Source organism: Pseudarthrobacter sp. AL07, from assembly GCF_029960665.1.
Lineage (GTDB): Bacteria > Actinomycetota > Actinomycetes > Actinomycetales > Micrococcaceae > Arthrobacter.
On record NZ_JASBRB010000022.1, the window covers coordinates 1 to 51,670 of the forward strand.

A 51,670-nucleotide genomic window follows, 5' to 3' on the forward strand; every position below is an offset into this window, starting at 1 on the left:
AGTGTTCAATTCGGGGTTCACATACTGGGTTTAACACTCTCCGCCTGACTTTAAAAGCCTCCACACCGACCAAGCCAATCGGAATTACTCATCTAGGACGCCGGCCGCACGGCCCGGAGAACCCGGTGGAGGCTCAGAAGGATGGACTCGGAGGCTGTTACCGTCGAATCTTCCTGGACCCGCTCCGCAACCGTTGCCATACCGGCCTCCACCGCCGACTTTGCGGCAGCGAACAGCCGCCGCTGGTCTGCTTCATCCTCACCGTCGAACGAGGCCAGGAGTTCGCCGGTGGCGGTCATGGCCGCGGCCAGGGGCGCACTGTCGTTGAAAGGCACCGTGTATGGTGCCTCGTCCGTCCAGATGACATCGGACAGGACTTCTGTCATGTCCTGGATGTGGAATGTCACCCGCTCCAGATCGCGAAGGTTGCGGTAGTCGAGATCCACATCGCGAGGATGGAGCCGGCGGCGCGGATTGGCGCGGCGGCTCGCGTCAGCCTCCCGCACGAGATGGCGGACCGTGCTGGCTGCTTCGGCCAGCTCGGTCGACCGGCGGGACCAGTCCTCATGCTCGGGAGGCCACTTTTCAGTCAGGGCCGTTCCCATGTCAGTCAGTTGCCGCCCGAGGGCCAGCCGGAGTTTGCCCAGGCTGGTGGCCGCCGCGTTGAAGTGTAGGGGAGGAAAGACCAGGAAGTTGACGGCGATGCCCACCGAAACGCCGACACCCATCTGGATGAGGTAGCCATAGGAAAAGTCTTCCCGGTTGCTTCCGCCCACGAGAAGAACCAGCAGCGCCGCCGTCGGAATCCAATCGCTGCCGGAGCCAATCCCGGGGAGGCCGCCGAGGAGCACGCCGATTCCCATCAGCACCGCTACAGTCAGCGGTGACGGATCACCAACAATGACGAGGGCAAATGCGAGCCCAATACCGAGAGCAAGGCCCACCAGCGCCTGGAGTCCTTGTCGGAATGATCCGGCCACGTTGTGGTACATCGACACCAGCGCCCCAAGCGGCGCGTAGTACGGATACTCGGCAGCGGATCCTGGCATCAAGGGAGCAATGGCAAAAGCCAGGCCGGCGGCGAGAGCCGCCTTCGCGGCCAACTGCAGCCGCTGTAGCGTGAATGCGGACGAGAGCCCCGCCAGCGAACTCTTTAGGTGGCGGGATCCAGCGGCGGGCCGGTGTTGCGCTTGAGTGTCACCCATCGGACTTACATTAGGTGCAGACGTTTGCTACCACAATCCCGACGCCGGCCGCCGGAACTCCGCAGCCAGCCGATGCGCTTTGCCCTCCGTGCGTCCGTCCTCCGACTGCAGTGGGAGATGGCCAAAGCCAAGACCATACGCGGGATCGGCGAACCCCAGCGCAGCGCGCCTGCTCCTGCAGGGGATCGACGTCGTAGAGGACAACGCGCCGGCGGAGGTCCTCCATCATGATGCCGATGGTGAGGGCGTGGTGGCCGAAGCAGTTGCCGGGACTCCAGGCCGGACTCTCCCGGGCCAGCCGAACGGGCTAATATGCGCCTTCCTGATGCTGCCCTGCTCCGTGCCCGGGAGTGACCTCTTCGCCGGGACGCACTGGCCCCGGTGGGGTGCCGTCGCCGAATGGGCGGCCTCCCAGCGCTTGCCTGGCGTGTGGCTCCAGCCAGCAGGACAGATCGGGGCCTTGCGGTACGATCCCGGTGGGGTTGATGTCCTCGTGGACGACGTAATAGTGCTGCTTGATCTGGACGAAGTCGATTGTGTCGCCGAAGCCGGGAGTCTGGAAGAGGTCCCGCGCGTAGCCCCAGAGGGCCGGTAGTTCAGTTAACTTTTGCCGGTTGCACTTAAAATGCCCGTGGTACACGGCATCGAACCTGGCCAAGGTGGTGAAGAGCCGCACGTCGGCGTCGGTGATGGTATCGCCCACGAGGTACCGCTGTCCGGTGAGGTGTTCTTCGAGCCAGTCCAGCGCAGTCCACAGGCGGGAATGGGCCGAGTCGTAGGCCTCCTGCGAGCCTGCAAACCCGCAGCGGTAGACGCCGTTGTTAATCTCGGTGAAGACGCGCTTGTTGACGGCGTCAATTTCAGCGCGGAGGTGTTCGGGGTAAAGGTCAGGCGCGCCGACCCTATGGAAGCGGGTCCATTCGGTGGCGAAGTCCAGAGTGATCTGGGGGAAGTTGTTGGTGACCACCGCGCCACTGGCAACATCCACGATGGCTGGCACCGTAATGCCACGAGGGTAGTCCGGAAAGCGCCGAAAATAAGCGCTCTGGATGCGCTCGATGCCTAGGACCGGGTCCACCCCACCCGGATCGAGGTCAAAGGTCCAAGACCGTGCATCGTGGGTAGGGCCGGGCTGGCCAAGGGAGAGGGCATCCTCCAACCCAAGGAGCCTCCGCACAATCACGGTCCGGTTCGCCCAGGGGCATGCCCTCGCCGCAATCAGCCGGTACCGCCCGGCTTCGACAGGCCACCCCGGCTCGCCGTTGAGGCCGGGGCGGCCGTCGCGGGTGATCCGGTCCTCGATGTAGTTCGTGTCCCGGTTGAACTCCGCACCGCCGGTCACATATGCGCCCCGCGTGCTGTGGCTGGCGCCGGAGTCCGTGCCGTCGGCCACAGCTGCGATCACGGCTGGTTGCGCTCTCGACGATTCCTGGTTCATACGGACCAGCTTAGCTAGCAGTGCTCAGGATTACCGAAATAGGCTGCCAGGCGACTATCCACGACCCTGCAATTACGGCTACAAACAGCGCGATCCAGACACCGGATGGGATCGACGTTGCCCGGTACAGCAGATACGCATCGGAACTGGCCAGCCTGTCACGGCGCCGCAGGTGCACATTGGTCAGCTTTGCCAAGTCCCGAACGGCGGCCACCAGCAACGCCATGCCAAGAACGATTGCAATGTGGCCGGTGAAGTGGCTCGGCACAACAGTAACCAGCAGCCCGCCTCCTACGACGGCGAGGCCCGTAATCAGCAGCCCCGCGACGTTTCGGATGAACACGAGCGAGACCAGAAGGATCAGGGTTCCTGTGGCCAGTGCCGCCGGACCCCAGCCGGCGAAACCGGAGATGACCAGAGCAGCGCCGGTCAGGGCAGGAACTGGATACCCCCAGAATCCCGACCAGACGGCCGCGGCCCGGCCGCGGCTGTAACTGGTAGTTGTGCCTGAGTGGTCCAAGCGGAGCCGGATACCGCCCAGTCGTTGGCCGCTCATGACGGCGGCGAAGGCATGGCCCAGTTCGTGCGTAGCGGTGGCCAGGAGTCCAAAGTACTTCCAAGTGGCCCGGGGGATGGACAGTGCCGTTGCCAAAGCCAACACCACAGCCAGTTCGGCCACCGTGACCTGGGGGATGGCGGCACGGCTGAAGGCTTCAATGATCCGCTGCCACACTTGATCAGGAATCAAGGTCGTTCCCCACCGGGCGGGGAGTAGTGATTGTCAGCCATAGCACTCTACGGTACTAGAGGGATGGTTCACCGCCGTCTCCTGCCCTGTCGCTTGGGGCGCTCAACGAATCGAGGAATGCCGTGACCACTTTGAAGGAACGCCTGCACGCAGATGTTGTGGTGCATATGAAGGAGCGCAACAAAACCGCACTGACAACGGTGCGCAACATCCTGGGCGAGATCGAAACACGGGAGAAGTCGGGAAAGGCGCCTATTATCCTGGACGACGCCCAAGTGACCTCGTTGTTACAGAAAGAGGCTGCAAAACGACGTGACACAGCGAGGATCTACATAGACGCCAGCGAATCCGAGCGCGCGGCGGCTGAGATCGCCGAGGCGGAAGTTATTGAGGCCTACCTTCCCCAGCCCCTGACGGCGGCTGAAGTCGAGGCCATTATTGATGCGACCATCGATGCGCTGCGGAATGAAGGCATGGAGCCCGGGATGCGTCAGCTGGGCGCCGTGATGAAGCCCGTCACAGCCAAAGTCGCCGGGCGCTTCGACGGCAAGGCCGTCAGCGAGATCGTACGCAGCCGCCTCAGCTGAGCCATCAGACCGTCCTGGCAACGGGAAAGGCACGCCTACTGAACGTGGGCGTGCCTCAACTTCCTGCTGGCGGAACTCTGCCGCCACGGAATAGTATCCGGTGTTTTTGACTCAGCCTTCGCAATCAGTGCAGTAGCTGTGTCCGTCTTTCTGCCGCGCAATCTGGGATCGGTGCCGTACCAGGAAGCAGGAGTAGCACGTGAACTCGTCCTCAGCCTGCGGAATAACCTGCACGACCAATTCCTCGGCAACGAACTCGCCCCCGGGAACGCCGGCGCCATCCAGCCCGTCGGCCTCATCGAGCTCGAGGACGACACTGCGGGCGTCCGGTGCATTGGCGGACTGCAGTGCCTCGAGTGAGTTGTCCTGCGACTCCTTGACGTCGGAGCGAAGTTCGTCGTAATCGGTTGCCACTTAGGTGTATCTCTTTTCTTTGGTTCGTCTGTCGCGTATGCAACGTACAGCATCCGGCGGGTATTCCCCAATAGCCTGGCAAGAAAATTTCTCTGCAGAGCGTATATTTCCCAGCCGACACCAGCTGGGATCGGTGTCGGGTGACGTTGGGCACCCTGGTGCTCCGGATAGAAAAAACCAGTAGCCACGTCCAAGCCAGGCAAGTATGACCCTCCAGCCAACCGGCCCGTGGTGAAGGGCGACTTCAAGGGGGCCAGCCGGCGGGGTTGGCTTCACGGCCCCAGCCCAGGCCCTGGACCGAAAACAGAAAAAAACCCTTGGAATCCTTAGATTCCAAGGGTTTTTCCCTTGTGCGCGGAGGGGGACTTGAACCCCCACCCCCTTTCGAGGACTAGCACCTCAAGCTAGCGCGTCTGCCATTCCGCCACCCGCGCAGGTGGTAATTCGGACAACGTTCACGCCTTTCAGCGTTTCGCTTTTCTCCGAAGCAGCGAGAAAAACTCTAACACGAACTTTCCGGAATCATGGAATCGGGACTGATGGGTAGGCTGAAGGAACACGAGAACGCAGGTTGTTTGCAGCCTTTCCACTGTCCTAGGAGTTTCTATGTCTGACATCCGTGCCGAGGATGAAGTTGTCCGGATCTGCCAGGAGCTCATCCGCATCGATACATCGAACTACGGTGACGGTTCGGGGCCGGGGGAGCGGGTGGCCGCCGAGTACACAGCCGGGCTGATCGAGGAAGTGGGCCTCGCCGCCGAGATTTTCGAGTCGGCGCCGGGACGGGCAAGCGTTGTCACCCGGATGGCCGGTGAAGATCCGTCCGCCAGTGCGCTGGTAGTTCACGGGCACCTAGATGTGGTTCCCGCCTTGCGTGAGCAGTGGTCAGTTGATCCCTTTGGTGCAGAACTCAAGGATGGACTCATCTGGGGCCGCGGCGCCGTGGACATGAAGGACATGGACGCCATGATCCTTGCTGTGATGCGGGATTTGGCCAGATCCGGGCGCAAGCCCAAGCGCGACATAATTTTTGCCTTCTTCGCCGACGAGGAAGCCGGCGGTGAGTACGGTGCCCGCTACGCGGTCGAGAAGCGGCCCGAGCTCTTCGAAGGCGCCACCGAGGCCATCTCGGAGGTAGGCGGATTCTCGGCAACCATCGGCGGGCAGCGCACGTACCTCCTGCAGACGGCCGAGAAGGGCATCTCATGGCTACGCCTGGTGGCGCACGGCCGGGCAGGCCACGGCTCCCAGATCAACACGGACAACGCTGTCACCAGGCTGGCTGCTGCGGTAACCCGGATCGGTGAGTACAAGTGGCCGATTGAGCTGACGCCCACCACACGGCAGTTCCTGGACGGCGTGACCGAACTCACAGGGGTGGAGTTCGATCCCGACAATCCGGATCGCCTGCTGGACCAACTCGGAACGGTGGCCCGCTTTGTGGGTGCAACCCTGCAGAACACCACCAACCCCACGCTGCTCAAGGGCGGCTACAAGCACAACGTCATCCCGGAATCGGCTGAGGCCCTGGTGGACTGCCGGACGCTCCCGGGCCAACAGGACCACGTCCTGGAGATCGTGCGCGAGCTTGCCGGTTCCGGTGTCGCCGTCAGCTACGTGCACAGCGACGTCTCGCTTGAGGTCCCGTTCGCCGGAAACCTGGTGGATTCCATGATCGACGCCCTGCACACCGAGGATCCGGGGGCGAAAGTGCTTCCCTACACGCTCTCCGGCGGCACGGACAACAAATCATTGAGCCGGCTCGGCATCACCGGCTACGGCTTCGCTCCCCTCCAGCTGCCCGATGATCTCGATTTCACCGGGATGTTCCACGGTGTGGACGAGCGGGTTCCGGTGGATTCGCTGAAGTTCGGCGCCCGGGTGCTCAACACGCTCCTCACCAATTACTGAGCCGGCCCGGACGTGACGCCCGAGGAAATCCTTCCGGAGCCGCTGCTCGGGGCCATCCGTGGCCGGGCTGCGGGCTACGACCTAAACAACACCTTCTTCTTTGAAGACCTTGAGGAGCTGACCGCCGCCGGCTACCTCAAGCTCTTTGTGCCAGCGTCCGACGGCGGCCTGGGGCTTGGGCTGGAGGCGGCAGCACAGTGCCAGCGGCGGCTGGCTACGGCTGCCCCAGCCACCGCTTTGGCCATCAACATGCATCTGGTCTGGACCGGCGTCGCCCATGTCCTTGCCGCCAGGGGCGACCATTCCCTTGACTTCGTCCTTCAGGAGACGGCGCGCGGCGAGATCTATGCCTTCGGCAATTCCGAAGCCGGCAACGACTCAGTCCTCTTTGATTCAAAAACTGCAGCCTCGCCCTTGCCGGGCGGCGGGTACAGCTTCACGGGTACCAAGATCTTCACCAGCCTCTCGCCTGCCTGGACGCGGCTGGGTATCTTCGGCAAGGACACACTCGCCAGGGGAGGCGAAGGCGAACTGGTGCACGGATTCATCACCCGGGCGGCCGAGGGCTACTCCATCCTGGACGACTGGAACACCCTGGGTATGCGGGCCAGCCAGTCAAACACCACCGTCCTGGACGGCGTCGAGGTCCCGCCCGAGCGGATCTTCCGCAAACTCCCCGTGGGACCCAACAACGATCCGCTGATTTTCGCCATTTTCGCCTGCTTCGAGTCATTGCTGGCCGCCGTCTACACCGGAATCGGCGAACGTGCGCTGAACGTGGGTGTTGAGGCTGTCAAGCGCCGGACGTCGTTCAAGACTGCCGGCCGAAGCTATGCGCAGGATCCGGACATCCGCTGGAAGGTCGCGGAGGGCGCCATGGCCATGGATATCCTCTACCCCCAACTGCTGACCGTCACCCGCGATGTGGATGCCGTGGTTGAGCACGGGCAGCAGTGGTTTCCGAAACTTGTGGGGCTGAAGGTCAACGCAACTGAAACGGCCCGCCGCGTTGTGGACCTGGCCATCAGGGTAAGTGGCGGCTCCAGTTACTTTCGTGGGTCGGAGCTTGAGCGCCTGTACCGGGACGTGCTGGCCGGGATGTTCCATCCATCAGACGATGAGTCGGCGCACAACACCGTGGCGAACGCGTGGCTGGGTCCGTTGGAGGACTGAAAAGGCCGCTGGCCTGTTAGTCCCTACACGGTCCGCTGAACCTGCATCACCCGGCGGCGCAGCCAGAAGCGCCTGCCGCCGCCCAGATACAGCTTGCTGCGTTCCAGCTCCCACTTGCCGTACTCGGAATGCTCCACGAGCCGGCGCCTGGCGTCAGGCAGGGAATCGTCAGGGCTGACCGTCAGCACGAGGTACTCGTACTGCCTCAGAATGTCCCGTTCCCGCTGGACCGAGCTGGTGAGAAAATGTTCCTTCATTGCTCTCCATTTTCGTCCTTTTCCGGCTAACGTGAAGTCATGAGCATCGATCCGCGTGTCGCGCTTCAGTCCTTGACAACCGCCTTGGAAGAACACCTTATAGCAGCATCCAACCGGCGTGGCGATGGCGATCCCTCGGTTGAAGCGGCTTTTTTTGCGGTCGCGGATGCGTTCGAAGTCTACGAAGACGCACTCTACGAGGCTTACAGCGAAGTTACACCCCTTCAGGTCTTCGATGATGAAGAAGATGAGGACGATGAAGCCGGCATCGACGACGACGAAGACCTGGAAATCGTCCAGGACTAAGAACACCACGCCGCCGGAGCGGGCACCACCCCAACACTGCGGCCCTGAACGGCGTGTCAGCCGGGCAGGGAAACGTCTTCAAGGGCGCGGGCGATTTCGGGCGGCAGCCGGGTCAGTTGCGCGGCCATGATTTCTTTCGCCTGCACGGGAGTCCGGGGCCCGATGATGGCTGTTGCCACACCATGTTGGGACAACAGCCAGCTCAGCGAAACATCCAGCGGCGTCCGGGCCAGGCCCTTGGCCGCCATGGCTACGGCTTCCACCACGCTGGACGGCTGCGCCTCCAGATATGGCTCCACGTAGGGCGCTGAGTCTGTCCTGGCCGCCCGGGAATCGCCGGGGATGGCGCCGCGGTACTTGCCAGTCAGGACGCCGCGTCCCAGCGGCGCCCAGGCCATCAGCCCCAGGCCGGCATCTTCGACGGCGGGAATCAGTTCCGCTTCCGCCTTTCGCTGCAGGAGTGAATATTCAGCCTGCGCGGCTACGAGCGGAAACCCGGCCACCGCCACTGCCTTGGCGCTTTGCCACCCGTTGAAGTTTGAGATTCCCGCGTAGCGGGCACGTCCGCTACGGAGCGCGAATTCAAGCGCGGACAGGGTCTCCTCCAGCGGGACGTTGCCGTCCCATGCCTGGGCAAACCAAATATCCACGTAGTCAGTCCCGAGCCTCGCCAAGCTGGCATCCAGGCCGGAGAGCATCGCGTTGCGCGACGTGTCCACCGTGCGACGGCCGTCCGACGTCGTCATCCCCGCTTTAGTGGAAATGCAGACTTCGGTGCGGGAGACAAGGTCGCCGAGGAGGGATCCGATCATCGCCTCTGCACGGCCATCGGCATATGACGCCGCTGTATCTATGAGTTTTCCGCCACCATCGATAAATGTCCGCAATATCTCCGAGGCGTCCTGTTCGTCGGTATCGCCGGACCAGGACATGGTGCCGAGGGAAAGGGCGGAGACTCGCAATCCACTGTTGCCGACGTAACGCTGCTGCATAGCTGCAAGCTTACGGGGAATCAAGGGAGTCAATGACGTAGGGTCTTAGCGTGAACTGGTTTGAGGCGGCCCTGCTGGGCCTAGTGCAGGGACTGACCGAATTTCTACCGATTTCATCGAGCGCGCACCTGCGGATTGTGGGACAGTTCCTGCCCAACGCATCCGATCCCGGGGCCGCGTTTACCGCTATCACCCAACTGGGTACTGAAACGGCGGTGGTGATCTATTTCTGGCGTGACATCGTGCGGATCGTCAGGTCGTGGACGGCATCTCTGACCGGAAAAGTCTCACGGCAGGACCCGGACGCCCGCATGGGCTGGCTGGTGATTTTGGGCAGCCTCCCCATCATCGTGCTTGGTCTGCTGTTCCAGGACCAGATTGAGTCGGTACTGAGGAGCCTGTGGCTGGTAGCCACCATGCTGATCGTCTTTGGGCTCTTCCTGGCCGTGGCCGACGCCATCGGAAAGCAGGACCGCGACCTCACCCAGCTCACCTACAAGCACGGCATTATGTACGGCTTCGCCCAGGCACTGGCGCTTATTCCCGGGGTGTCGCGATCCGGCGGCACCATCACCGCGGGTCTCCTGATGGGTTACACCCGTGAAGCCGCCGCACGGTATTCGTTCCTCCTGGCGATCCCGGCGGTGTTCGGCAGCGGCCTTTACCAGCTGTACAAAGTGGTCTCCAAGGATGGCATCACCGGCCCGTATGGCCTGCCGGAGACGGCGCTGGCCACCGTCATCGCCCTGGTGGTGGGTTACGTGATCATCGGCTGGTTCCTCAAGTTTATTTCCACCCGCAGCTACCGGCTCTTCGTCTGGTACCGGATTTTCCTGGGCCTGGCCCTGTATCTTTTGCTCGGTTTCAATGTCATCAGTGCCTAGCCGTAGGCTTAGGCTGTGAAATCCTGGACCTCCCGCCCTGTCCCTGCGCTGCCCGGCGCCATGCCTGCCATCCGGCTGTTCGACACGGCAAAGGGGAGTGAAGTCACACTCCGGGCCACGGGAGAGCAATCCATGTACGTCTGCGGGATCACTCCCTATGACGCAACCCACATGGGCCATGCGGCCAGCTACGTGGCCTTTGACCTGCTGAACAGGGCCTGGCGTGACGCCGGCCAGCAGGTTTCCTACGTCCAGAACGTCACCGACGTCGACGACCCCCTGCTGGACCGCGCGACTGCCACCGGTGTGGACTGGCAGGACCTGGCCGCGAGCCAGATTGAACTCTTCCAGACCGATATGGAAGCCCTGAATGTCCTCTCGCCGGACCACTACGTGGGTGCCGTTGAGTCCGTTGACATGATTGTTCCGGCCATCGAACGGCTGGTTCGCCTTGGGCTGGCCTACCGTGTGCCCGGAACCGCCGGGGAGCCCGACGGCGACGTCTACTACGACGTTGAAGCTGCCGGCAAGCAGACGGTCGCCCTCGACGCCTGGACCCTGGGCTCGATCTCCCACCTTGGCGAAGCCGAAATGCTTGAACTGTTCGCCGAACGCGGCGGCGACCCAGGCAGGGCCGGCAAGCGGCAGGCGCTGGACCCCCTGCTCTGGCGCGTTGCCCGCGACGGCGAGCCCAGCTGGCCCGGCGGCGAGCTGGGCCAGGGCAGGCCTGGCTGGCACATCGAGTGCACGGTCATCGCCCAGCGCTACCTGCCGGCTCCATTCACTGTCCAGGGCGGCGGTTCGGACCTCATCTTCCCCCATCACGAGATGGGTGCCGGTCACGCATATTCCCTCGCCGAAGTGCCGCTGGCCCAGCACTATGCCCACGCGGGCATGGTGGGCCTGGACGGCGAGAAGATGAGCAAATCCAAGGGCAACCTGGTCCTGGTCTCCAAACTTCGGGCCGCAGGAGAAGATCCGGCCGCCATCCGGTTGGCCATCCTGGCCCACCATTACCGTTCAGACTGGTCCTGGACCGCGGACGGCTTTAAGGCTGCGAAGGACCGGCTGGCCGCTTGGCGCCGCGCACTTGCCACCGCGCCGGAAGGATCGGCGTCCGGTCTGATCACCGGGATGCGGTCCGCCCTTGCCGCCGACCTGAACGCACCGGCCGCCCTGGAAGCTATCGACCGCTGGGCCGTCGCGGCGGACTCCGCCTCGGCAGCGGGCAGCCAGCATGATCAGGCGCTGGTCAGTGACGCGCTGGACGCCCTGCTCGGGGTCGTGCTTTAGGGCTTGTCCCGTCCACGCCGTTTGAGGTAGCGCTCAAACTCGCGCGCGATGGATTCCCCGCTCGCCTCGGGAAGATCGGCAGTATCTTTTGCCTCTTCAAGCTGCCGCACGTAGGCGGCGATCTCCGGGTCCTCAGTAGCCAGCTCATCGACGCCACGTTCCCACGCAGCGGCCTCCTCGGCCAGTTCGTGGGTGTCCAGCGGGACCTGGATCAGCTCCTCGACGCGGTGCAGGAGAGCCAGCTGCGCCTTGGGTGACGGGGCCTGTGCCACGTAATGTGGGACGGCTGCCCACAGGGAAACGGTGGGAAGGCCGGCCAGCAGCGACACTTCGGACAGCACTCCGACGATGCCGACGGGACCCTCATACTGGGACGCTTCAAGGTTGAGGCGCTCCCGCAACACGGCATCGTCCGAGGATGTGCTGACAGGAATCGGCCGGCTGTGCGGAACGTCTGCCAGAAGGGCGCCCACCAAGACCACGTAGTCCACCTTCAGTGCCTCTGCGTGGACCAGCAGCTCGGCCGTGTACGCGCGCCACTTGTAGGACGGCTCGATGCCCTGCACGAAAATGACGTCCACATTCGAATCCGGCGCACTGGCTTTGTAGATTCGCGTCGACGGCCACTTGATCTTGCGTTCCCCCGAGGCGTTCCGGCGGACCGTGGGACGGGTGAACTGAAAATCGTAGTATTCGTCCGCGTCAATGGACGCGATCTTCTTGCCGCCCCAGACCCGGTTCAGGTAGCGCAACGAGTCACTCGCGGCTTCCCCTGCATCGTTCCAGCCTTCAAATGCGGCCAGCATCACAGTAATGCGCTCCCCGTCCGCCACTGGCAGCAGGAACTGCTCCGGTTCAGGTGCGGCACCCGGTTCCGTGGTGTCTCCGATGAAGCTATTCATCCCATCACCCTACGTCCAAGAACCGGCCGGATGCATCGAATGAAGGGCCAGAAAGTGCGCCAGCGCGCGCGTGCGCCTGACAGAAATGCCAATATTCGCCGAGGGCGTATCCACCGGCTGGCGTTCAGGTGCGCCCCTTAGACTGGGATCATGCGACCCGTACCCCCCGTTTCCCCGCTCCGAGCCGTTCTTTGGGATATGGACGGCACCATTGTGGACACGGAGCGCTACTGGATTGCTGCCGAGCATGCCCTTGTGGAAGCCCACGGCGGCTCCTGGTCGCATGAGCAGGCCATGCAGCTGGTGGGACAGTCACTGACGTTTTCAGCCGGAATCCTGCAGGCGGCCGGCGTCCGGCTGGAGCGCCGGGAGATTATCGACACGCTGACCGCAGCGGTCATCAGGAGCGTTCAGCGCGTGGTTCCCTGGCGTCCCGGGGCCAGGGAACTGCTGGATGACCTGCACCGCGCCGGCGTGCGGTGTGCGCTGGTGACCATGTCGGAGGAGCCGTTGGCCCGCGAAATCGTGGAAAGCCTGCCCAAGCCCTACTTCGAATTCCTGGTCACTGGGGACACCGTAACCCAGGGCAAACCGCACCCGGAAGCGTACCTGAAGGCAGTGGAGCTGCTTCAGGAAGCGGACCCGGATCTGACCGTGGATCACTGCGTCGCACTGGAGGATTCGGCGCCGGGAGTGGCTGCGGCGGTGGCCTCCGGCGTAGCCACTGTGGCCATTCCGCACATCGCCCCGATTCCCGAAGATTCCAGGCACACCATTTGGGAATCCTTGGCCGGCCGCACCGTTTCCGAGCTGGAGACCATCGCTGCGGACAGCCTGGCCGCCGCAGCGGCCGGGTCCGCCGTTCCTGTTATAGGGAGCCCATCATGAGTTCCACGCCCGCTCCCGCCCGCCGCGAGGGAATAACGCTCGGCAGGATCGCCGGAATCCCGGTCATTCTTGCCTACTCGTGGTTTGTGATCGCCGCCTTTACCGTCATTGTGTACGGGCCTCTGCTGCTGGAGCAGAATCCGGCACTGGGCATCTCCGCCTACTACATGGCGTTCGCTTACGCCCTGTTACTCCTGATCTCCGTCCTGGTACACGAACTGGCGCACGCCCTTACGGCCAAGATCTACGGCTGGCCCACGCAGAAAATCGTGTTGAATCTCTGGGGCGGCCACACCCAGTTTGAGAATTTCACCGCGACGCCTGCGCGCTCGGTGATTGTGGCCCTGGCAGGGCCGGCAGCCAACCTGGTCCTCGCCGGCGGTGCCTGGGTGGTAATCTCCACCACCAGCATGGGCACCGTGGCCGGGATCCTCACGAACATCTTTATGTGGGCCAACTTCGTCATCGGCATCTTCAATGTCCTGCCCGGACTCCCGCTGGACGGCGGCAGGATCGTGGAATCCGCCGTGTGGAAAGCAACCGGAAGCCAGGCCAAAGGCACCGTCGCTGCCGGCTGGGCCGGCCGCGTCATCGTGGTGGCGCTGGGCTTCTGGTTCGTGGCCCGGCCGCTGCTGGCCGGTGAGACACCTGATTTCAGCCTCCTGATGATCACCATCCTCGTCGGCGGTTTCCTCTGGATGGGTGCAAGCGCGTCAATCCAGCAGGGCACACTGCGCGGAAGAATGCACCTGGTCAGCGCCGCTGCCCTGGCGGCTCCCGCCGTCGGAATTCCAGCCACCGCCATGGTGGCGGACATCCGCAGGCTGTCACCGGATGGCTCACGGGCCGTGGTGGTCTGCGGCCCGGACGGACGCCCGCAGGGTGTTGTGGACGCCGGTGCCCTCGCCGCGGTTCCTGACTACGCGGCCGGCTCCACGCCTGCCACGGCAGTGTCCTATGCCCTCGCGGCGGGAGCCTACGTGCCTGAATCTTCCCAGGGGCAGGAGCTGATCCAGTACCTTTCCCAGCTTGAGGGTCACGAATATGCAGTGGTGGACCGTCATGGAACGGTCACCGGCCTTCTGGCGCAGAACGTGCTGGTGGCCGCCATCACCGGCAAGGCTGACCGGTCGAATAGGCATCCGCAGGGTCAAAGCCGGTAGAGTTACGTGCCGGCCGTGCATTGCCGCCGCATGGCCGCCCGGAGGCCTGCGCCTCACCCGGGCGGGCCTGTTTCAATGCGTGGCCCCACAGTTTTACAGGAGCGAGGAAAATCCATGAGCAGCGAATCTGTCGCCGAAGCCGCAGCACCAACCACCACCGGTGTTGCCGCCAATGGCGTCCAGCCGGTGGGAGCTGCCCGCCGCCGCGGACCTTTCCGTGAAGGGGAACGGGTCCAGCTGACTGACGAGCGCGGCCGCATGAACACCATCACCCTTGAAAGCGGCGGCGCCTTCCACACGCACCGGGGCTTCCTGAACCACGACGAGATCATCGGAAATGCTGATGGCTCAGTCGTCGTAAACAACGTCGGCCAGCAGTACCAGACCCTGCGCCCGCTCCTCTCGGATTTTGTCCTGTCGATGCCGCGTGGCGCCGCAGTGGTCTACCCGAAGGACGCCGGCCAGATCGTCACCATGGCCGATATTTTCCCGGGCGCCAGGGTTGTTGAAGCCGGCGTTGGCTCGGGCGCGCTGTCCATTTCGCTGCTCCGTGCCGTTGGCGACAACGGCTACCTGCACTCCTTCGAACGCCGTGAGGAATTTGCGGACATTGCCCGCGGGAACGTTGAAACCATCTTTGGCGGCCCGCACCCGGCCTGGAAAATTTCCCTCGGTGACTTCCAGGAGGAAGTAGTCCGCACTGAGGCGCCCGGCTCCGTGGACCGGGTAGTTCTGGACATGCTGGCACCTTGGGAATGCCTCGACGCCGTTGCCACTGTTCTCGCACCCGGCGGCGTCTGGATCAACTACGTGGCCACGGTCACCCAGCTGTCCCGGACCGCCGAGGCCATCAGGGCTGACGGCCGCTTCACCGAACCCGACGCCTGGGAGTCCATGGTCCGCGGCTGGCACCTTGAGGGTCTGGCCGTCCGTCCGGACCACCGCATGGTGGCTCACACCGGCTTCCTGCTGGTCACCCGCAGGCTTGCCGACGGCGTCACCGGGATCTCCGTCAAGCGCCGCCCCTCGAAGACCGGGTTCAACGAAGAAGACGTCAACGCCTGGACACCCGGTGCCGTCGGCGAACGCCTGGTCTCTGACAAAAAGCTCCGCCGCGCCGCGAGGGATGCCATCGCCGGCACCAACGTCAAGGACGAACCGGAGATCACGAACTAGTCCACATTTCGGGAGTCTCCAGCAGTACCCGCCAACTTGGGGCTAAGGTCTTAAGAAGACGAGCAGGAAGGGGCTGATGCACCATGGAGACGCCGAATCAGGACTCCGGACGTACACCGGCGGAGCAGTCGGCCGCCAACGAACTGTCGGCTGCGGAACGGCAGGCCAATGTCCTCCGCGACAAACTCAGGCACATTGACCGGCAGCTGGCGGCCGCCACGCAGAACAACGCCAAGCTGGTCAGCATGCTCGAAGCGGCCAAAACCGAGATTCTGCGGCTGAAAAATGCCCTGGACCAGGAGGGCCAGCCCCCGTACAGCTTCGGTACAGTCCTCCAGCTCAATCCCAGACGGCTGCCGTCACCGGGCAGCAGCGGCCAGGCTGCCACCGAGGAATCGGTGGATATTTTCAACGCCGGCCGGAAAATGCGGGTGGGCATCAGCCCCCTGGTCAACATCAACCAGCTGGCGGTGGGCCAGGAAGTCCTGCTCAACGAGGCACTGCTTATTGTTGCCGGCCTCGGCTACGAACGCGCCGGTGAACTCACCACACTGAAGGAAATGCTCGGAACGGACCGCGCGCTGGTGGTGGGGCGGGCGGACGAGGAACGCGTCATCAGGCTCTCCGGAGCCCTGCTCACCGAAAAGCTCAGGGTGGGGGACGCGCTGTCCATCGATTCCCGTACTGGCTACGCACTCGAAAAAGTCCCCCGCTCCGAAGTGGAAAACCTGGTCCTCGAAGAAGTCCCCGACATCACCTACGAGGACATCGGCGGCCTTGGTCCGCAGATCGAGCAGATCCGGGATGCCGTGGAACTGCCGTTCCTGCACCCTGACCTTTACCGGGAGCATGGGCTGAAAGCCCCGAAGGGCATTCTATTATACGGCCCGCCAGGGTGCGGCAAGACCCTGATCGCGAAGGCTGTAGCCAACTCGCTTGCCGCCCGTGCGGCGGAGCGGTCCGGCAATGTGGACCTGAAAAGCTATTTCCTCAACATCAAGGGTCCGGAGCTTTTGGACAAGTATGTGGGCGAGACGGAGCGCCATATCCGGCTGATCTTCGCGCGGGCCCGTGAGAAAGCCTCTGACGGCAGTCCAGTGGTGGTTTTCTTTGATGAAATGGATTCGCTGTTCCGTACGCGCGGAACCGGGATCTCCTCTGACGTCGAGACCACCATCGTCCCGCAGCTGTTGAGTGAGATCGACGGCGTGGAGCGTCTGGACAACGTCATAGTGATCGGTGCATCCAACCGCGAGGACATGATCGATCCCGCCATCCTCCGTCCCGGCCGGTTGGACGTGAAAGTAAAGATCCAGCGCCCCGATGCAGAGGCCGCGGCGGACATCTTCAACAAGTACATCACCACGGACCTGCCGTTCCACGAGTCCGACCTCGCCGAACACAGTGGCGACGTCCAGGCGACGGTGGACGCTATGGTCCAGCGCACGGTCGAAGCCATGTACTCCACGGAGAAATCCAACGAGTACCTGGAAGTCACCTACGCCAACGGCGATACCGAAATGCTCTACTTCAAGGACTTCAATTCAGGTGCCGTTGTTCAGAACGTCGTGGACCGGGCCAAGAAGTACGCCATCAAGGATCTCCTGACCTTGCACCAGAAGGGTCTTCGGATCGAGCACCTGCTGCGTGCCGTGGTGGACGAGTTCCGCGAGCACGAGGACATGCCGAACACCACGAACCCGGACGACTGGGCAAGGATCTCAGGCAAGAAGGGCGAGCGGATCACCTACATCCGCACCATCGTGCAGGGTAAGGCCGGCCAGGAACCCGGCAAGTCCATTGAAACAATGCCGAACACGGGACAGTACCTGTGACGGCTTCCGCGGAACGCGCCGGCGGGGGAGGGCTCCCGGCCGGTGGGGCCATGCGCGTCATGGGGGCGGAAACGGAATACGGCATCCACGCACCGTCGGCGCCAGGAGCAAACGCCACCATGATGTCCGCCCGTGTTGTCCAGGCTTATGCGCAGGTGACGCGGCAAAGGGCGGCCGGAGGGGCAGAGACCCGATGGGATTACACGGATGAGGAGCCCCTCCACGACGCCCGCGGTTGGACCCTGGAACGGGCCTCGGCCCACCCCAGCCAGCTGACCGACCAGCCGCCGGTCCTCAACGCGGAAGCGGTGGCGCTTGCCTACGGCCGTGAGGAATTGGAACTGGACGGCGACGACGAGTCCGGCAGTCTCCTAATGAACATGGTCCTTGGCAACGGAGCCCGGCTTTACGTGGATCATGCGCATCCGGAGTATTCCAGTGCCGAGGTGACCAACCCTCGCGATGCTGTGATCTGGGATGCGGCCGGGGACCTCGTAGCGCTGGCAGCCGTCCGTCGCCTGGCCGCGGATCCGGAACTGCCGCCGATCAACCTGTACAAAAACAACACGGACAACAAGTCCGTCTCCTACGGCTCCCACGAGAACTACCTCATGCCGCGCTCGGTGCCCTTCGGGGACATTGTGCGGGGGCTGACACCGTTCTTCGTCACACGCCAGATCATGTGCGGCGCGGGGCGGGTGGGTCTGGGGCAGGACAGCTCCACGCCCGGATACCAGATCAGCCAGCGGGCGGATTTCTTCGAGGCCGAAGTCGGCCTGGAAACAACTATCCGGCGTCCCATCATCAATACCCGGGATGAGCCGCACGCCACCGCCGACAAATACCGGCGCCTTCATGTGATCATCGGCGACGCCAACCTCAGCCAATCCTCGAACTACCTCAAGTTCGGCACCACGGCCATGGTCCTAAGCCTGATAGAGGCCGGATTGGCGCCCAAGGTGGAGGTCCACGAACCCGTCGCGGCCCTGCAGGCTATCAGCCACGATACGTCGCTGACAGCAAAACTCAGGCTGCTGGACGGGCGCCGCGTAACGGCCCTGGACATGCAGTGGATGTACCACGAGGCGGCGGCGAAACTGGCTCAGGACACCGGTGTTTCCGATGCCGTGGACGGGGACGGCCATACGCATGAGGTGCTGGAACGCTGGGCTGCCACACTGACCCAGCTCGATTCCGACAGGAACGCGGCGGCCACATCCGTGGAATGGCTGGCCAAACTGTCCCTCCTGGACGGCTACCGGAACCGCGACAACCTTGCCTGGGGCGACGCGAGGCTCGGCCTTGTGGACCTCCAGTGGGCAGACATCAGGCCGGAGAAGGGACTGTACTACCGGTTCCTGGCCAGGGACCGCATGCAGCGGATCGTCGACGACGGGGCCATCGCCGCGGCGATGACCGAACCGCCGTCGGACACGCGTGCTTTCTTCCGCGGACGGTGCATCAGTAGCTTCGGCAAAGACGTGGTGGGGGCCAGCTGGGACTCGGTCATCTTCGATGTGCCGGGCTACGGCCGGCTCCAACGCGTGCCAACCCGGGAACCCCTTCGCGGTACGAAGGACCTCACGGGTGGGCTGTTTGCGCGCCACCGGACGGCAGGTCCCTTCCTCGCCGAACTTTTAGGGCAAAACACCGCTCCGCCTGCGGCGTAAACAGCGCCGTCGGGCGGACAGCGTGGCAATATGGGCGTATCAGCAGATCCACCCGGATCCGAGGATTTTTGGAGGAGAGATCATCATGGCAGGCCAGGAGCAGCAGAAGCCACAATCACACGACAGCCAGGTCGAGGACGAGATCCCCGAGGCGCCTCCGGCGGCCCCGGAAGCCCAGGCATCGGCTGCCACGCAGGGCGTAGACGACCTCCTTGATGAGATCGACGGCGTGCTGGAGTCCAACGCCGAGGAATTCGTACGCGCCTTCGTCCAAAAGGGCGGCCAGTAACCCGGAACCGGTTGTGTGGCGGAAGCCGCGTCCGGCCGGAATCTGTACCGACGTTGAGGGACCACGTACAAGGAGTGCATCAGTGCAGGAAACAACCGCCAACCAGGTAGCCGGCAACGCGACATCCTCATTCACCGAGCATCTGCAACGCGACCGGCCGGACTTGCTTCCCTACAACCGGGTCATGCCTGCTGCAGCGGGGGCAGCTCCATTGCAGGTGCCCCATGCCACCACGATCGTGGCGATGAGTTACGGCGGCGGCGTCCTGATGGCCGGTGACCGGCGGGCCACCATGGGCAACGTCATAGCCAGCCGGCACATCGAAAAGGTTTTCCCGGCCGACAGGTATTCGATACTGGGGATCGCCGGCACAGCCGGCATCGCCATTGACCTCACGAGGCTCTTCCAGGTGGAGCTGGAGCACTACGAAAAGATCGAGGGGACACTGCTAAGCCTCGATGGCAAAGCCAACCGGCTCGGTGCCATGATCCGAGGGAACCTGCCGATGGCCCTGCAGGGACTCGCCGTGGTGCCGCTGTTCGCCGGCTTCGACACGACTGCCGGCGTGGGTCGGCTCTTCTCCTACGACGTAACCGGCGGTCGGTACGAGGAACACGAGCATCACACTGTCGGCTCCGGTTCCGTGTTTGCCCGCGGTGCGCTGAAGAAGCTCTGGCGGCCCAACCTGGGCGAAGCCGAGGCAGTCTTCGTGGCGGTCGAATCCCTTTACGACGCGGCCGACGACGACTCCGCCACAGGCGGTCCGGATCCGGTTCGCCAATTATGGCCGGTGGTGTACACCGTCAACAGGGATGGCGCACGGCGTATCCCCGAATCCGAGCTCGCCGCAGTGGCGGGCAGGATTATCGAAGCCCGGTCCGCCGATCGGCGGGAGGCCTGAGATGACGCAGCAGTTTTATGTCTCGCCTGAACAACTGATGAAGGACCGTGCGGACTTCGCACGGAAAGGCATCGCCCGCGGCAGGTCCGTGGTGGTCATCAGCTGCCAGGACGGCATCGCCCTGGTCGCCGAAAACCCTTCACCCTCACTTCACAAAATCGGCGAGATTTACGACAAAATCGCATTTGCCGCCGTTGGCAAGTACAACGAATTCGAAAGCCTGCGCCAAGCCGGGGTGCGCTACGCGGATGTCCGTGGTTACTCCTACGACCGCGAGGATGTCACAGCGCGGGGCCTCGCCAGCGTCTATGCGCAAAGCCTCGGCGCCGTTTTCACCGCCGAACAGAAACCCTTTGAAGTTGAACTCGCGGTCGCCGAAGTTGGCGCCACACCGGAACTGGACCACCTCTACCGGCTCACATTCGACGGGTCCATCGCTGACGAGCACGGCTTCATCGTCATGGGCGGCCAGGCGGAGCGTGTCTCTGCGGTCATCGCCGAGGGCTGGCGACCATCTCTGAGGTTCGCCGGTGCTGTCCGCCTGGCTACCGGCGGCCTGTCCAGCAGCGCCGACCAGGCTGCTGAGCAGGGCGATGCGGCAGGAATCCTTCCTGCCAAGGCCGTGGAAGTTGCAGTCCTGGACAGGCAGTCGGAGACCTCCCGGGGTTTCCGCAGGGCCTTCCGGCGGCTCAACTATGCTGATATCACGGCGCTGCTTGCTGAGGAGGACTGAGATGGACAAGAGGATCTTCGGTATCGAGACCGAGTTCGGAATCTCGTATTCGAGCCCCGATTCGAGGCCGTTGGCCCCGGAAGAGGTGGCCCGGTACCTGTTCCGCAAGGTGGTCAGCTGGGGACGGTCATCCAACGTGTTCCTGACCAACGGTTCCCGGCTGTACCTCGACGTCGGCTCGCACCCTGAGTACGCCACGGCCGAATGTGACGACCTCGCACAGCTCATCGCGCACGACCGCGCTGGCGAGCTGATCCTGGACGACCTCGTTGACGAGGCACAGGCAAGGCTGGCCGCGGAAGGTTTCAACGGCACGGTCTACCTGTTCAAGAACAACACCGATTCGGCCGGCAACTCCTACGGCAGCCATGAAAATTACCTGATCCCGCGTCGCGGCGAATTCTCCCGGCTCGCGGAAATCTTGATCCCCTTCCTGGTGACCCGCCAGCTGATCGCCGGGGCAGGAAAGATCCTGAAGACTCCGCACGGGGCCACGTATGCGTTTTCCCAACGGGCAGACCACATCTGGGAAGGCGTATCCTCGGCCACCACCCGTTCACGGCCCATCATCAACACCCGAGACGAACCGCACGCCGACGCCGAGTTCTTCCGCCGGCTCCATGTCATTGTGGGCGACTCCAACATGTCCGAAACCACAGCCTTGCTCAAGGTCGGAACCGTGGACCTCATCCTGCGTATGATCGAGGCGGGGGTGATCATGCGCGACATGAGGATGGAAAACCCCATCCGCAGCATCCGCGAGATTTCCCACGACCTCAGTGGAAGGGCACTGGTCCGCCTGGCCAACGGCCGCCAGCTCACAGCGCTCGAGATCCAGCAGGAATACCTCACCAAGGTCACGGCCTTTGTCCAGGAACACGGCGCCCACAATCCGCACGTTCCGTTCATCCTCGATCTTTGGCAACGGACCTTGAACGCGATCGAAAGTGGTGACACCAGCACCATTGACACGGAAATCGACTGGGCCATCAAGAAAAAACTGATGGACAACTACCGGCAGCGGCACGGCCTGGGGCTCGATGCACCCAGGATCGCCCAGCTGGATCTTACGTACCATGACATTTCCCGGAGCCGCGGACTGTACTACATCCTGCAGTCCAGGGGCGCAGTTAGCCGGGTCGTGGACGATACTTTAATCAAAGACGCGGTGGACGTTCCACCTCAATCCACCCGGGCCAAGCTGCGGGGCGACTTCGTCCGGCGCGCCCAGGAATTGGGCAGGGACTACACGGTTGACTGGGTGCACCTGAAACTGAACGACCGCGCACACCAGACCATCCTGTGCAAGGATCCCTTCCGGAGCGTCGATGAGCGGGTGGATGCCCTTCTGTCCTCTATGGGCTGACGTTCAGGTTAACGGGCTATCCTTGATAGGGCCGTTCCTTGGCCTTGAAGCGGTGCCGAGCGCCTGATCCCGGCACCGCGTCCACCCTGCCCCGACGAAAGTTCTCTTACGTGCGCCGACTCCTAGCAATCCTGATCCCCGGCATGCTGCTGCTAACTGCTTGTGGCGGTTCACCCGCAGCACCGGAACCCACCAGCCAGTCTGCCGGTGACACTGCCAAGTTCGACTCCCTGAAACTGACGGACAACGGGGACAAGAAAGCTCCCGGTGTCGAGTTCTCCAAGCCCCTCGAGGTCACCGAACCCACCATCAAAGTGGTCACCGAAGGCGACGGCGACCGGGTCAAAGAGAACCAGATCGCAAACATCTCCATCCTCGCGCTCAGCGGTGCTGACGGATCCACGCTGGAGGACACTTTCCCCGGCGAGCCCGAACCGCTGGAGCTGAACGAGGAACTGAAGACCGGAAGCCCGGTCATCTACAGCGCGTTCGTTGGCTCCAAGGTCGGCTCGAGCCTTGCCTTGGCCATTCCCGGACAGGCCGCAACCGCAGAAGCCGCCGCCGCCCAGCCAACGCAGCTACTCCTGATCAAGGTGCTCTCCACCAAGGATGTCGCGCCGTCAGTTCCGCCGCTCGCAAAGCCCGAAGGCGAGACTGTCACCCCGCCAGCCGGCCTGCCCACCGTAAAGGACAACGACCAGGGCGTCCCGGAGATCACCGTTGACGGAATCGCTGCGCCTGCTGCACTCGTGTCCCAGGACCTGATCAAGGGCGCCGGCGCTGTGGTTAAGGAAACGGACACACTGACCGTCAACTACGTTGGCGTCAACCTCGTTGGCGGCACTAAATTTGATTCAAGCTTTGACCGCGGCGAACCGGCCAGCTTCCCGTTGACCGGCGTGATTCCGGGCTGGACCCAGGGACTGGCCGGAAAGACGGTGGGCTCCCGGGTCCTCCTGGTGGTCCCCAAGGACCTCGCCTACGGTGATGCCGGCCAGGGCGAAGCCAAGGGCGACCTTGTCTTCGTTGTGGACATCCTGGGCGTCAAGTAAACAGCAACACATCACCCACCCTATTAATCAAAGGAGCAACCATGTCATTTGGTCAGCGCGATTTCGACCGCCAGAAGCCGGAAATTGACTTCCCGCAAGGCGATGTCCCCACCGAACTGGTCATTACCGACCTCATCGACGGTGACGGTGCCGAGGCCAAAAAGGGCGACACCGTATCCACTCACTACGTCGGCGTGGCCTGGTCCACCGGCGAAGAATTCGACGCTTCCTGGGGCCGTGGCGCCCCGCTGGACTTCCGCGTGGGCGTGGGCCAGGTCATCCAGGGCTGGGACCAGGGCCTGCTGGGCATGAAGGTGGGCGGCCGCCGTCGCTTGGAGATTCCGTCCGAACTGGCATACGGCTCCCGCGGCGCTGGCGGAGCCATTGGCCCCAACGAAGCGCTGATCTTCGTGGTGGACCTCGTGGGCGTCCGCTGACCGAAGCATTGCAGGGCCGGAAAGCGCGGTAACAATCAGGGTTCTGTTTTCCTGTTGTTGCCGCGCTCTCTGCTTTCCACGAAGGAGTTTAGTATCGTAGCCAGCGTGTCCGTCTCCCGTACTGAACGCCTGCTGAATCTCCTGATCGCCCTCCTGAACACAAAATACGGCCTGCGCCGTGCAGAGTTGCGGGCTAAGGTCTACCACGACACGTCTGGCAACGACGTGGCCTTCGGCAGGATGTTTGAGCGGGACAAGAATGACCTCCGTCAGTTTGGCTTCGATGTGGAAACCGTGACGGATCACGGCTGGAGCGAAGATGACCCGGCCACCACCCGCTACCGCATCGGCAAGGAATCGAACCGGCTGCCGGATGTGCAGCTCAGCCCTGGGGAATGGACCGTCCTCCTGCTGGCGTCCCAGCTGTGGGAGCGTGCCGCCCTGGGAACCGCCGCCGCCAGCGCCCTCCGCAAGCTCCAGGCCTCCGGCACCTTGTCCGACGTTGAACTTCCCGTCGGCGTGCAGCCGCGGATCCGGCCGGCGGGCCAGGCTTTTGATGACGTGGTGGCGGCCATGCACGCCCAGCACCCCGTCAGCTTCCCTTACCTGGCAGGTTCCACCGGTAAGGAAGAGCAACGGGTGGTGGAGCCGTGGGGCCTCGGCAGCCGCTTTGGCCAGTGGTATCTGACCGGCTACGATCGATCACGCCAGGCACCGCGCCACTTCAGGCTTTCCCGGTTCACGGGCCCCGTCACGGTGTTGGAGAAGGAATCCTACTCGGCGCCGCCGAACTTCAATGTCCGCGCAGAACTGGACCGGCTTCCGGAACTGCCGCTCCGGACCGCCGTCGTGGATGTCCGGGAGGGCCGCCACCTTGGCCTGCGACGGCGCACCACACCGGTTCCCGCCGGAAGTTCGGGAACGCTCGACGCCGGCTACGAACGTCTGGAGGTCAATTTCAGGGACGTTGAGGTACTGGCCGAGGAGCTTGCCTCCTACGGCCCCGACGCTGTGGCACATGCTCCCGACGAGCTCGTGGCTGCTGTGCGGCACCGGCTGCGCAACGCGGCCGCCTTCTGTGCCGCTCCCGGCCCCGTCTATCTGTTTGCCGATGCACCGTGGGGCCGCGCCGTCCGCAAACGAACCTCTGAGGACCAGCTCAAACGCCTGCTGCAGCTGGTTCCGTTCCTGGTCCACAACCAAGGCCTCCACATCAAGGATGTCGCGGCCCGCTTTGATGTCACGCCCGGGGAGCTGGAAAGCGACCTGCGGATCCTCATCTGCTCCGGACTTCCAGAGGGATACCCGGACGACCTCTTGGACATCCATTGGGAAGAGGGCCACGTTTACATCACCCAGGACCTGGATCTCAAGAGACCGGTCCGGTTTACTGTGGACGAGGCCTGTGCTCTGCTGACCGGGCTTGAGACGCTCAACGGGCTTCCCGAACTTGCCGAGGGCGGCGCGCTGGAGTCCGTGACCCTTAAGCTGATGGCAGCGGCCGGCGAAGAAGGGCTCAGGGCAGGTTCGCTTGCCGGTCCGGAAGTTGGGCCCGCTGATTCGGCCCTCCTTGACGTTGTCCGTGGGGCCATCCAGGAGCGGTCGCAGCTGCGGCTCGTGTACTTTTCCGCCCAGCGCGACCAGGTTTCAGAACGTGACGTGGATCCGCTCCGCCTGTATTCCCTGGATAACACCTGGTACTTCGAGGCTTACTGCCATGCGGCCCAGGGGCTGCGGAACTTCAGGCTGGACAGGGTCCAGGCGGTCCACCCGAACGGACGTTCCGCATCCACTCAGGTCCGGGCCGGGGAAAGCTTCCCGGCCAAGCTGTTCACCCCCAATGACGACGACACCACGGTCCTCGTTCAGCTCACCAGGCAGGGCGCCGGCCTGGCGGACGACTATTACGCCGAACGTGTGGCACCTCTTCCCGGCGGCGGCCTTGTTGCCGAGATACGGTTCGGCAGCACGGCCTGGCTGCCCATGTTCGTGGCTCAGCACGGCGGGGCCGTCAGGATTCTTGAACCTTCCGAGCTTGGGGCGGCGGCGCTGGAGTGGATCGAGGCGGCCCTGGACCGGTACGGCGGCTAGACTCGTCAGCATGCCTTGGTGGTCCTGGATCCTGATCTGGATTGCGCTGATTGCGCTCTCCCTGCTCTTTTATGTCCTTCTGGGCATCCGGCTCTACCGCCAGTTCATGTTGGTCATGAAGGATCTGGGTGCCGCCGGAACCAAAGTGTCACATCTTGCACCGGCAGCCACCACGGCAGATGACGGCTTACGGCCGGCAGAATCGTTTCAGCCGGGTGCCGCTGTTTTTGCCTCACCGGCGCAGATGCGTCATGATTACGACGCGTCCAAGTCATCCCGCCGGGAGGACCGCCGCCAGAGGCGGATCCAGCGGAGGCGAGACCGGGGCCAGCCCCAGTCACTTCGCGATCTCAATCTCAGTTAGACGTAGGATGTTGTAAGAGGAAAGGATTTCCCGTGGGAAGACTCTTTGATGGCCCGTGGCCAATTGTCATTATCATCGTCGTTGCGCTGCTGCTTTTCGCCGCGCCCAAACTCCCTGCCATGGCGCGCAGCCTTGGCCAGTCAATGCGGATCATCAAGTCCGAAGTCAAGGAAATGAAGAACGACGGCAAAACCGATACCACCGACACGGCTTCCGGACCGGTGGAAGGCAAGATCATCAACCACCCGCCGGCGAAGCCCGGTGAGCCGACCGACGGCACTGACGTTCCGCCGTCGACCCGCGCTTAACCCGAAGTGGCAGTGACGCGGGGCCGTAAGTCCAACCCTGAGGGGCGGATGGCTCTTTGGGACCACCTCAAGGAGCTCAAGAACCGGCTGATCAAATCGGCAATTGCCGTGCTGCTCGCCGGCGTGGGTGGCTGGTTCCTTTACGACCCTGTTGTCGCCAGCCTGTCGGACCCGCTGGTTTCCATTGCCCGGGATACGGGGCGGACCGCGGTCCTGAACTTTGCGACCATCGCAGATCCTTTCGCGTTCAAGATCCAGATTGCCATCCAGATAGGGCTGGTTATTTCCAGCCCTGTCTGGATCTATCAGGTGTGGGCTTTTATCACGCCGGGTCTGACCACGAAGGAACGCGGCTACACGCTTGGCTTTATGGCGGCCGCTGTGCCCCTGTTCCTGGCTGGTGTGTTTGTCGCCTGGCTCGTGTTCCCCACCGTGGTCAGGGCGCTGCTGCAGTTCACACCCGCGACCGGTGCCAACAACATCTCGGCCACCGACTACCTGACGTTTGCCACGCAGATGTTGCTCATCCTCGGGATCTCTTTCCTGGTCCCCGTGATCCTGGTCGGCATCAACATGGCTGGTGTGGTCAGGGGCAGGACTATCCTCAAAGCCTGGCGGATTATCGTCTTCCTGGTTTTTGTCCTTGCTGCACTGGCCGCACCCGGCACGGACGCGCTGTCCATGTTCCTGCTTGCTGCGCCGCTGTTGATTCTGTTTTTCGCCGCGATCGGGCTGTGCATCTTCAACGACAAGCGCCGTGACAAGCGCGTGGCGAAACAGGCAGCTGAGACGGACGCGACAGCCGACCTCGCTACGCCCGGCAACGAACTGAAGAACCTGTAGCGCCCGGCGCACTAGGCTTGAGGCATGTCCTCTATCTCCGGGCCACTCTCGCCCTCTGAAAGCTACCGGGCCAGCGCGGAACGCACGGCCGAAGCGGGCACCTACCTCGGCGGGTTTGTCCGCACCCTCGATTTTGAACTTGACGAATTCCAGCGCCTCGCCTGCTGCTCCCTGCAGGAGGGCAAGGGAGTGCTGGTGGCTGCCCCCACCGGTGCCGGCAAGACCATCGTGGGCGAATTTGCCATCTACCTGGCTTTGGAACGAAACCTTAAGGCTTTCTACACAACGCCGATCAAGGCCCTAAGCAATCAGAAGTTCACGGAGCTTTCCGAAAAGTACGGTGCGGAAAACGTCGGCCTCCTGACCGGGGACACGAGCATCAATGGCGACGCCCCCGTTGTGGTCATGACCACGGAAGTCTTACGGAACATGCTCTACGCAGACTCCGAAACCCTGGATGACCTCGGCTTTGTGGTGATGGACGAAGTCCACTACCTCGCGGACCGCTTCCGTGGTGCCGTATGGGAGGAAGTCATCATCCACCTCCCCAGTGAAGTCCAGGTAGCTTCCCTCAGCGCCACAGTGTCCAACGCAGAAGAATTCGGCGCGTGGCTCGATACTGTGCGCGGCGACACCGACATCATCGTTTCCGAGCACCGGCCGGTTCCCCTCTGGCAGCACGTCATGGTGGGCCGCGACATCGTGGACCTGTTCGCCGGCGAAACCACCTTCGACGAGATCGCTCCGCCCGCGGACGCTGAGACCGGAGCTCCGATACCGGTCCAGGAACGGCTCACCGCAGCCACCAAAGACGCCGACGGCCAGGGGTTCGAGGTCAATCCTGACCTGCTCAGGATGGCCCGCAGCGAGGGCCAGCAAAGTTTCACCTCACGCTTCGGTCATGGCGGCCGGAGCCAGCGCCGGCAGCACCGGCACCGGACAGAGGAGCGCCCCCGGCAAGGCGCCCAGCCCGGCACTGTCCGGAAGGCCAGCCGGCCCCAGGTCATCGCGAGCCTGGACCGGCAGGACCTCCTGCCAGCTATCACGTTCATCTTCTCGCGGGCAGGCTGCGATGCCGCTGTTGCCCAGTGTGTCTCTTCCGGACTCTGGCTAACCACGGAGAAAGAGCAGCAGAACATTGCCCGGCTCGTTGACGAGGCCGGGCAGGACATCCCGTCCGATGACCTGGACGTCCTCGGCTTCTGGACGTGGCGGGACGGCCTCCTCCGGGGTTTCGCAGCCCATCATGCCGGTATGCTTCCCACTTTTAAGGAAGTGGTCGAGAAGCTTTTCGTTGAGGGCCTGGTCAAGGCTGTGTTTGCCACCGAAACGCTGGCACTGGGCGTCAACATGCCTGCCCGCTCCGTGGTCCTGGAAAAACTCGACAAGTTCAATGGCGAAGCCCATGTGGACATCACCGCGGGGGAGTACACGCAGCTGACCGGCCGCGCTGGCCGCCGCGGCATCGACGTCGAAGGCCATGCGGTTGTCCTCTGGCAGCCGGGCACGGACCCTGCCGCCGTTGCCGGTCTTGCGTCGCGGCGTACTTATCCGCTGAATTCAAGCTTCCGGCCGACGTACAACATGAGCATCAACCTGTTGGCGCAGTTTGGCCGCGCCCGTGCGCGGGAGATCCTTGAATCCTCGTTCGCGCAGTTCCAGGCGGACCGGTCGGTTGTTGGTCTTGCCAAGCAGGTGCGCAGCCGCGAAGAGTCCCTCGCGGGATACGCGAAGTCCATGACCTGCCACCTGGGAGACTTCACCGAGTATGCCCGGTTGCGCCGTGAACTCTCTGACGCCGAAAATGTCACCTCCCGCAGCAAGTCCCGGGCCCACAAGTCCCTGAATGAAGATTCGCTGGCGCGGCTGATGCCGGGCGACGTGGTGGACGTCCCGGGAGGACGGGCTCCCGGGCCGGCGATTGTGCTGAGCTCGGACCACAGAGGCAGGGAGCCACGGCCCGCCATTCTGACCCTCGACAACCAGCTCAGGCGGATCGGTACGGAGGACCTTGAAGGCCCCATCGCGCCCCTGACGCGGATCCGGATTCCGAAGTCGTTCAACGCAAAGGTCCCCAAGTCACGGCGCGACCTCGCATCGTCGGCCCGGAATGCGCTGCGGGAGAACCGCCCGCCGGCACCCGGCCGCAGCACCGACTTCGGCCTGGGATCCGTATTGCCACATCAGGAGAAACGCATCACGGAGCTTCGCAGGGCACTCCGCGCCCACCCCTGCCACGGCTGCAGCGAGCGTGAAGACCACGCGCGTTGGTCTGAACGGTGGTGGAAGCTGCGCCGGGAGACAGATGCCCTGGTCCGCCAGATCCAGGGCCGGACCAACACCATAGCCAAGACCTTCGATCGAGTCTGCGATGTCCTTTCCGCCTACGGCTACCTGGAAGCGGGAGCTGACGGGCGCCTGTCCATCAGCCCGGACGGCCAGCGGCTCCGCCGGATCTACGGCGAGAAGGACCTCCTGATTTCGCAAGCCCTGCGGCTGGGCGCACTCAACGACCTGGACGCCGTCGAAGTAGCAGCCCTGGCCAGCGTCCTGGTCTACCAGGCCAAACGCGAGGACAGGGGCCTCCGCCCGCGGATGCCCAGTGTCTCGCTTGAATCGTCCGTGGATGTGGTGATCCGTGAATGGTCGGCCCTGGAGGACGTGGAAGAGGCAAACAAACTTCCGCTGACTGCCGAACCCGAACTGGGTCTCGTCTGGCCCATGTACAAATGGGCCAAGGGACGTCACCTCCAGGAGGTGCTCAACGGCACGGACCTGGCGGCGGGCGACTTTGTCCGCTGGGTCAAACAGGTCATCGACCTCCTGGACCAGCTCGCCAAGATTCCCGGCCTGGATCCGCGTGTGTCCAGGCTTTGCGCAGAAGCAATATCGCTTATCCGCCGCGGCGTTGTGGCGTACTCTTCCGTACTTTGATGTACCGGCCCTGATGTACCGGCAACCTGACAACTTCCCCCCAGCCCCAGGAGCTTCGCCCGCATGACCATTGAACGTTCCACCACGCCCGCGCCGAACGAGCGAAAGGTGGTCCTGTACCGCAACGGCTCGGTCTACACAGCAGCGGACCCCTTTGCCACCGCCATGCTGGTTGACGGCGACACCGTTGCCTGGGTCGGCTCCGAGCAAGCGGCCTCCTCCATTGCCGACAGCTCCATGGAGATCATCGACCTCCATGGGGCGCTCGTGGCGCCGGGGTTTGTTGACTCCCACGTCCACCTCACGGAAACCGGCATCGCACTCGGTTCGATCCAGCTGGGCGGGATCCGTTCTGCCTGGCAGCTGCTCGATGCCGTCGCCGCGTCCAAAGGCGACGGCCCGTTGCTGGGTCACGGCTGGGATGAATCCACGTGGGAGGACCCTGCCCTGCCGGCGGCCGAGGAACTTGAGCAGGCGGCCGGGGGCAGGCCCGTGTTCCTGGCCAGGGTGGATGCGCATTCGGCGTTGGTCTCTTCCTCCTTGGCTGCCGCCGCCGGGCTTGGCGGGCTCGACGGCTACACCGAAGGGTCGCAGGTGAAGCGGGCGGCCCACACAGCGGCGCGTCAGGAAGCCCGGCGGCTCCCGGAGGCCAGCCTCCTGGCCTACCAGCGGCGCGCCCTGACCGAAGCGGCCGAGAACGGTTACGTGGCACTGGCGGAGATGGCCGCGCCACATATCGGCGGAGTTTCTGATCTGCGCCTGGCCGCCACCTGGAACACAGCCTCCGGCGAGGCCATGCCGGAGATCCTGCCGTATTGGGGCGAACTGGCCACCTCGGAGGAGCAGGCCAGGGCGCTGCTGGATGACCTGGGGGTATCCGTGCGCGGCCTGGCAGGCGACCTGAACATTGACGGTTCCCTCGGCTCCAGGACAGCGGCCCTGAGGTCCGGCTACAGCGACGCGGCGGGGGAGCGGGGCAACCTGTACGTATCGGCAGGGCAGGCTGGCGCCCACCTGGCGGCCTGCTCGCTGCTGGGCATTCAGGGCGGCTTCCACGTCATCGGCGACGCGGGACTTGATGCGGCGCTGGAGGCTCTGGAAATCGCTGCTGCCGAAGTAGGGGAGCAGCGGATCCGTGCAGCCGGCCACCGTTTCGAGCATGTGGAACTGGCAGACACCGACGCCGTGCAGCAACTTGCCCGCTACGCCGTCACCGTCAGCGCCCAGCCACGCTTTGACGCTGCCTGGGGTAGCGAAGGCGGAATGTATGAGCAGCGTCTGGGGAGCCGGAGCCGGTCCATGAACCCGTTTGCCTCGCTCTACGCTGCCGGTGTCCCTATCTGCTTCGGCAGCGACAGCCCCGTGACACCGCTTCGGCCGTGGTCCAGCGTCCGCGCCTGTCTGGAACACCACAACCACGCTGAACGGATCTCGGCCCGGGCAGCATTCCTGGGCCACACACGCGCGGGGTGGCGGGCGGCCAAGTACCACAACCCGATGGCCGGGCAACTGGTTCCCGGCGCACCAGCAAGTTTTGCTGTCTGGGAGGTTGAGGAGCTGATGGTCCAGGTGGCTGACGGACGTGTCCAGTCCTGGAGCACGGATCCGCGCGCCCGGACGCCTCTTCTCCCGGCACTGGACACCGGTGCGGACCCGGTATGCCTGCAGACCGTGAAGGACGGCGTGGAGCTGTTTTCCAGTCCCGCACTTCGGTCGTGACCGCACACAGGCCACCACCCCTGTAAAGCGCCCTATAATGGGTAGTTGCGCCTGACCGCCAGCTACTCCGCTGCAGTTCAGCCGCTCCGACCGCTCCCGTCCAGGAAGGCCCTTTGTGCGCGTCCTCACCATCATTCCTACTTACAACGAGCTGGAATCGCTGCCCAAGACTCTTCAACGCCTCCGTGCAGCCGTACCGGCCTCGGACGTACTGGTGGTGGACGACAACAGCCCGGACGGCACCGGCCGGCTTGCGGACGGCTTTGCCGCCGAGGATACGCAGGTCCACGTCCTGCACCGCAAAGGCAAGGCAGGCCTGGGGGCCGCATACATTGCCGGGTTCAAATGGGGGCTCGAGGCAGGCTATGACGTTCTGGTGGAAATGGATGCGGACGGCTCACACCAGCCCGAACAGCTTCACCAGCTGCTGGAAGCCGTTGAACAGGGCGCGGACCTCGCCATGGGATCCCGCTGGGTTCCCGGTGGCAGCGTGGTCAACTGGCCGTTGTACCGGCAGGCGATTTCACGCGTTGGCAGCACCTACGCCCGGCTGATGCTGGGCCTGAAGATCAAGGATGTCACCGGCGGCTACCGTGCGTTCCGGCGGACCACGCTGGAAAAATTGAATCTTGACCTTGTCGATTCAGTGGGCTATGGCTTCCAGGTTGACTTGGCGTGGCGTGTCGCCAAGCTGGGCCTCCGGATCGAGGAACGCCCTATTACGTTCGTGGAGCGCGAGCTCGGAGCGTCAAAGATGAGCGGCAACATTGTTGTTGAGGCCATGGTCAACGTCACCCGGTGGGGCCTGCAGGCGCGCTGGAACAAGCTCACAGGCAAGAAAGATCCGGCACAGGGCTGACCTTCAGCAGCGGCTAGGACAAAAGATAAGGGCCGGCCCGGCAACGTGATCACGTTGCCGGGCCGGCCCTTTCTCAATCATTCAGCTCGCGTCAGTCCATGACGCTTTGACCTCTGCCGAGGGCCTTGACCGCCGCTTGGGGTCAGGCCGTGCGCCGTTCGCCACGGCGTTCGCGCAGGATGGTCAGCCGGTCCTCGAGGATCTGCTCCAGTTCCGGAAGGGAACGGCGCTCCAGGAGCATGTCCCAGTGGGTTCGGACAGCCTTTTCGTTGCTGGTGTCCGGACGTTCGCCGTCAACGAGGAGCGCTTCCTTGCCGGTCTTGGAAACCCACACAGGAGGAATTTCAGCCTCTGAAGAGAACGTCACGAAGACCTGCTCGCCGTCCTCGCACCGGTATTCGACACGCTGGCGCGGAGCCGGCTCAACGCCGGACTCGGTCTCCATGCTCTGCGCGCCAAGACGCATACCCCGCAGGCTGCGATCGCTCATGTTTTCTCCCTCTGGTCGGTTCGCGGAGCAGGACTCCACGCAAGCCGGACCGGCATAACCGCCCCGGACTACTCTGTGCACTGTGCTGCATCATATGATTCAACGCATTGCGAAGCATTCTTGTTCCAGCGGATCTGGTCCGACCGGACAAATACACAATTATACCGGCGTGGGGCCAAGCCGCAAAACGCGAGGGGACCCGCGACAAATCGCGGATCCGCTCCTGACCTGCCTGAGTCAGATCCGAGACAGACCCGGGTCAGGACCCAGGCTGTTTGGCGGGTTCCTCGTCGAACAGCCCGCTGCCGCCGGCGCCGGGGTCAGGATTGGTGCCGCCCAGTGCCTGGCCGATGCCCTTGAGTGCCTCACCAATTTCACTGGGAATGATCCAGAGCTTGTTCGATGAGCCTTCTGCGATCTTCGGAAGCGTCTGGAGGTACTGGTAAGCCAACAGCTTCTGGTCGGGGTTGCCCTTGTGGATGGCATCGAAGACCTTCTGGATGGCCTGCGCCTCACCGTCTGCACGGAGGATGGCTGCCTTGGCGTCGCCCTCGGCCGCCAGGATCGATGCTTGCCGCTGGCCCTCGGCCGTCAGGATGGCAGACTGCTTGGTGCCTTCGGCCGTGAGGATCGCAGCACGGCGGTCTCGCTCGGCCCGCATCTGCTTCTCCATCGAGTCCTGGATCGAGTGGGGCGGGTCAATGGCCTTGAGCTCCACGCGCGAGACCCGGATGCCCCAGCGGCCGGTTGCCTCGTCCAAGACACCGCGCAGCTGGCCGTTGATCTGGTCGCGGGATGTGAGCGCCTCTTCCAGGTTCAGGCCGCCCACAACGTTACGCAGGGTGGTAGTGGTGAGCTGCTCCACGGCCTGGATGTAATTGGCAATCTCATAGGTGGCGGCGCGCGGATCAGTAACCTGGAAGTACACCACAGTGTCGATGGACACCACCAGGTTGTCTTCGGTGATGACCGGCTGCGGCGGAAAGGACACCACCTGCTCCCTCAGGTCCAGGAGCGGCAAGAGCCGGTCCACAAACGGGATCAGGATGGTGAGTCCCGGGTTAAGGGTCCGCTGGTATTTGCCGAGCCGTTCAACGACACCGGCCCTCGCCTGCGGGATGATCCGCACTGAGCGGACCAAAACAATGATCACGAACACGATCAGGACCACCAGCACAATGGCCAAGGCGGCTCCTCCTGCGTTATCCATACGTCTCCCATTCCCCAATAGTTAGGCTGTACTTAGGACTGTGCGGACTGCTCCGGCGGTGCGGAGACAACTGCCGTGGCGCCGTCGATGGCCGAGACCACTGCTTTCTGGCCGGCAGGCAGGACGCCGCCGGAGGACCTGGCACTCCAGACATCGCCCCCGATCTTGACGAGGCCGCCGGTGGAGCTGACTGCTTCCATCACCAGGGCCTGCTCGCCAATGAGCCGGTCTATGTTGGTGCGCTGGTCCGCGGGTCCTTTTTTCAGGTGGCTGAGTGCGACCGGGCGGACGAAGGCGATCATCAGCAGCGAGACGATGCAGAACACCACGATCTGCAGCCACAGGTCAGCGCCGGCGAAATCCGCGACGAGCGCGGCAAGTGTTCCGCCGCCGAGCATGATGAAGAACAGGTCAAGGGTGATCATTTCGATCACTGCGAACGCGAGGAAGGCTGTGAGCCACAGTGCCCACCAGTTTTCGCCGAGCCATTCAAACATTCCGTCCCCCTTGACCTTCCGGTACCTGTCTATTTATCCTAGTCCGCCGGAAAGCAGGACGGCAGGTTGCATCCGGGGCGGCGGTTGAACGTGCTCAAGTCGTTACTGTGCGGACGGTGCCAGACCGAAGATTGTGAGCCGGAATCGTGCCTCCACCTGTGGGGACACGTGGCCGCTGCCGATTTTGGCGGCAATGGCCATGCGGTCCAGGTGGTGCCCGGCCGGACCCATAAAGGCCAGGTCAGCCAGCTCGCTGGGCGTAAGCATCATCTGGATATCCAGGTCCCGGGTGGACTCGGCGACGAAGTGCGGCGAGAGGGATTCTGACAGCCGCGTGTCCTTGTCGTCCTCGATGGACAGCATCCCTGCCTGGACGGCGATGGCAGCCAGGTGTCCGGCGCGCGGCGTCACCACCACCAGTCTCCCGCCGGGGCGGAGGACTCTGGCGAATTCGGCGGCATTGCGGGGAGCGAAGATCACCGTAATGGCGTCGACGGCGGCGTCGGCCAGCGGAAGAGGTTGCCACACATCGCAGGCGAGGCTGATGGCCTCGGGGTTGAGGCGCGCGGCGCGCCGGAGCGCGAACTTGGAGATGTCAAGCGCGACGGCGGTGCAACTGTTCGTAGTCCGCTGCACCGCATCCAGCACCACCCTGAGGTAGTGGCCGGTCCCCGTGCCCGAATCGAGGACTGTGTAGGCTTCGCCAGGGGTTAGCCCGGACACGACGGCGGCCGCGACGGCGGCCGCCAGAGGACGGTAGTGCCCACCGTCGAGGAAGGCGTAGCGGGCAGCCACCATCTCGGCGGTATCGGATTCGAAGACTGTCCCCTTGCCCACCAGCAGGTTGTAGTAGCCCTGCTTCGCCGCATCGAAACTGTGCCCGGACCCGCAGATCAGGGCCTTGCGGGCAGCGTCAGCTGCGCCGCCCTGGGCATTCAGTGCGGCGCCGCACAACGGGCAGCGCAGCGGAGGGCGAGGGCTTGATGGCATACGGACCATCTTAGGGTGGGGAGCGGGCCCCGGCGGCGGCCGCGCCAGGGTTCCGGCCGGGTGTTCGCCTGGAGGAAAGCCGCACGTTAGGCTCACGTGGGTGAAGCCAGAACACCTCCCGCTGCTCAATTCGGTCTCCGAGCCGGCCGTTCACCCGGACGGCAGCCGTGCCGTTGTGTCGGTGACCAGGCCCGATTTCAATGCTGATTCCTACGTGGGGCAGCTGTGGAACATCCCGTTGAACCAGGAACAGCTGCCGCGGCGAATTACCAGGGGCTTCCGGGATACCGCCCCTGCCTTCTCTCCTGACGGGCTGGTCCTCGCTTTCTTCCGGACGGGCGGACCGTCGTCGAAAGCGCAGCTCGTTGTGGTGGAGGCGGGCGGCGGCGAACCCCAAGTCATAACCGACAGGCTGCTCGGCGTGGAGTCCTTCGCGTGGTCTCCAGATTCGCACCGGATAGTTTTCAGCTCCCGCGAACCCGACGCCGGGCGTTACGGCAGCAGCGAGGCCATCACCGCGGAGGCGGAGGAACCACGATTGATCTCCTCCTACCAATACAGGCTGAACGGGGTTGGCTACACATGCGACAAGCCGCAGCAGCTGTTCATCGTGGACGTCCCGGAACTTGGCGGTGAGCCGCACACAACCCCGGCCGCTCCGCACCTACCAGCAACCCGTCAGCTGACATCGCTCGCCACGGACACCGGCTCCGGGGTTTTCAGTGCAGACGGATCAGCCGTCTACTTTGTGGCAGCACCGCCGGAGAACGATGGCGACTTGGCCACCCTGATCTACAGGGTGCCGGTCACCGGCGGCGACCCCGTACCGGTGGATCAGGGAGCAGCTGCACCTCAAAGCGTCACGGAGGTCCGGCAGTCGCGGGACGGCAAATGGCTGTTCTATATTGCCCGGGACCTGGGGAGCACGGGCCGGGATTTTGTGGCACGTAACGCCGTTTTGTACTGTGTCGCAGCCGACGGCGGCGTGCCGGTTGCGTTGACCGACCCTGATCTGATGGACGTGGCAGCCCCGGGTGCCCGGATTGAGCTCCGCGGCCCGGATCGGGCGCTGGTACTGAACGTTGCGCAGGGCACTGTTGAGCTCCTCGAGCTGGGGGCGACGGGCGGCCATGCTCTGCTGGTGCACGGTGACAAGGTGGTGACGGGGGCTGCCTGGGCGGGTGGTTCGATGCTCGTGGTGTTCAGCGATCCGTCCACCCATGGGGACGTTGCAGTGCTCGATGACGGGCAGTTGCGGCTGCTGACAGACTTTTCGGCCGTTCTGCGGACGCAGTCGGACATTGTGGTCTCGCAGGAACTGACGTTTGAGGCGTCCGAGGGGTATCCCGTCCATGGCTGGCTGGTCAGGCCTGCAGGCAAGGGTCCGCACCCGGTTCTGTTAACCATCCATGGCGGGCCCTTTGCCCAGTTCACTGTCGCCCTGTTCGACGAAGCCCAGGTCTACGCGGCTGCCGGGTACGCCGTGCTGATGTGCAACCCACGCGGCTCTGCTGGCTACGGCCGGGAACACGGACTGGCCATCAAGGGCCGCTTCGGCACCGATGACATGGAGGATGTCCTCGCGTTCCTGGACGGCACCCTGGCCAGATTTCCGGCGCTGGACACCCGCCGGCTGGGCATCATGGGCGGCTCCTACGGCGGATACCTGACCGCCTGGACCATAGCGCACCACCACAGGTTCAAGGGTGCCATCGTGGAGCGCGGATTCCTGGACCCGGTCAGCTTCGAGGGTTCGGCCGACATTGGCTGGTACTTCGGCAGCGAGTATCTCGGACGTTCGGCTGTGGAGGTCGCCGCCCAAAGCCCGATCGAACACGTAGGCAACGTGCAAACTCCGACGCTGGTTATCCACAGCGAAAACGATCTGAGGTGTCCGCTGGAGCAGGGCCAGAGGTATTTCACGGCACTGAAGCGGCACGGCGTTGAGGCCCAGCTGCTGGTATTCCCGGGTGAGGATCATGAACTTTCCCGGTCAGGCAGGCCACAGCACCGGCGGCAGCGGTTTGAGCACATCCTGCGATGGTGGGCCAGGATCCTCCCGACCGGCGCGAATCCGGCAGCTGCACCTCCCGCGTGAACTCGTGGGCGCTTCAGGGATTCCCTGGCAGGAATCCCAAGGCCGCACGAGCCTTTCCGATCCCCGGTTCGGCCCAGTTGGCGGCGTACTCGGCGTTGGAACTCAAGGACCTCAACTCGGCCCGGTCAACGTACAAGGTGCCATGAAGGTGATCGGTTTCGTGCTGCACAATCCGCGCCTGCCACCCCTCAAATTCCCGTTCCGACGCCAAGCCGGCAGGGCTGTCGAATCGAAGTAACACCCGTTCAGGCCTGACCACCACCGCCTGCAGGCCGCTCAGTGAGAGGCACCCCTCGAAGAACGCGGATCTCTCCGTTCCTACAGCCGTAAAGCGCGGGTTGATGATGGTGAGGAACTCCAACGGGCTACGGTGCCGCAGTACAGCGGCGTCCGGGTCGACGTCGTACTGGTCCTCAAGAACTGCCAGCTGCAGCGGGATTCCGAGTTGCGGGGCGGCCAGGCCCACGCCAGGGGCATCGTGCATCACTTCACGCATGAGGGCTATCAACTGGTCTAACTCCTTCCCGCTGATCTGGCCGTCGAAGGCCGCAGCCCGCTGGCGGAGTACGGGATTCCCGGCCTGGACGATGGGTGGCAGCGATCCCGCGGACAGGATTTCCTGCACCCGTTCCCTCAGGTGCGCAGGAGTGAATGAAGTGGACGGTGGTACGGCTGTCATGCGGAAAGCCTAGCGGCGGACGCCGCACGGCGTCGGCGGAGTCGGCTAATGTCGATGCCATGGCTGAACCGATTGCGCCCCAAACCAACGCACTGGATGTTGTCCTGGAATTTATCCGGGTCCTGGAAGCCGGCGGTGATGGCGGGGCCATAGGGCTCTTCCTCGCTTCGGACTTCGTGCTGGTCGAGGCGCCGCATTTGCTCGCGGCTGAAGGCTCCACCCGGACGCGGGACCAGGCGATGGCCGGCCTCGACCAAAGCGTCGAAGTAGTGGCGGACCAGAAGTTTGAAATCCGCCGCACCACCTGCGAAGGCGGTCGCGTGGTGGTGGAGGCAGACTGGTCGGCGAGGACGCTGATGGACCTGCGGTACTGGGATGCCGGGGAGACCATTCGGGCCCGAACGTCGTCGGTCTTTGAAGTCCGGGACGGCCTGATCATCAGCCAGGACAGTTACGACTGCTACTTCGTGAACTCCTGAACCGGCAGGCACTGCCCGGCGGCCTCTTCCGGTGCGGGCTCACTGCATGGTGAAACGGCGGGCCACCAGCCTGTTGACTGGCGGCATCCCCGACACGGCGCTGAGTGCGGCGTTCCTCAACGCCAGGAACGGCGGCGCCAGCGGTCGCCCCAGCGTCATATTCACCTCGGCCTGCCACCGAGCCACTAAGGCAGCCTTCCGACGCCGGGTGGAATAGGCGCGCAGGCGCTGGCCCACCGGCTTCCCCGCCAGGGAAGCACAGATGATCGGCGCCAGTTCCGCCGCGTCCAGCCAGCCAAGGTTCATGCCTTGGCCGCCGATGGGGCTTAGTTCATGGGCCGCATCACCGATCAGAACAGCCCGGCCCGCGACTGACCTGCACGCCACCGTGGACCGGGGGCTGAAGCTGCTGAGCATGCTGTTGGTGGCCGGGTCCGGCCGAATTCCCGTACGCTGGTGGACCATCCGCGCCAGTTTAACCGCGTCCGGGAACGGTGCGGGCCAGGGAATCCTGACGACCCAGCGACGCAGACCGCCCGGCAGGGGAAAAGATTCCACTATCCCTTCGCCTTCGAGGTACAGGACGGCTTCGTTCAGATTTGCGCCGGAATCTGCATAGTCACCCATCACGTAGTGGTCGGGATAACTTCGGGACGTGGCCCGGATGCCCAGCAGGCCGCGCATCCGGGACCGTGAGCCGTCGGCGGCGACCACAAGGCGTGAGGTGATCCGGACGTCGGCACCGCCCGCCTTGGTGGCCTCAGCGTGCACGGTTACCAGGCCGCCGTCGTCCGCTATTTCCGTCACCCTGGCACCCCTGACCAAGGCGGTGCTGTCCAGTTCGTCTACCCGCCGCTCCAGCAGGTATTCCGTTGTGACCTGGGGGAGGGACAGGACAAACGGGAAGCGCTCCGAGACGGATGCGAAGGACATTGACCCCACGGTCTTTCCTCCGCTGACCGCAATACCGCCGCGGATCTGCACGCCGGCATCAACCATGGCGCTGGCCACCGCTGCCCTGTCCAGTGCCGCGAGTGCGGGGGGATGGATGCCGATGGCCCGGGAGTGGGATTCCCGGTGAAGCCGCTGTTCAAGGACCCTCACCGCGACGCCTTCCTGAAGCAGCAGGGCGGCGAGATACAGACCCACGGGTCCGCCGCCGACGATCACCACGTCAGCCATCGGGATGGTTTGGACCGTGCAGGAGGACCTGATGGAAAGGGTAGTGGCGCTCCACCTGCCAGCCCGGGGGAGCGGCGGCGGTGAGTTCTGCCGGGGTGTAGCTGCGCCTGATTGAGGTCAGGCCGTCCGCACGGATGAACGAGCCGCGGAAGGGGAGGGCCGCCAGGGAGAAAAGTGCGTAGGCTGCAATGTTCCGGCGGAGGTCGTTGTGCACGGAAATCCGGCGCGCCAGGGCTTGCGAATCTGCCAGAAGCTGAGCCAGGTCCGCTGGTTGGAGGTGGTGGATGACGTGGTTCGAGATGACGACGTCGAACCGGCGGCCTTCGCGGACCAGGTCGGCACTGTCCGCCTGGCGGAACCGGACTGAGACGTGGTGGGGGCGGCGTGACGAGTAGCTGTATGCCCTGGCGTCCGGGTCAATGCCGGTGACCTCGAGCATCAGTTTGTCCCGGGCGGACCAGAGTGCGAGCTGCCGTGCCAGGTCGCCGCCGCCGCATCCTATGTCGAGGAGCGTGGTTTCAGAGTCGTGGGAGAGCAGAGGGCGAAGCTCGCGGCAGTACAGCTGCCGCCAGCCGGAGAAGAGCCGGTTTACCACTTCGAATTGCCGGTACGTGCGCTCGAGTTTGGTGGGGTCGCAGTCCGGCAGGTCCATCATTTCCACTGCGTCCGCAGCCCTTTGCCGCATCAGGGACACAGGTCAGGCCAGTGACGAGGCCGCCTCTGGCTGCACCGCCCGCTTCCCGGTAGCTGCCTGGCGGAGTTTCGTGAAGAGCCCGGTCTCCACCGTGAGTCCGGGGCCGAATGCCATGGAGCAGATGCGTTCCTCACTCTCCACTTGTGGCTGTTCCAGGATGTGCCGGAGGACAAACAGCACGGTGGCGCTGCTCATGTTGCCGTAGTCCCGCAGCGTATCCCGTGCCGGAACGAGTTGCTGGTCCGTGAGGTCGAGGCGCGTCTGGACCTTGTCCAGGATGCTCCGGCCGCCGGGATGGATGGCCCAATGGCTGATGTCCCGGTAGGGGAGTCCACACAGCGAGGGATCCCGGGTCAGCAGCGGTGTAAGCGCGCCGATGATGTGGTCGTCGATGATGTGGGGTACGTAGTTGCCCAGCACCATCTCAAAGCCATGGTCACCGATGTTCCATGCCATGGATTCTTCGCCCACAGGCGTGAGGACGGTTTCGAAGTGGTCCAGTTGCATCAGTGCAGGAGCATCCGGATTATTCCGGGCCGTAATGATGGCTGCCGCCGCCCCGTCGGCGAAAAGCGCCGAACCCATGATGGTGTCAGGATCGTTAGACGTCCGGACGTGCAGGGAGCACAGCTCGGCACAGACCACCAGGACAACGGCCTCCGGATCTGCTTCGCAGAAGGACTTGGCGGCCCGCAGCGCCGGAAAAGCTGCGTAGCAGCCCATGAATCCGAGGTGATAACGCTGGACGGCCGGGTCCAGCCCCAACGCGCGGACGATCTTATAGTCAGGACCGGGGTTGAAGAATCCTGTGCAGGAAACGGTTACGACGTGGGTTATGTCAAGTAAGGACATGTCCGGGCATGCGTCCACGGCAGCTCGGGCGGACTCGATGAAGAGTTTAGTGACCTCCCGGGCGAAGATCTCGTTGCGCACCTTGGTGGTGGGGTTCAGGAGCAGGCCCGTGGCGGGATCAAAGAACTGCGGATCGTCCGCGCGGAAAGCCATGGTCATTTCATCGACCGCGGTATGGCGGGTGTCGATGGCGGCTGAATCAAAACAGGTGTTCACCAGCCGCGAACCCAACCTGGTCAGGCCCGGCTGGGCCGCGAAAACTTCACGGGCTTCGGCCTGGACCAGCACAGTCGGCGGAACAGCAGTTTCAAGTGAACGCAGGTAGACCGTCATTGGTTCATTCTTGGCGAGCACGCGGGATTAGACAATGGCTGGGCCTGCCGGGACCGGTTTTTGTGCCGCCGCACGGTGTTTCGGACACAAAAACGGGCTCCGGCGCTGACTTATGGAACACTCAAATCCAACAAAGTTCGATTGATCTGCGAAAACGCCGGATTTGTCGCGTTCACACAGCTACTTCTACTCCCGTACTTTAAGCGCCGATAATCTACATTATGTCAAGTAAATGGGATCCGATTGCAGAATTTGCAGATCAGGGCCCGGTGATATGCGCTGCCAGGTTTCGAGAGCTTGAGCGACTAAGTCCGCGCCGTTACAGGGATTAGCGCATAGGTACGCCGGGTTCAGGACAGCGCCTAGCCTAAGGCCACCCTCGACGAACCGCGAGACGTCCAGAATCCTGGAATCGCCGAAGACGGACATATAGAACCCGGCAGCCTCGGCCTGTTTTTCGAACCACAGGCACGTGGAAATCTTTTGCATGTTACTCCCGTCCGGCTAGCGCCTAGCCCGGGGCGCTCCCCCGCACAACGGCCGGAGGATGCCGGCTGACCAGACCCACTGTGTTCCCTTCCGAGTCGCGGATGAAGGCCATCCATTCATCGGTTCCTGCCGGTCCCAGGGCAGCGTCGCCATGGTGAAAGATCACATCAAGCAGCGCAATTACCCCCACTCCCCTGCCCTGCAGGATGCTGATGATCACCCGGACGTCCTCCACCGCCAGATAGAGGACCGACGACGGCGCGCCGCGCTCCAGCAAGAGCCGCACGCCAAGCATCAGGACCGGGCTGCCGCCCTCGCCGGGTTAGGCTCGAAGCCATGAAATCTGAGACCAAACAGTCCATTCGAGCTCCTCGGGAGGCCATTATTGCCGCCGCCCTGGCGGATGCCTTCCTGATTTTGGTATTCGCGGCGATCGGCAGGGATGCCCACCAGCGCGGCGACATCGTCACAGGAGTTTTCCTCACGGCATGGCCGTTCCTGGCTGGAGCCGCCATCGCCTGGTTTGCGGGGCGGGCCTGGCGGCGTCCGCTGTCCATGGCAACCGGCGTCATGGTTTGGCTTGGCGCCGTAGCCGGCGGCATGATCCTGAGGGCGCTGACAGGACAAAGCGTAGTACTGGCCTTCGTGGTTGTTGCGCTCTTGAGCCTGGGGCTTTTCCTTGTGGGTTACCGGGCGCTTCTTGCACTGGCGCGCAGGCTTCGAAAGTCGTGACACCGCTGCCGGCCCTGCGTCCGGGCCGCACCTGATGGACACCGCCCATGTAATAGGCTGGCATCACCATAGAGTCTTGCCGGGCACAGCTACGGCCAACAGATCCGGAAGGATTGAACAGTGATCACCGCATTCGTTCTGATCAAGACCGACGCCGCCCGCATCCCGGAAACCGCCGAGGAAATTTCCGCGATCCCAGGCATCAGCGAGGTCTATTCCGTCACCGGCGAATGGGACCTTATCGCCGTTGCCCGCGTCGCCCGGCACGAGGATCTGGCTGACGTCATTGCCGACAAGCTCTCAAAAGTACCCGCGGTGGTTCACACCACCACGCACATTGCGTTCCGTGCCTACTCCCAGCACGATCTCGACGCAGCATTCGCGCTCGGCTTCGAACAGTAGGAGCACTTCCCCAAAATGAAGCGGACCCGCCCATCACAGCCGGCCCGCGCCTTTTGTAAACGGGTCAAGGCTGCGTCAGTGCAACCCACCTATCGAGGACCGCGGCCGCAGCACCGGTATCAATCGATTCCGCGGCCCGGGCAAGCGCCGAACGCATACGCTCCAGAAACGGGCCCTCGGACGATTCATTGAAGGCCACCAGTCCAGCGGCTGCGTTGAGCAGCACAGCATCCCGTGCTGCACCGGGTTTGCCGGCAAGGACATCTCGTACGACGGCGGCGTTCGCCTGAGCGTCCCCGCCACGGAGTTCCGCCACAGTTGCGGGACGGATGCCCAGCCCGGCCGGTTCAAAATTCAGTTCGGCGACCGCGCCCGCACGGATTTCCCAAACGGTGGAGGGACCCGTTGTCGTCAGCTCGTCCAGCCCGTCATTGCCACGGAAAACCAGGCCGCGGCTGCCCCGCTTCGCCAGGACGCCCGCAACCAGCGGAGCCATCCGGGCATTCGCCACGCCCACGGCTGACGCCTGCACCCGCGCAGGGTTGGTCAGCGGTCCCAGGAAATTAAAAGCGGTCGGGATGGCGAGCTCCCGGCGGGGCACGGCTGTGTGACGGAAAGACGGGTGGAACACCTGGGCGAAACAGAAAGTGATTCCAGCCTCACCCGCGTTGCGGGCCACCTGAGCCACCGGGAGGTCGAGCCTGACCCCCAGTGCTTCGAGTACATCGGCCGATCCGGAGGACGAAGACGCTGCACGGTTGCCGTGCTTGACCACTTTCGCTCCAGCGCCAGCAGCGACGAGGGCGGACATGGTGGAAATGTTGACGGTGTTCAGCTGGTCACCGCCGGTACCAACGATGTCCAGCTTCTCGCCGGGGATGTCGATGGGTGTTGCATGGCGCAGCATTGCGTCCACCAGGCCCGAGATTTCGTCCACGGTTTCACCCTTGGCACTGAGGGCAACCAGGAATCCGGCAATCTGCGAAGGGGTCGCCTCCCCTGACATGATTCTGTCCATCGCCCAAGCGGTATTGCCCGCTGTAAGGTCAGCACCGTTGATGAGAGCCGATATGAGCCGTGGCCAAGTGTTGCTGTCCGCCGGCGCGGTTGCCTGAGAAGTCACCATCTGATGCTATCGAGCCACCTCGGACCTGACCAATGTGAAGGCCGCCTGGAACTTTTCGCAGTGATTTCGCGTCTTTGTAGAAAAAGTCCCTTGAAAAGGCGGTTTGCGTTGGGAACTACGGACTTTTATAGACATAATGTCTATGTGACATCTGCGACCCATGCCCCCAGTACCCCGGCGCACCCCACGCTGAACCGCCCCAATATGGTTTCTGTCGGAACCGTAGTCTGGCTGTCCAGTGAGTTGATGTTCTTCGCCGGTCTCTTCGCCATGTACTTCACGCTGCGCTCCACGAGCGGACAGATGTGGGCGGAAGAGACAGCAAAGCTCAACTTCCCCTTTGCGCTCGTCAACACGATCGTCCTCGTGGCCAGTTCCTTTACTTGCCAGATGGGCGTCTTCGCCGCCGAACGGCTGCAGCCCCGCAAGTCAGGCAGTCCGTTCCAGTTCTCCCGCTGGGGTATGAACGAATGGTTCACGCTGACCTTCATTATGGGTGCGTTCTTCGTCGCCGGCCAGGCAACTGAATACGCGATGCTTGTTTCAGAACACGTTTCGCTCTCATCCAACGCGTACGGCTCAGCGTTCTACATGACCACCGGCTTCCACGGCCTGCACGTCATCGGCGGCCTCATAGCCTTCCTCTTCATCATCGGACGCTCGTTCGCAGCAAAGAAGTTCGGCCACTTCGAAGCAACCTCCGCGATCGTCACGTCCTACTATTGGCACTTTGTGGACGTTGTCTGGATCGGCCTCTTCCTGGTCATCTACGTGCTGAAGTAGTCAAGCTTTGATTCCTTTTCTACAAGAGGCAGAATTTCAAGAAGCGGCTCACGGAGCCGGCGCACGATCGAATAAAGGAACCACCACGTGAAGGCTCTCTCGCAAAAGCGGCGTCACCCACTCGCAGTAATCGCGCTGCTACTGATGGGACTGCTCATCACTGGTGGGCTGTACGCCGTTGCCACTACCGTCAACCAGGCCAAGGCATCCACCACCAGTTTCAGTGCCAATGACACTGCCGAGGGCGAAAAGCTCTTCGCTGCGAACTGCGCCACCTGCCACGGCATGGGCGCGAGCGGCAGCCAGGATGGCCCGTCGCTGGTCGGTGTCGGTGCTGCGGCGGTTGACTTCCAGGTCGGTACCGGCCGGATGCCGATGCAGATGAACGGTCCGCAGGCTTACAAAAAGCCGGCCCAGTTCAACGATGACCAGACTCACCAGCTTTCAGCCTACGTAGCTTCCCTGGGAGCCGGCCCGGCAATTCCTGAAGAGCACCTGCTTGATGAGCAGGGTGACGCCGCCAAGGGTGGCGAGCTCTTCCGTGTGAACTGCGCAATGTGCCATAATGCAGCGGCCGCCGGCGGGGCACTTACCCGCGGCAAATTCGCTCCCGCCCTTGCCGATGTGTCCGGCAAACACATCTACGAAGCGATGGTCAGCGGACCGCAGAACATGCCCGTCTTCAATGACGCAAACGTCACCCCCGAGGGCAAACGCGACATTGTCACGTTTCTGAAGCAGATCGAAGCCAACGGCTCTCCCGGGGGCGCTGACCTCGGCGCCCTGGGCCCGGTGGCTGAAGGACTCTTCGTATGGGTTGCAGGCCTTGGTGTCATCATCGCGTTCACCATCTGGCTTACTTCCCGGACGTCTTAGGCGATACGGGAAAATTAAGAACTTCTGCTGCCCAGTCAGCAGTTTGAAATTGAAAACTAACCCGGCAGACGCCGGGACGAGAGAAGGATGAGGCGAATTATGGGCAACCATAGTGACGGCAGTCCGAACCACTCGGGCACCGTAGCTACGGCTGGTCAGAATGAGGTGGAGAAGTTCCAGGATCCTGGAATTCCCCCGCACCGTTTGCGCCTGGCCGACACGGACCCGAAGGCCGCAAAGCGTGCAGAACGGCAGGTCGCCGTGCTATTCGGCGCTTCAGTTGTCGGCACCCTGATCTTCCTGGTGGCGTACTTCGCCATCGACTTGGGCGAGGGCACAAGCATCGCCACCATCCGGCTGCAGAACGCCCTGTTGGGCGTCGGCACCGCGTTTGCGATGCTCGGCATCGGCACCGGTATTGTGCACTGGGCCAAAGCCCTGATGCCGGACCATGAAGTCTCCGAGGAGCGCCATCCCATCCGCACCGAAGAGGACCGTCTGGCGGCAGTCCGGATCGTGGATGACATCGTGGAAGAGACCGGCATCAAGCGCCGCCCCCTCATCCGCAACACCTTGCTCGGCGCTATGGCCCTGGCACCGCTTCCCGCAATTGCGGTTTTCGGTGACCTCGGCCCCCGCCCCGACCGGGCGCTGTCCCACACGATGTGGGCACCGCAGGAGGGCAAGCTCAAGCGCCTCACCCGCGACCCCGACGGCACGCCTATCAAGGCCTCTGACGTAACCATCGGTTCGGCCTTCCACGTGATTCCTGAGGGCCTTAACGAACTGCACGAAGGCAAACTCAACGAAAAAGCCAAGGCAGTAGTCCTGCTGATGCGCCTGGACCCCGCTTCGCTGAACCCCTCCGAGGGCCGCGAAGACTGGAGCTACAACGGAATCGTTGCTTATTCCAAGATCTGCACCCACGTCGGTTGCCCCGTTGCTCTGTACGAGCAGCAGACGCACCACCTGCTGTGCCCGTGCCACCAGTCCACCTTTGACCTCACGAACGAGTGCAAAGTGATCTTTGGCCCGGCCAGCCGGCCCCTCCCGCAGCTGCCTATTGCAGTGGATGCCGAGGGCTACCTGGTCGCAACCAGCGACTTCAATGAACCTGTAGGACCGAGTTACTGGGAGCGTGATGAGCATGAGCGCAGCATCAAGAGCTGAAGCCCCCGCCTTCGTCGCCAAGACTAAAGCCGGACGCATCACTGATTTTGTTGACGCGCGCGTGGGCGGATCAGGAATGCTGCGTGAATTTGGACGCAAGGTGTTCCCAGATCACTGGTCATTCATGTTCGGTGAAGTCGCCCTCTATTCCTTCGTTATCCTGTTGCTTTCGGGCACCTTCCTCACCTTCTTCTTTGATCCGTCCATGGCGGAGACCCGCTACGACGGTTCATACCTGCCGCTGAAAAATGTCGAAATGTCCGTGGCGTACAGTTCCTCACTGGATATTTCCTTCGACGTTCGTGGTGGCCTGTTTATGCGCCAGGTCCACCACTGGGCCGCGCTGCTTTTTGTCGCGTCGATCGGCGTGCACATGCTGCGCGTTTTCTTCACGGGGGCTTTCCGCAAACCGCGTGAAATGAACTGGGTTGTCGGCAGCGTACTGCTGATCCTCGCCATGGCAGCCGGCTTCACCGGCTACTCCCTCCCGGATGATCTGCTCTCCGGCAACGGACTGAGGATTATTGACGGTGTTATCAAGGCCATCCCCGTTGTTGGAACCTACATTTCCTTCTTCCTCTTCGGCGGGGAATTCCCGGGAACGGCTGTGATCGGCCGCCTCTACATGCTGCACATCCTGCTCGTCCCTGCGCTGATCCTCTTGATGATCGTTCTGCACCTCTTTATGGTGGTTGTGCACAAGCACACCCAGTACCCCGGCCCGGGCCGCAACGACGGCAACGTTGTTGGCTACCCGCTCGGTCCCGTGTACGCAGCCAAGGCGGGCGGCTTCTTCTTCATCGTGTTCGGTGTCATTGCCCTCATGGCGGCCTTCTTCACCATCAACCCGATCTGGAACTACGGCCCCTACGACCCCTCCCCCGTTTCGGCCGGTACGCAGCCTGACTGGTACATCGGGTTTGTTGACGGCGCGCTGAGGCTTATGCCTGGTGTCATCGGCGACTTCCACTTCGAATACGTCATCTTCGGATACACCCTGACTCTGAATGTTCTGCTGCCCGCCCTGGTGCCCGCCGGCATTCTCTTCACGGTGATGTTTATGTACCCGTGGATCGAAAGCTGGATCACCAAGGACACCCGCGAACACCACGTCCTGGACCGTCCAAGGAACGCCCCCACCCGCACGGCCATCGGCGTCGCCGGCTTCGTCTGGTACTGCGTGATGTGGGCAGCCGCTGGTTCGGACCTCATCGCCACACACTTCCACGTGTCCCTGAACGATGTGACGTACTGGCTCCGCGCCTTGTTCTTCATCGGCCCGGTCATCGCGTTTGTCGTTGCAAAGCGGGTAGCCCTCGCCCTCCAGCGCAAGGACCGCGAAATCGCGCTCCACGGCCGGGAAACGGGACGCATCGTCCGCCTTCCGCATGGCGAATTCATCGAGGTGCACGCGCCCCTGGACGAGTACAAGCGCTACAAGCTGGTTGGCTTCGAATCCCCCTCACCGCTGCCGGCGGTCCCCAACGACCACGGCATTGTGACGCGCAAGGAAAAGCAGCGTGCGTTCCTGTCCAAGTGGTTCTTTGAGGACCGTGTCGCACCGGCCACGCCTGCAGAGCTGGAAGCTGGACACGGCCACCACGCCCCAGCAGTAGAGGCCGGCGAGGAAAGCAAGAGCCTCAGCCACTAGCACTCATAGCAGTAACGGGAAAGGCCCGGTCCATTTGGACCGGGCCTTTCCCGTTACTAGTGGTTTCGGTAGCCCAGAGATTGGTTGCGGGCAGGCCTCGCACCTGGCCGCTGGAGCGGTACCCAGAGTTTGTAGCGGTCGGCCCGGTAGTACGAAACTGAGTAGTCCACCATTGCCCGCGCAACAAAGGCGTGCCTCTGGATTTTGAGCAAGGGGGCGCCGACGTCGACGTTAAGCAGGCGCGCCGTAGAGGGAGAGGCGGCTGTCGCTTCGATCATGTCTTCCCCCCATTCCATCACGAGGCCGAACTGCTCACTCAGCACGTTGTAGAGCGATGTAGGGGGCTCGCCGTCGAGGAGCCCCGGAACCCGCTGCGCCGGGATGAAGTTCTCGTCCACGCTCATGGGTTCTCCGTCCGCCAGCAGCAGCCGACGGAAACGGACCAGTGGCGTGCCCTCCTCGACCTGCAGTTCACGGGCCAGGAAGGCACTGGCGCCGATCTGTTCAAAACTCAGGACTTTAGCGGCCGGGATCATGCCGCGGCGTTGCATCTCCTCGCTATACGAAGTGAGTTTTACCTGAAGGTCGAGTTTGGGCTTGCGTACGAACGTGCCAAGGCCGACAACCCGTTCGAGGACTTCCTCGCCGACAAGGGCATCGATGGCCTGCCGGACGGTCATCCGGGCCAGACCAAAGCGCAGTGCAAGGTCACGTTCTGAGGGCAGTGCGGATCCGGACGGACAGGAATCGCTGATGTAGGCCCGGAGGATCTCCCTGAGCTGGATGTAGATGGCAATCCCGCTGCCGCGGTCTATCTCACCGGCTACGCCGCGGGCATCAGCCACGGAGGAAAGCCCTTGCTTCAGTTTTCACTATCCAAGCTTAAGGCACGCAACACCGCTGGACTAGACCACTTCCAGCGCCGAAGCATCTGGCTTCACCGGTTTGGTCGCGCGGCCATCCACCGGGATATATTGGACAGGAAATTCAGCGATGACGGTTTGGGGGCCGTCAGGAAATGGGAGACCCTTTGCCAGTGCATAAGGCCGTTGTGTCAGCGTCAGTCGGCTTGCATGCCCGTCCCGCCGCGATGTTCGTTAAGGCAGTGACCGAAACGGGATTTCCTGTCAGCATCCGCAAGGCCGGTATCCAGGGTGTCGACGCCCGATCCCTGCTGGAAGTGATGACTGCCGATTTCCCGTTCGGCTGCGAGGTAGAACTTTCAGTTCCCGAAAGTGCCCTCAGTGGCTCTGTCACTCACCATGACGCAGAAGCGGCCCTCCGTATGCTTGCTGAGCTTCTGGAGTCACAGGGAGCCAGGTAGCCGCTCCCAGTGGGCATGGGCATCTGACTCCCGCGACAAAAGCGAACGAACAAGGACGACGTCGGACCCCACCAGAAGGTGGGGCCCGACGTCGTAGGTCTTACAAATATCTGCTGAAGTCCAGCGTCTTCTAGTGGGCGTGGTCCCCACGGCTGTACTCGAAGACCCAACCGACAAGGGCTACGACTGCGAGTCCGGCCGCGATGAACAGGATCCACCAACCGACGGCGAGGCCCAGGAAGCCGCCCGCACACGCGAGACCCAGAACCAGCGGCCACCAACTCCAGGGGCTGAAGTGCCCCTGCTCGCCGGCGCCCTCGTGGATCTCGGCATCGTTGCGGTCCTCAGGACGCATCCCGATGCGTTTGCCGGTGAAGCCAAGGTAGCCGCCGATCATCCCGGAGAGGCCACCAACCAGGAGGATTCCGAGGGTTCCGACCCACTCATGCCAGTTGGTCAGGAAACCGTAGACCAGCGAAATCGGTACGAAGAAGAAGACTCCGGCTCCAAATATCCATGATTCGATTTTCACTTGGCGGTGTCCTTCTGGTCGGCGTTACCGAGCACAGCTGCTGCGGCTGCAGGCGAGTCAACGGTATGTACCTGCGAGAGCTCGGGGTGGTGCAGGTCCAGGGCGGGACGCTCCGAACGGATCCGGGGCAGCGAGGTGAAGTTGTGCCGCGGCGGCGGGCAGGAGGTAGCCCACTCCAGCGAGGCCCCGAAGCCCCACGGGTCATCCACCTCAACGCGTTCGGAGCTCCGTGACGTAATGTAAACGTTCCAGAAGAACGGAATCATTGAGGCGCCGAGCAGGAAGGAGCCGATGGTGGAGAACTGGTTCATCCAGGCGAAGTTGTCCTCCACCAGATAGTCGG

The 51,670-nt window shown here is 63.3% G+C and carries 53 protein-coding genes, 1 tRNA gene and 1 pseudogene; 33 read left to right on the plus strand and 22 right to left on the minus strand.

What is annotated here, in order from left to right; translation table 11 throughout:
- Window positions 1-92 precede the first annotated feature (92 nt).
- From QK290_RS14410 to QK290_RS14420, 3 genes are all read right to left on the minus strand, one after another.
- A complete protein-coding gene (locus tag QK290_RS14410) occupies window positions 93-1,205 on the minus strand; it encodes an FUSC family protein (RefSeq protein ID WP_282331329.1) in 1,113 nt (370 codons plus the stop codon).
- 307 nt (window positions 1,206-1,512) lie between these two features.
- Window positions 1,513-2,598 carry a glutathione S-transferase C-terminal domain-containing protein gene (locus tag QK290_RS14415; protein ID WP_282331371.1) on the minus strand — a complete coding sequence of 362 codons (1,086 nt, stop codon included), beginning with the start codon at window positions 2,596-2,598 and terminating at the stop codon, window positions 1,513-1,515.
- A 55-nt stretch (window positions 2,599-2,653) separates the two neighbouring features.
- On the minus strand, window positions 2,654-3,388 hold the full coding sequence (locus QK290_RS14420; RefSeq protein ID WP_282331372.1) for a M50 family metallopeptidase: 735 nt from the start codon (window positions 3,386-3,388) through the stop codon (window positions 2,654-2,656).
- Window positions 3,389-3,513: 125 nt separating this feature from the next.
- On the opposite strand from QK290_RS14420, the gene QK290_RS14425 reads away from it, so the two are divergent.
- Window positions 3,514-3,978 (plus strand): GatB/YqeY domain-containing protein, encoded by a 465-nt coding sequence (locus QK290_RS14425; RefSeq protein ID WP_282331330.1) that lies wholly within the window; start codon window positions 3,514-3,516, stop codon window positions 3,976-3,978.
- Between the two features lie 111 nt (window positions 3,979-4,089).
- Here the strand turns inward: QK290_RS14425 and QK290_RS14430 are convergent, their stop codons facing one another.
- Window positions 4,090-4,392 (minus strand): DUF4193 domain-containing protein, encoded by a 303-nt coding sequence (locus QK290_RS14430; protein ID WP_056339942.1) that lies wholly within the window; start codon window positions 4,390-4,392, stop codon window positions 4,090-4,092.
- 351 nt (window positions 4,393-4,743) lie between these two features.
- Window positions 4,744-4,826 (minus strand) — tRNA-Leu (locus tag QK290_RS14435).
- A 172-nt stretch (window positions 4,827-4,998) separates the two neighbouring features.
- Between QK290_RS14435 and QK290_RS14440 the strand changes: the two genes are divergently transcribed.
- Together QK290_RS14440 and QK290_RS14445 are read left to right on the plus strand one after the other, a co-directional pair.
- Entirely contained in the window at window positions 4,999-6,303 is a 1,305-nt protein-coding gene (locus QK290_RS14440; protein WP_282331331.1) for a M20/M25/M40 family metallo-hydrolase, read from the plus strand.
- Window positions 6,304-6,315: 12 nt separating this feature from the next.
- Window positions 6,316-7,476 carry an acyl-CoA dehydrogenase family protein gene (locus QK290_RS14445; protein ID WP_282331332.1) on the plus strand — a complete coding sequence of 387 codons (1,161 nt, stop codon included), beginning with the start codon at window positions 6,316-6,318 and terminating at the stop codon, window positions 7,474-7,476.
- Window positions 7,477-7,499: 23 nt separating this feature from the next.
- On the opposite strand, the gene QK290_RS14450 is transcribed toward QK290_RS14445, so the two are convergent.
- Window positions 7,500-7,733, minus strand: a complete 234-nt coding sequence (locus QK290_RS14450) for a DUF5703 family protein (RefSeq protein ID WP_056339951.1) — start codon at window positions 7,731-7,733, stop codon at window positions 7,500-7,502.
- A 39-nt stretch (window positions 7,734-7,772) separates the two neighbouring features.
- Between QK290_RS14450 and QK290_RS14455 the strand changes: the two genes are divergently transcribed.
- The gene (locus QK290_RS14455; RefSeq protein ID WP_282331333.1) at window positions 7,773-8,039 is read left to right on the plus strand and encodes a hypothetical protein; all 267 of its coding nucleotides are present in this window, start codon (window positions 7,773-7,775) and stop codon (window positions 8,037-8,039) included.
- A gap of 56 nt (window positions 8,040-8,095) precedes the next feature.
- Here the strand turns inward: QK290_RS14455 and QK290_RS14460 are convergent, their stop codons facing one another.
- Window positions 8,096-9,031, minus strand: a complete 936-nt coding sequence (locus QK290_RS14460) for an aldo/keto reductase (protein ID WP_282331334.1) — start codon at window positions 9,029-9,031, stop codon at window positions 8,096-8,098.
- A gap of 50 nt (window positions 9,032-9,081) precedes the next feature.
- Between QK290_RS14460 and QK290_RS14465 the strand changes: the two genes are divergently transcribed.
- The gene (locus QK290_RS14465; protein ID WP_282331335.1) at window positions 9,082-9,915 is read left to right on the plus strand and encodes an undecaprenyl-diphosphate phosphatase; all 834 of its coding nucleotides are present in this window, start codon (window positions 9,082-9,084) and stop codon (window positions 9,913-9,915) included.
- Between the two features lie 15 nt (window positions 9,916-9,930).
- Window positions 9,931-11,208: a cysteine--1-D-myo-inosityl 2-amino-2-deoxy-alpha-D-glucopyranoside ligase gene (mshC, locus tag QK290_RS14470; protein ID WP_282331336.1), complete on the plus strand. Its 1,278-nt coding sequence runs from the start codon at window positions 9,931-9,933 to the stop codon at window positions 11,206-11,208.
- Here the strand turns inward: mshC and QK290_RS14475 are convergent.
- On the minus strand, window positions 11,205-12,110 hold the full coding sequence (locus tag QK290_RS14475; RefSeq protein ID WP_282331337.1) for a PAC2 family protein: 906 nt from the start codon (window positions 12,108-12,110) through the stop codon (window positions 11,205-11,207). The two genes, mshC and QK290_RS14475, sit on opposite strands and share 4 nt — an antisense overlap.
- Before the next feature lie 150 nt (window positions 12,111-12,260).
- On the opposite strand from QK290_RS14475, the gene QK290_RS14480 reads away from it, so the two are divergent.
- The 18 genes from QK290_RS14480 to QK290_RS14565 all read left to right on the plus strand — a co-directional run bounded on the left by QK290_RS14480 (window position 12,261) and on the right by QK290_RS14565 (window position 32,738).
- Window positions 12,261-12,998: an HAD family phosphatase gene (locus QK290_RS14480; RefSeq protein WP_282331338.1), complete on the plus strand. Its 738-nt coding sequence runs from the start codon at window positions 12,261-12,263 to the stop codon at window positions 12,996-12,998.
- Window positions 12,995-14,161: a site-2 protease family protein gene (locus QK290_RS14485; protein WP_282331339.1), complete on the plus strand. Its 1,167-nt coding sequence runs from the start codon at window positions 12,995-12,997 to the stop codon at window positions 14,159-14,161. Before QK290_RS14480 ends, QK290_RS14485 begins: the two co-directional genes overlap by 4 nt.
- A 114-nt stretch (window positions 14,162-14,275) precedes the next feature.
- Complete coding sequence (locus QK290_RS14490) at window positions 14,276-15,337, plus strand: tRNA (adenine-N1)-methyltransferase (protein WP_282331340.1); 1,062 nt, start codon at window positions 14,276-14,278, stop codon at window positions 15,335-15,337.
- Window positions 15,338-15,420: 83 nt separating this feature from the next.
- Entirely contained in the window at window positions 15,421-17,172 is a 1,752-nt protein-coding gene (gene arc / locus QK290_RS14495) for a proteasome ATPase (RefSeq protein ID WP_282331341.1), read from the plus strand.
- A gap of 50 nt (window positions 17,173-17,222) precedes the next feature.
- Window positions 17,223-18,842: a depupylase/deamidase Dop gene (gene dop, locus QK290_RS14500; protein ID WP_282331373.1), complete on the plus strand. Its 1,620-nt coding sequence runs from the start codon at window positions 17,223-17,225 to the stop codon at window positions 18,840-18,842.
- A gap of 85 nt (window positions 18,843-18,927) precedes the next feature.
- Window positions 18,928-19,131 (plus strand): ubiquitin-like protein Pup, encoded by a 204-nt coding sequence (locus QK290_RS14505; RefSeq protein ID WP_056339984.1) that lies wholly within the window; start codon window positions 18,928-18,930, stop codon window positions 19,129-19,131.
- Between the two features lie 82 nt (window positions 19,132-19,213).
- The gene (gene prcB, locus QK290_RS14510) at window positions 19,214-20,032 is read left to right on the plus strand and encodes a proteasome subunit beta (protein WP_282331342.1); all 819 of its coding nucleotides are present in this window, start codon (window positions 19,214-19,216) and stop codon (window positions 20,030-20,032) included.
- A 1-nt stretch (window position 20,033) separates the two neighbouring features.
- Window positions 20,034-20,765, plus strand: coding sequence for a proteasome subunit alpha (gene prcA, locus QK290_RS14515; protein ID WP_282331343.1), 732 nt, complete (start codon window positions 20,034-20,036; stop codon window positions 20,763-20,765).
- A gap of 1 nt (window position 20,766) precedes the next feature.
- Window positions 20,767-22,131 carry a Pup--protein ligase gene (gene pafA / locus QK290_RS14520; protein WP_282331344.1) on the plus strand — a complete coding sequence of 455 codons (1,365 nt, stop codon included), beginning with the start codon at window positions 20,767-20,769 and terminating at the stop codon, window positions 22,129-22,131.
- Window positions 22,132-22,241: 110 nt separating this feature from the next.
- On the plus strand, window positions 22,242-23,183 hold the full coding sequence (locus tag QK290_RS14525) for an FKBP-type peptidyl-prolyl cis-trans isomerase (RefSeq protein WP_282331345.1): 942 nt from the start codon (window positions 22,242-22,244) through the stop codon (window positions 23,181-23,183).
- Between the two features lie 41 nt (window positions 23,184-23,224).
- Window positions 23,225-23,620, plus strand: coding sequence for an FKBP-type peptidyl-prolyl cis-trans isomerase (locus QK290_RS14530; RefSeq protein WP_193342814.1), 396 nt, complete (start codon window positions 23,225-23,227; stop codon window positions 23,618-23,620).
- A gap of 105 nt (window positions 23,621-23,725) precedes the next feature.
- Window positions 23,726-25,711, plus strand: a complete 1,986-nt coding sequence (locus QK290_RS14535; protein WP_282331346.1) for a WYL domain-containing protein — start codon at window positions 23,726-23,728, stop codon at window positions 25,709-25,711.
- Between the two features lie 10 nt (window positions 25,712-25,721).
- Window positions 25,722-26,075, plus strand: a complete 354-nt coding sequence (locus QK290_RS14540) for a hypothetical protein (protein ID WP_282331347.1) — start codon at window positions 25,722-25,724, stop codon at window positions 26,073-26,075.
- A 32-nt stretch (window positions 26,076-26,107) separates the two neighbouring features.
- Window positions 26,108-26,383: a Sec-independent protein translocase subunit TatA gene (gene tatA, locus QK290_RS14545; RefSeq protein WP_193342811.1), complete on the plus strand. Its 276-nt coding sequence runs from the start codon at window positions 26,108-26,110 to the stop codon at window positions 26,381-26,383.
- A 48-nt stretch (window positions 26,384-26,431) separates the two neighbouring features.
- A complete protein-coding gene (gene tatC / locus QK290_RS14550; protein WP_282331348.1) occupies window positions 26,432-27,226 on the plus strand; it encodes a twin-arginine translocase subunit TatC in 795 nt (264 codons plus the stop codon).
- Window positions 27,227-27,250: 24 nt separating this feature from the next.
- Window positions 27,251-30,160, plus strand: coding sequence for a DEAD/DEAH box helicase (locus tag QK290_RS14555; protein ID WP_282331349.1), 2,910 nt, complete (start codon window positions 27,251-27,253; stop codon window positions 30,158-30,160).
- A 63-nt stretch (window positions 30,161-30,223) separates the two neighbouring features.
- Window positions 30,224-31,879, plus strand: a complete 1,656-nt coding sequence (locus tag QK290_RS14560; RefSeq protein ID WP_282331350.1) for an amidohydrolase family protein — start codon at window positions 30,224-30,226, stop codon at window positions 31,877-31,879.
- Window positions 31,880-31,994: 115 nt separating this feature from the next.
- A complete protein-coding gene (locus QK290_RS14565; protein WP_282331351.1) occupies window positions 31,995-32,738 on the plus strand; it encodes a polyprenol monophosphomannose synthase in 744 nt (247 codons plus the stop codon).
- A 142-nt stretch (window positions 32,739-32,880) separates the two neighbouring features.
- On the opposite strand, the gene QK290_RS14570 is transcribed toward QK290_RS14565, so the two are convergent.
- The 4 genes from QK290_RS14570 to QK290_RS14585 form a co-directional block, all read right to left on the minus strand.
- Complete coding sequence (locus tag QK290_RS14570; protein WP_056627246.1) at window positions 32,881-33,228, minus strand: RNA polymerase-binding protein RbpA; 348 nt, start codon at window positions 33,226-33,228, stop codon at window positions 32,881-32,883.
- 259 nt (window positions 33,229-33,487) lie between these two features.
- Complete coding sequence (locus QK290_RS14575) at window positions 33,488-34,438, minus strand: SPFH domain-containing protein (protein WP_282331352.1); 951 nt, start codon at window positions 34,436-34,438, stop codon at window positions 33,488-33,490.
- A gap of 32 nt (window positions 34,439-34,470) precedes the next feature.
- On the minus strand, window positions 34,471-34,935 hold the full coding sequence (locus tag QK290_RS14580) for an NfeD family protein (RefSeq protein ID WP_282331353.1): 465 nt from the start codon (window positions 34,933-34,935) through the stop codon (window positions 34,471-34,473).
- Window positions 34,936-35,037: 102 nt separating this feature from the next.
- Complete coding sequence (locus QK290_RS14585; RefSeq protein ID WP_282331354.1) at window positions 35,038-35,925, minus strand: putative RNA methyltransferase; 888 nt, start codon at window positions 35,923-35,925, stop codon at window positions 35,038-35,040.
- A 100-nt stretch (window positions 35,926-36,025) separates the two neighbouring features.
- Here QK290_RS14585 and QK290_RS14590 point away from each other — a divergent pair, with 100 nt between their 5' ends.
- Window positions 36,026-38,023, plus strand: coding sequence for a S9 family peptidase (locus QK290_RS14590; RefSeq protein ID WP_282331355.1), 1,998 nt, complete (start codon window positions 36,026-36,028; stop codon window positions 38,021-38,023).
- Between the two features lie 13 nt (window positions 38,024-38,036).
- Here the strand turns inward: QK290_RS14590 and QK290_RS14595 are convergent, their stop codons facing one another.
- Complete coding sequence (locus QK290_RS14595; RefSeq protein WP_282331356.1) at window positions 38,037-38,702, minus strand: peptide deformylase; 666 nt, start codon at window positions 38,700-38,702, stop codon at window positions 38,037-38,039.
- A gap of 59 nt (window positions 38,703-38,761) precedes the next feature.
- On the opposite strand from QK290_RS14595, the gene QK290_RS14600 reads away from it, so the two are divergent.
- Window positions 38,762-39,181, plus strand: coding sequence for a nuclear transport factor 2 family protein (locus tag QK290_RS14600; RefSeq protein WP_282331357.1), 420 nt, complete (start codon window positions 38,762-38,764; stop codon window positions 39,179-39,181).
- Window positions 39,182-39,220: 39 nt separating this feature from the next.
- On the opposite strand, the gene QK290_RS14605 is transcribed toward QK290_RS14600, so the two are convergent.
- The 5 genes from QK290_RS14605 to QK290_RS14625 all read right to left on the minus strand — a co-directional run bounded on the left by QK290_RS14605 (window position 39,221) and on the right by QK290_RS14625 (window position 43,017).
- Window positions 39,221-40,363, minus strand: a complete 1,143-nt coding sequence (locus QK290_RS14605; protein WP_282331358.1) for an NAD(P)/FAD-dependent oxidoreductase — start codon at window positions 40,361-40,363, stop codon at window positions 39,221-39,223.
- A complete protein-coding gene (locus QK290_RS14610; protein WP_282331359.1) occupies window positions 40,356-41,048 on the minus strand; it encodes a class I SAM-dependent methyltransferase in 693 nt (230 codons plus the stop codon). The genes QK290_RS14605 and QK290_RS14610 overlap by 8 nt, the downstream gene beginning before the upstream one ends.
- Window positions 41,049-41,060: 12 nt before the next feature.
- Window positions 41,061-42,242, minus strand: coding sequence for a type III polyketide synthase (locus tag QK290_RS14615; RefSeq protein ID WP_282331360.1), 1,182 nt, complete (start codon window positions 42,240-42,242; stop codon window positions 41,061-41,063).
- A 219-nt stretch (window positions 42,243-42,461) separates the two neighbouring features.
- The gene (locus QK290_RS14620) at window positions 42,462-42,731 is read right to left on the minus strand and encodes a VOC family protein (protein WP_282331361.1); all 270 of its coding nucleotides are present in this window, start codon (window positions 42,729-42,731) and stop codon (window positions 42,462-42,464) included.
- A 22-nt stretch (window positions 42,732-42,753) separates the two neighbouring features.
- The gene (locus QK290_RS14625) at window positions 42,754-43,017 is read right to left on the minus strand and encodes a hypothetical protein (RefSeq protein WP_348994473.1); all 264 of its coding nucleotides are present in this window, start codon (window positions 43,015-43,017) and stop codon (window positions 42,754-42,756) included.
- A gap of 50 nt (window positions 43,018-43,067) precedes the next feature.
- On the opposite strand from QK290_RS14625, the gene QK290_RS14630 reads away from it, so the two are divergent.
- Window positions 43,068-43,463 (plus strand): DUF3054 domain-containing protein, encoded by a 396-nt coding sequence (locus QK290_RS14630; RefSeq protein WP_282331362.1) that lies wholly within the window; start codon window positions 43,068-43,070, stop codon window positions 43,461-43,463.
- Window positions 43,464-43,583: 120 nt separating this feature from the next.
- Window positions 43,584-43,865 (plus strand): Lrp/AsnC ligand binding domain-containing protein, encoded by a 282-nt coding sequence (locus QK290_RS14635; protein WP_056340053.1) that lies wholly within the window; start codon window positions 43,584-43,586, stop codon window positions 43,863-43,865.
- A 64-nt stretch (window positions 43,866-43,929) separates the two neighbouring features.
- On the opposite strand, the gene trpD is transcribed toward QK290_RS14635, so the two are convergent.
- Window positions 43,930-44,988 carry an anthranilate phosphoribosyltransferase gene (gene trpD, locus QK290_RS14640; protein WP_282331363.1) on the minus strand — a complete coding sequence of 353 codons (1,059 nt, stop codon included), beginning with the start codon at window positions 44,986-44,988 and terminating at the stop codon, window positions 43,930-43,932.
- A 147-nt stretch (window positions 44,989-45,135) separates the two neighbouring features.
- Between trpD and QK290_RS14645 the strand changes: the two genes are divergently transcribed.
- The 4 genes from QK290_RS14645 (at window position 45,136) to QK290_RS14660 (ending at window position 49,471) form a co-directional block, all read left to right on the plus strand.
- A complete protein-coding gene (locus QK290_RS14645) occupies window positions 45,136-45,774 on the plus strand; it encodes a heme-copper oxidase subunit III (RefSeq protein WP_282331364.1) in 639 nt (212 codons plus the stop codon).
- An 87-nt stretch (window positions 45,775-45,861) separates the two neighbouring features.
- The gene (locus QK290_RS14650) at window positions 45,862-46,650 is read left to right on the plus strand and encodes a cytochrome c (protein ID WP_282331365.1); all 789 of its coding nucleotides are present in this window, start codon (window positions 45,862-45,864) and stop codon (window positions 46,648-46,650) included.
- A 99-nt stretch (window positions 46,651-46,749) separates the two neighbouring features.
- Complete coding sequence (locus QK290_RS14655; protein WP_282331366.1) at window positions 46,750-47,820, plus strand: Rieske 2Fe-2S domain-containing protein; 1,071 nt, start codon at window positions 46,750-46,752, stop codon at window positions 47,818-47,820.
- Window positions 47,798-49,471 carry a cytochrome bc complex cytochrome b subunit gene (locus QK290_RS14660; RefSeq protein WP_282331367.1) on the plus strand — a complete coding sequence of 558 codons (1,674 nt, stop codon included), beginning with the start codon at window positions 47,798-47,800 and terminating at the stop codon, window positions 49,469-49,471. Before QK290_RS14655 ends, QK290_RS14660 begins: the two co-directional genes overlap by 23 nt.
- Before the next feature lie 56 nt (window positions 49,472-49,527).
- Here QK290_RS14660 and QK290_RS14665 read toward each other — a convergent pair whose 3' ends face one another.
- Window positions 49,528-50,316 carry a GntR family transcriptional regulator gene (locus tag QK290_RS14665; protein WP_282331368.1) on the minus strand — a complete coding sequence of 263 codons (789 nt, stop codon included), beginning with the start codon at window positions 50,314-50,316 and terminating at the stop codon, window positions 49,528-49,530.
- Window positions 50,317-50,501: 185 nt separating this feature from the next.
- On the opposite strand from QK290_RS14665, the gene QK290_RS14670 reads away from it, so the two are divergent.
- Window positions 50,502-50,795: an HPr family phosphocarrier protein gene (locus tag QK290_RS14670; protein WP_282331369.1), complete on the plus strand. Its 294-nt coding sequence runs from the start codon at window positions 50,502-50,504 to the stop codon at window positions 50,793-50,795.
- A gap of 130 nt (window positions 50,796-50,925) precedes the next feature.
- Here the strand turns inward: QK290_RS14670 and QK290_RS14675 are convergent, their stop codons facing one another.
- Both QK290_RS14675 and QK290_RS14680 read right to left on the minus strand, forming a co-directional pair.
- A complete protein-coding gene (locus tag QK290_RS14675) occupies window positions 50,926-51,327 on the minus strand; it encodes a cytochrome c oxidase subunit 4 (RefSeq protein ID WP_282331370.1) in 402 nt (133 codons plus the stop codon).
- Window positions 51,324-51,670, minus strand: a pseudogene (locus tag QK290_RS14680) (cytochrome ubiquinol oxidase subunit I); the annotation flags it as partial. The gene QK290_RS14675 and the pseudogene QK290_RS14680, both read right to left, overlap by 4 nt.

What these genes read in the sequence shown, in the direction of transcription:
- QK290_RS14450 (WP_056339951.1), bottom strand. Translation starts at nt 7,733, where the DNA reads ATGAAGGAACATTTTCTCACCAGCTCGGTCCAGCGGGAACGGGACATT.
- QK290_RS14580 (WP_282331353.1), bottom strand. Translation starts at nt 34,935, where the DNA reads ATGTTTGAATGGCTCGGCGAAAACTGGTGGGCACTGTGGCTCACAGCC.
- QK290_RS14660 (WP_282331367.1), top strand. Translation starts at nt 47,798, where the DNA reads ATGAGCGCAGCATCAAGAGCTGAAGCCCCCGCCTTCGTCGCCAAGACT.
- QK290_RS14630 (WP_282331362.1), top strand. Translation starts at nt 43,068, where the DNA reads ATGAAATCTGAGACCAAACAGTCCATTCGAGCTCCTCGGGAGGCCATT.
- dop (WP_282331373.1), top strand. Translation starts at nt 17,223, where the DNA reads ATGCGCGTCATGGGGGCGGAAACGGAATACGGCATCCACGCACCGTCG.
- prcA (WP_282331343.1), top strand. Translation starts at nt 20,034, where the DNA reads ATGACGCAGCAGTTTTATGTCTCGCCTGAACAACTGATGAAGGACCGT.
- QK290_RS14485 (WP_282331339.1), top strand. Translation starts at nt 12,995, where the DNA reads ATGAGTTCCACGCCCGCTCCCGCCCGCCGCGAGGGAATAACGCTCGGC.
- QK290_RS14605 (WP_282331358.1), bottom strand. Translation starts at nt 40,363, where the DNA reads ATGGCTGACGTGGTGATCGTCGGCGGCGGACCCGTGGGTCTGTATCTC.
- QK290_RS14410 (WP_282331329.1), bottom strand. Translation starts at nt 1,205, where the DNA reads ATGGGTGACACTCAAGCGCAACACCGGCCCGCCGCTGGATCCCGCCAC.
- QK290_RS14570 (WP_056627246.1), bottom strand. Translation starts at nt 33,228, where the DNA reads ATGAGCGATCGCAGCCTGCGGGGTATGCGTCTTGGCGCGCAGAGCATG.
- QK290_RS14505 (WP_056339984.1), top strand. Translation starts at nt 18,928, where the DNA reads ATGGCAGGCCAGGAGCAGCAGAAGCCACAATCACACGACAGCCAGGTC.
- QK290_RS14620 (WP_282331361.1), bottom strand. Translation starts at nt 42,731, where the DNA reads ATGCAAAAGATTTCCACGTGCCTGTGGTTCGAAAAACAGGCCGAGGCT.
- QK290_RS14455 (WP_282331333.1), top strand. Translation starts at nt 7,773, where the DNA reads ATGAGCATCGATCCGCGTGTCGCGCTTCAGTCCTTGACAACCGCCTTG.
- QK290_RS14475 (WP_282331337.1), bottom strand. Translation starts at nt 12,110, where the DNA reads ATGAATAGCTTCATCGGAGACACCACGGAACCGGGTGCCGCACCTGAA.
- QK290_RS14480 (WP_282331338.1), top strand. Translation starts at nt 12,261, where the DNA reads ATGCGACCCGTACCCCCCGTTTCCCCGCTCCGAGCCGTTCTTTGGGAT.
- QK290_RS14490 (WP_282331340.1), top strand. Translation starts at nt 14,276, where the DNA reads ATGAGCAGCGAATCTGTCGCCGAAGCCGCAGCACCAACCACCACCGGT.
- QK290_RS14555 (WP_282331349.1), top strand. Translation starts at nt 27,251, where the DNA reads ATGTCCTCTATCTCCGGGCCACTCTCGCCCTCTGAAAGCTACCGGGCC.
- pafA (WP_282331344.1), top strand. Translation starts at nt 20,767, where the DNA reads ATGGACAAGAGGATCTTCGGTATCGAGACCGAGTTCGGAATCTCGTAT.
- arc (WP_282331341.1), top strand. Translation starts at nt 15,421, where the DNA reads ATGGAGACGCCGAATCAGGACTCCGGACGTACACCGGCGGAGCAGTCG.
- QK290_RS14655 (WP_282331366.1), top strand. Translation starts at nt 46,750, where the DNA reads ATGGGCAACCATAGTGACGGCAGTCCGAACCACTCGGGCACCGTAGCT.
- QK290_RS14585 (WP_282331354.1), bottom strand. Translation starts at nt 35,925, where the DNA reads ATGCCATCAAGCCCTCGCCCTCCGCTGCGCTGCCCGTTGTGCGGCGCC.
- QK290_RS14440 (WP_282331331.1), top strand. Translation starts at nt 4,999, where the DNA reads ATGTCTGACATCCGTGCCGAGGATGAAGTTGTCCGGATCTGCCAGGAG.
- QK290_RS14540 (WP_282331347.1), top strand. Translation starts at nt 25,722, where the DNA reads ATGCCTTGGTGGTCCTGGATCCTGATCTGGATTGCGCTGATTGCGCTC.
- QK290_RS14460 (WP_282331334.1), bottom strand. Translation starts at nt 9,031, where the DNA reads ATGCAGCAGCGTTACGTCGGCAACAGTGGATTGCGAGTCTCCGCCCTT.
- QK290_RS14615 (WP_282331360.1), bottom strand. Translation starts at nt 42,242, where the DNA reads ATGACGGTCTACCTGCGTTCACTTGAAACTGCTGTTCCGCCGACTGTG.
- QK290_RS14600 (WP_282331357.1), top strand. Translation starts at nt 38,762, where the DNA reads ATGGCTGAACCGATTGCGCCCCAAACCAACGCACTGGATGTTGTCCTG.
- QK290_RS14530 (WP_193342814.1), top strand. Translation starts at nt 23,225, where the DNA reads ATGTCATTTGGTCAGCGCGATTTCGACCGCCAGAAGCCGGAAATTGAC.
- QK290_RS14595 (WP_282331356.1), bottom strand. Translation starts at nt 38,702, where the DNA reads ATGACAGCCGTACCACCGTCCACTTCATTCACTCCTGCGCACCTGAGG.
- QK290_RS14575 (WP_282331352.1), bottom strand. Translation starts at nt 34,438, where the DNA reads ATGGATAACGCAGGAGGAGCCGCCTTGGCCATTGTGCTGGTGGTCCTG.
- tatC (WP_282331348.1), top strand. Translation starts at nt 26,432, where the DNA reads ATGGCTCTTTGGGACCACCTCAAGGAGCTCAAGAACCGGCTGATCAAA.
- QK290_RS14610 (WP_282331359.1), bottom strand. Translation starts at nt 41,048, where the DNA reads ATGCGGCAAAGGGCTGCGGACGCAGTGGAAATGATGGACCTGCCGGAC.
- QK290_RS14560 (WP_282331350.1), top strand. Translation starts at nt 30,224, where the DNA reads ATGACCATTGAACGTTCCACCACGCCCGCGCCGAACGAGCGAAAGGTG.